The following is a 57,671-nucleotide window of genomic DNA, read 5'->3' on the forward strand; positions in this document are numbered from 1 at the left end:
AGGTGAAGTTCCACGGCTTTATGAAGGTATATGTTGAGGGGAACGATGACGGCACTACAGAGGAAGACAAGTTTCTTCCGCCTCTCAAGCAGGGGGATATAGCGGAGAAGCAAGCTGTCGATCCGAAGCAGCACTTCACCCAGCCGCCTCCACGCTATACGGAGGCAAGGCTGGTTCGTACGCTGGAGGAACTGGGGATCGGCAGGCCAAGTACGTATGCCCCTACACTGGAGACCATTCAGAAGCGCGGTTACGTGGCGATTGAAGAGAAGAAATTTGTCCCGACTGAGCTCGGCGAGCTGGTCATACAGCTAATGGAGGAGTTCTTCCCGGAAATATTGGACGCTGAATTTACCGCCCATATGGAAGGCGATCTGGACAGCGTGGAGGATGGCAAGGAAGATTGGGTTAAGGTTCTGGCAGCCTTCTACGAATCGTTCGAGAAGCGGCTTGAGGTCGCTGAGGATGAAATGAAGGAAGTGGAAATTCAGGACGAGGTCTCAGACGAAATTTGTGAAAAATGCGGCCGTCATCTTGTGTATAAAATGGGACGGTTCGGCAAGTTCCTGGCCTGCTCGGGATTTCCTGACTGCCGTAATACAAAGCCTATTGTCAAGGACATTGGCGTAAAGTGTCCGAAATGCGCCGAGGGCAAAATCATCGAACGGCGCAGCAAGAAGGGGAGAATCTTCTACGGCTGTGATCAATATCCCGGCTGCGATTATGTATCCTGGGATAAGCCGACCGACAAGCCGTGTCCGGAATGCAGTACGCTTATGGTGGAAAAGCGCAACCGCTCCGGCGGGAAGCTGCTGTGTACGCAGTGCAGTCATTCGGAGGAGCTTCCGGATGATCAGGAGCAGGCTGAATAGCAGATTACAAGCCGGAAATTAAAGCAGCAGTCTACAGCCGGTTGAGCTGGAAAGGAAGGAATTTAAGTTGAATCAGGTTAAGAAGGTAACAGTAATTGGAGCAGGGCTTGCCGGAAGCGAAGCTGCCTGGCAGATTGCTTCTCAAGGTGTGCCTGTCGTGTTGGTTGAGATGCGGCCGGTCACACGGACGCCTGCTCACCATACCGATAAATTTGCAGAGCTCGTCTGCAGCAATAGCCTCCGCGCTAATGGTCTTACCAATGCCGTTGGTGTATTAAAGGAAGAAATGCGGCGGATGGACTCCCTTATTCTGAGCTCGGCGGATCGTCATGCTGTGCCGGCCGGGGGCGCGCTTGCGGTTGACCGTGACGGCTTCTCGGGTGCGGTGACAGAAGCGCTCCGCAATCATCCTCTGATCGAAGTGCGCAATGAGGAGCTTACCGATATTCCGGAAGACGGGATAACTGTGATTGCTACAGGCCCCCTGACGTCTCCAGCATTATCAGAGAAGATCCAGCGCCTGCTCGGCGAATCGTATTTTTACTTCTACGATGCTGCAGCTCCGATCGTGGAGAAGGAGTCTGTGGACATGAACAAGGTCTATCTGGCTTCCCGATATGACAAGGGAGAAGCGGCTTATCTTAATTGTCCGATGACAGAGGATGAATTCAACACGTTTTATGATGCCCTAATTACAGCAGAAACTGCTGCCTTGAAGGAATTTGAGAAGGAAGTATATTTTGAAGGGTGTATGCCGGTTGAAGTAATTGCATCAAGGGGGCGCCAGACGCTGTTATTCGGACCCATGAAGCCGGTTGGACTCATTAATCCGCATACAGGCAAACTTCCTTACGCGGTCGTACAGCTAAGGCAGGATAATGCAGCTGGTACGCTGTATAACTTGGTAGGTTTTCAAACCCATCTTAAGTGGGGAGAGCAGAAGCGTGTATTCTCCTTAATACCTGGACTGGAAAATGCGGAGTTTGTCCGCTATGGCGTCATGCACCGCAATACCTTCATTAACTCTCCGAAGCTTCTGGAAAAGACTTATCAGTTCAAGGGCAGAGAGAATCTCTTCTTCGCCGGCCAGATGACAGGTGTAGAAGGATATGTCGAATCTGCTGCATCGGGCCTTATCGCGGGCTTGAATGCCGGACGTATGGCTAGAGGACTTGAACCGTTGGTACTGCCCGCGGAGACGACCCTTGGCAGTATGGCGCAGTATATCACAACAGCAGACTTCAAGCATTTTCAGCCGATGAATGCCAACTTCGGGCTTTTCCCGCCCCTCGGCACAAAAATCCGTAACAAGAAGGATAAGAATGAAGCCATTGCGGGCAGGGCTTTGGAGAAGTTGGAGCAGTTTAAAGCGGAATATATGGATCAGCCGTCTTAAACGGAGATCTTTAACATATCAGATGCATAGCAATCGGGAGCGGGTAAGCCTCCACTATAATACGGAAGGTGTGAGCGGAAAGTGGAAATGCAGTTTCATGCCACAACGATCTGTGCGGTTCGTCACGAAGGAAAGGGCGCCATCGCGGGTGACGGTCAGGTAACCTTCGGAAACAGTATGGTGATGAAAGGCTCGGCTAAGAAGGTTAGAAGGCTGTATAGAGGACAGGTCGTTGCCGGATTTGCCGGATCGGTGGCCGATGCTATTACCTTGTTCGAGAAGTTTGAAGGCAAGCTTGAGGAGCATCACGGCAATTTGCAGCGTGCGGCGGTAGAAATGACCAAGGAATGGCGTTCCGATCGTGTGTTGCGCCGGCTCGAGGCGATGATGCTCGTTATGGATAACAATGGTCTGCTGCTGCTGTCTGGTAATGGTGAGATCATAGAACCGGATGACGGGATACTGGCTATCGGGTCTGGCGGCAGCTTCGCTCTGGCTGCAGCCAGAGCGCTTAAAGCGCATGCACCTCATCTGAATGCCAAGGAAATGGCTCAGTTTGCACTCGAAACTGCTGCCGATATTTGTGTATTTACCAACCGTAATATTATCGTTGAAGAAGTCTAATTCCCGCGTGCCGGCAGCGGCACAGAATCGGAGGTATGTCGAATGGGCAATGAGGCGCTGACGCCACGCCAGATCGTGGCTGAGCTCGATAAATATATAGTTGGCCAGAAGGCGGCCAAGCGGTCGGTGGCAATTGCGTTACGCAACCGTTACCGCAGAAGCAGGCTGGAGGAATCATTGCGGGATGAGATAGTCCCGAAGAATATCCTGATGATCGGCCCAACCGGTGTAGGTAAGACGGAGATAGCGAGACGGCTGGCTAAGCTGGTGAATGCTCCTTTTGTTAAAGTGGAGGCGACCAAATTCACGGAAGTCGGTTACGTTGGCAGGGATGTAGAGTCGATGGTGCGTGATCTGGTTGAGACTTCAATCCGTATGGTAAAGGCCGAGAAGACAGAACAGGTCCGTGATAAAGCGGAGAAGCTGGCTAACGACCGTATCGTTTCCCTGCTCGTGCCTGGTGCCAGCAAGCCCAAGACAGGCCGCAATCCGCTCGAAATGCTGTTTGGCAATCAAAATCAGCAGCAGCCGGAAGAGGAAGAGGCGGATGCTTCAGTGTCTGAACGGCGCAAGCAGGTCAAAGAGCAGCTTGCGCAAGGCAAGCTGGAGGACGAGGTGATCGAAATTGAAGTAGAGGATGCCAGTCCGAATATGCTCGATATGCTGTCCGGTCAAGGGATGGAAAATATGGGCATGAATATGCAGGAAATGTTCGGGCAGTTTCTTCCGAAACGGATGAAGAAGCGTAAGCTTCAGGTTAGGGAAGCGCGGAAGGTGCTGACGCATGAAGAAGCACAGAAGCTGATTGATATGGACGATGTCATCCAGGAATCGACGCGGCGTGCAGAGCAGACAGGGATTATTTTTATCGATGAAATTGATAAAATTGCCAGCCCATCCCGCGGAAGTGGTCCGGATGTGTCAAGAGAGGGCGTACAGCGTGATATTCTGCCAATTGTGGAAGGATCGACTGTAATGACCAAATATGGACCGGTCAAAACAGATTATGTGCTGTTCATTGCAGCAGGAGCTTTCCATATTGCCAAGCCGGCGGATCTTATACCCGAGCTTCAGGGCCGATTCCCGATTCGCGTGGAGCTGAGCAATCTAACACTAGACGACTTTGTCAGTATATTGACTGAGCCCAAGAATGCACTTACGAAGCAGTACACGGCTCTGCTCGAAACAGAGGGAATCCGTGTGGAGTTTTCCGAGGAAGCGATCAGGGAGCTTGCCGGCATAGCGGCAGATGTAAACCGGAATACGGAGAACATTGGGGCAAGGCGGCTGCATACCATTTTGGAGAAGCTGTTAGAGGATCTTTCCTTTGAAGCACCTGAGCTTTCTCTTGAGCAGATGGTCATTACACCGGAATATGTAAGGGATAAGGTTGGCGATATCGCACAGAATCGAGATTTAAGCCAATATATTTTGTAGTGTAAACATTGTGGGGGGCAGGAAATGAGTTTATTAGCGAAGACACGGACACTTAACCGTCTGTTGCAGCGGGCTGCGGGCAAGGCGCTGAATTTCCGTGAGATGGCCGAGGTGCTGTGTTCAACCATTCAGGCACATGTATTCGTTGTCAGCAGAAGAGGCAAGCTGCTGGGCTGTGATGCTGTAGGCGCATGGGAACATGAGCGATTGCGGGCAGCTACTTCTGGCGAGACGAGGTTTCCTGTAGAAACCAATGATCGTTTCCTGCAAATGAACGAAACGGTTACGAATGTGCAGCTAGACAGCGGTATCGTTGAAACCTTTCCGGATGTTTCCGCTCAGGAGATCATGACCGTCGTGCCAATCATTGGGGGGGGCGACCGGCTCGGAACACTGGTGCTGACAAGACAGCAGACCGCTTTCAATGATGATGATTTAATTCTTGCGGAATACGGATCTACGATTGTAGGGATGGAAATTCTGCGAGAGAGAGCAGAAGAAATAGAATTAGAGGCCCGGAGCCGTGCAGTGGTTTCGGTAGCGGTTAATTCCTTGTCCTTTAGTGAATTAGAGGCGGTTGAGCATATTTTTGAAGAGCTCGATGGTAAGGAAGGCCTGTTAGTCGCTTCGAAAGTGGCAGATCGGGTGGGAATTACAAGATCGGTTATCGTAAATGCTCTACGCAAGCTGGAAAGTGCGGGAGTCATTGAGACCCGGTCACTTGGTATGAAAGGCACCTATATAAAAATATTAAATGACCAGCTGTTACAGGAGTTGGATAAGATCAAGATCTAAAATTACAAATAAATTACAAGAAAATAAGAAAAAAGCCCTATTTCTTTAACAAAGATAGGGCTTTTTTCTTATTGTCCCAAGTTAGGAAAATATGGAATATTAGTTTATCGGCATCAATCGACACCTCGCTCTCATTTTTTTAATAAAGGTTTGTCGAATTTAGAAGGAATGAGGAGTGTTCTGTTGAATACATAGCTTAGATAATTGACGGAGAAAGTGGTGGACGATAGTTGAACGTATTGAATGGTGCAGGATTCAATCGACTTACAACTGCAATCGGTGCTGCAGAAATGAGACAGCAGGTCATCTCGAACAATGTGGCTAACGTTGATACGCCATATTTTAAACGGTCGGAAGTAGTGTTTGAGTCAATCTTGGAGAAGCAAATGAATGGTTTCGGGCCGATGAAGCAGTTGGCAGGAAGGAAGACCAATGAGAAGCATATTCCAATCGGTCCAAATTCCCAAGCCCTGACGCCAAAGCTGGTAACGGATCAAATATCTGTCATGAATAATAATGTAAACAATGTCGACATTGATCGAGAAATGTCACTTCTCGCTAAGAATCAACTCCGATATAATGCATTAGTCCAGCAGTTGAATCACGAAATGAGTATGATGCGAATAGGCGTTGAAGGGAGAGCGGTATAACAATGAGACTTACGAATGGATTTGATGCGAGTGCTTCAGCCTTAACGGCTCAGAGGCTGCGGATGGATGTCATTTCATCCAATATAGCCAACGCAGAAACAACTCGCGGTAAAGTGGTGAATGGCGAGTTTCAGCCCTACGCTAGGAAAATGGTAGTGATGTCACCTGTGAAAGGCTCGTTTGCTGATGTGCTTGATCAGAAGCTAGAAGGCGGTAGCGGCCGCTCAAATGGTGTGAAGGTTACAAAAATCATGGAAGACCGTACGCCGCCAAAGCTGGTGTATAACCCGACCCATCCGGATGCGGACGCTGACGGGTATGTAAAAATGCCTAATGTGGATGTCTTGAAAGAGATGGTGGATATGATATCCGCCACACGCTCTTATGAGGCGAACGTAACGGCCCTTAATTCGACAAAATCAATGTTTATGAAAGCATTAGAGATAGGCAAATAATTTCCTAACATGGAGGGTTTATAATGATCACGAACGCGTTAGTCGGTACAGCTGCACCTCTGAAATTAACAGAAGCAGGCTCCGCGTCCAAGACAACACCGGCTGAAGCAGCCAAGAGTTTTGGCAGCTTCCTGCAAAATGCGATCAATAGCGTTGCGGAACAGGAAAAGGGTGTTCAAGAGATAACGGATAAATTTATTATTGGTCAAGCAGATGTATCCGAAGTAATGATTGTCTCCGAGCAGGCCAAACTCGGTCTTCAGCTCACCGCTCAAGTACGCAATAAGGCGATCGAGGCTTATCAAGAGATCATGCGGATGCAAATTTGATCGCACTTTTGACTTAGCAAAGTAACTGGGTGAGGTGGAATTGTGAACGAGAAATGGGCCCAATATCGAGAACGTGTCTCTCAGTATTGGCAGCAGTTTAGCAAGAAACAAAAGGTGATGCTGGGTGCGACGTTAGGCGGCCTGATCCTTGCGATAATCCTTCTGACCTATATGTTCTCGAGGACAGAATACGAATTGGCCTTCAAGGGATTGGATGCAGCTGATGCGGCTGCTATCATGGAGTACCTTGACGGGAGCGGAATACCATATCAGCTGGGACCTGATGGGAGCAGCATTTCGGTACCGGCCTCTGATGCAAACCGGGTTAAGGTGAATGTGGGCTCGCAGGGCATGGTGCAAAATGGCTCCATTGGCTTTGAAGAGTTCAGCGAAGGATCATCACAGTTCGGTATGACCGATAATGAGTTCGGTGTCCGGTATAAGAATGCGTTGAATGGTGAAATACAGCAGCTGCTCAACGATATGACAGGCGTTCAGAAGTCAAATGTGCTGATTAATCTGCCTAAAGAATCCGTGTTCCTGAATCCTGCGGAACAGGAGAATGCATCAGCTTCCATTATGATGACCTTTAAGCCAGGCTTTAGGCCGACCCAGGAACAGATTGATGGTTACTACAACCTGGTGAAAACAGCAGTCCCTAACCTCTCGGTAGATGACATCACGATTTCGAGCCAGCAGGGAGAATTGATTGCTTCCTCCAAAATAACAGGAGGATCTGCGCTGGCTTCTGCCGCAGTAGATGCACAGTTTCAAGTTCAACAAAAGTATGAGGCTGATCTGAAACGCAACATTCAGCAGTTCCTTGGAACTATTTTGGGCCAGGAGAACATTGTAATCAGCGTGACGAGTACGATGAACTTCGACCAGAAGACATCAAGGCAAAACCTTGTTCAGCCTCTGGAAAACAACAACAATAATGGGATTATTATCAGTGAACAGACGCAGAACAGTACAAGTACCGGCGGTGACGCTCAAGGTGGTGTGGCTGGGACAGGCGAAACGGACGTTCCTGGCTATCAGGCTAATGAAGGCACGGGCGGATCAACAGCCGAGAGTAATTCCCGTACGACAAACTATGAAGTGAGCCGGATTCAGAATGATATCGTTTCTTCACCTTATGTCTTGAAGGATCTGTCCATCGGTATTGGTGTTCAGGAGGGAGCATTGTCTGAAGACAATACTGCCATTGTTACATCTTACTTGACGGAGATGGTGCGTGCTCAGTTGCGGGAGTCTGGTCAGAACGTTGAAGATGATACGGTCATGCAGCGAAAAGTTTCCATTATAACACAGCCATTCGTAGGTGCGACCGATTCTGCTGCTTCAAGCGGCATGCCGCTTGCTTGGGTGATTGGTATAGCGGTAGCAGTGCTGGCACTTGCTGGCGGTGCGGTGTTCTTCATTCTCCGCAAGCGTAAGCGTGCAGAGGCGCTGGAAGCTGAAGAAGAGATGATTCAGCCGAACAGAGTCGAGCTTCCGACGATCGACCTTGATCAGGTTACATCGGAGAGCCAAGTGCGGAAACAGCTTGAACAGCTCGCTAACAAGAAGCCGGATGAATTCGTCAATCTCCTTCGTACTTGGCTAGTGGATGAATAGGGGTGAATTAATTGGCAAAAGCAGCAAGTTTCCAGGGGTTAACGGGACGGCAAAAGGCGGCTATCTTGCTGATCACCCTTGGTCCTGAAGTATCTGCTCAAATCTTCAAGCATCTGCGCGAAGAGGAAATTGAGCAGCTTACGCTCGAAATTGCGAATGTCCGCAAGGTGGACAGTGGAGAAAAGGATGCCATACTGGCTGAGTTTCATCAGATTTGTATGGCTCAAGAATATATTTCGCAGGGCGGCATTCAATATGCCAAGCAAATTCTTGAACAGGCGCTTGGCGAAGGTAAAGCGCTTGAGGTTATCAACAGGCTGACTGCAACCTTGCAGGTGCGCCCGTTCGATTTTGCTAGAAAAGCAGATCCAACGCAAATTCTTAACTTTATACAAAATGAGAATGCTCAGACTATTGCGCTCGTCTTGTCTTATTTGCAGGCTGACCAAGCCTCTGCCATTTTATCATCGCTTCCGCAGGAAAAGCAGGCTGAGGTTGCCCGCCGGATTGCTCTTATGGACAGCACATCTCCTGAAGTAATATCGCAGGTTGAACGGGTGCTGGAACAGAAGTTGTCGTCGACTGTTACTCAGGATTACACAATTGCAGGCGGAATTGAGTCCATTGTACAAATTCTGAATGGTGTCGACCGAGGGACAGAACGTACTATTCTCGATTCCCTGGAAATTCAGGATCCGGAGCTTGCCGAGGAAATCAAGAAGCGGATGTTTGTCTTCGAGGATATCGTCAACATCGACAATCGTTCTATCCAGCGGATTATCCGCGATATCGAAAATGCCGATCTGCAGCTTGCACTCAAGGTGGCGAGCGAAGAGGTCAGAGAATCGATCTTCCAGAATATGTCCAAGCGGATGGCAGAGACATTCAAAGAAGAGATGGAGTTCATGGGCCCTGTGAGGCTGCGTGATGTTGAAGAAGCACAGACGCGCATCGTAGCAACAATCCGCAGACTCGAAGAGTCTGGAGAAATTATCATTGCCCGCGGTGGAGGAGATGATATCATTGTCTAATTTGATTAAATCCTCGCATGTTGTATCTCTTGAAGAACTGAAGCTGCTTGAGTGGACGAAGCACCATGCAAGCCGGCCGTATGATACGGCGGGGGCGGAGGAAGAGGAACAGCAGGCTCCGGATCAAGAGACGATATCATTGAAGGAACAGATTTTAAGAGATGCCGAAATCGTTGCCGAACAGCGGGTAGCAGATGCAACAGAAGAAGCGGAACGACGCCTTCAAGAGGCCAATGATCAGATCGAGCAGTGGTGGCAGGAGAGAAGAGATCAGGACTTGCAGTTAGCGGAGTCGGCAAGAGAAGCCGGCTTTGAACAAGGCTACTTGGAAGGCCAGAATCATGCCGTCCAAGAAGTGAAGCAGCTGTGGGAAGCACGTCTTGCCGAGGCGGGTAGTTTGCTAGATAATGCCTACCGGCTAAAAGAACAGATCATTCAGGAAGCGGAGCCTTTCCTTGTTGAGCTCAGTACCAGAATTGCAGAGAAAATTATCGGCCAGCAGCTGACGGTCTCGCCGGAGATCGCGGTTGAGCTGGCACGTAAATCACTGCAGCGCAGAAGGGAACAAGGCGTGATAACCCTATGTGTAGCCCCGTCTCAGCTGGCGTTCGTGCAAGCAGCCAGAGAAGAATTAAGTCTCGCTGTTGATTCTCAGGCTGAACTGCAGATTGTGCCTGATGCGACGGTTAAGGATCATGGCTGTGTTATCCGGTCATCATTCGGAAGCATCGACGCACGTATCGATACCCAGTTGGAAGAAATCAAACGCGAGCTGATACAGATCGCACTCCAAAGTGAAGAGCAGAGGCAGGCGGATGATCATGAATTCGCGACTTGACAGTAATAAGTATACAGAGCATCTCCGGCAGCTTGATCCTGTTCGCGTTAACGGAAAAGTTACACAGGTGATCGGGCTTACTGTTGAATCGGAGGGGCCGGACGCAAGTGTTGGTGATGTGTGTTATATCTATCCCGCAAAATCAGCCAAGCCTCTGAAAGCAGAGGTTGTTGGTTTCCGGGATAACAAGGTTATTCTTATGCCTCTTGGCGAGCTGCATGCGATCGGTCCTGGCTGCGATGTTGTGGGAACAGGCAAACCGCTTACTGTACAGGTCGGATCGGAGCTCCTAGGCAAAGTGCTCGACGGGCTCGGCCAGCCGCTTGACGGCTCCTTTATTCCAACACGAATGCCGCATTATTCTACACATAATGCGCCCAGCAACCCGCTTTTCAGACCGCGGGTAACAGAGCCGCTCGGGATTGGTGTGAAGGCGATTGACGGCTTGTTAACTGTTGGACGCGGGCAGCGGGTCGGTATATTTGCCGGTTCGGGTGTCGGCAAGAGCACCCTGCTCGGCATGATAGCCCGCAACACATCGGCCGACGTCAACGTAATTGCGTTGATTGGTGAGCGTGGCCGTGAGGTGCTTGAGTTTGTGGAGAAGGACCTTGGTCCTGAAGGATTGGCACGCTCGGTTGTTATTGTAGCAACTTCAGATCAGCCGGCCTTAATTCGCATTAAGGGTGCGCTAATCGCGACGACTATTGCCGAATACTTCCGTGACCGCGGCTTGAATGTGATGCTGATGATGGATTCCGTGACCCGTTTTGCCATGGCGCAGCGTGAAGTAGGCTTGGCTATTGGTGAGCCCCCTGCGACAAGAGGGTATACGCCGTCTGTTTTTGCAACACTGCCCAAGCTGCTTGAGAGGGCAGGAACCGGACCGACTGGCTCGATCACAGCATTTTATACCGTCCTTGTTGATGGCGACGATATGAATGAACCGATTGCCGATGCGGTTCGCGGGATTTTGGACGGGCACATCGTTCTTAGCCGGAGCCTGGCCACCAAGGGCCATTTTCCTGCCATTGATGTACTGGCTTCGGTAAGCCGGGTTATGAACGAGATTGTATCCGATCAGCAAAAGGATGCAGCTAATACGCTTAAAAGACTGCTTGCCATATACCGGGATTCAGAAGATTTAATTAATATCGGAGCTTATCAACGCGGCTCCAACGAAGAAATCGACCAATCGATCGCCTTCTATGACACCATCCGTTCATTCACGCAGCAGAAGACGAATGAAAAGGTTAGTCTCGCGGATGTGCAGGAAAGGCTTCTAAAAGAATTTGGCGGAGGCTGAGCCCAGGAATGAAGCATTACCTATATCCTTACCAAAAAATCGTGGATTTGAAACACAGTGAAAAAACTCAGGCGGAATGGATGCTCTCGTCAGCACTTGGAAAGCTTCAATCTGAGGTAGATAACCTGAAACGATTGAATGAGGAACGATTGGAATGGATGGAGAGGCTTCAATCGGCTGCAGGCGGCGGAATTCCTTTGATGGAGCTTCAAAACATCCAAAGCTATGTTGAATATCTGGATGGATCTATTGAACGTAAGACCAGTGATGTGAAGCATGCTCGCAAAAACGTCGAGATTAATCAGACCAATTTATCCGATAAGATGAAGGATGAGAAGGTTTGGGAGAAGGCAAAGGAAAAGGCATTGCATAAATTTATGCATGCTATGCGGTTGAAAGAGCAAAACGAGCTGGACGAAATGGCAACGGTCCGTTACGTTATGCCTGCACGTTAAACGGGCATACAGAGTGGGCTAACGAATAAGCCGGGAATCAGGCTTTTCGGACAACGCTGCCAAGGGAGGGAGTTACATGGCTGATACGGAGAAGGAGAAAGGCTACAGCGGCATGGAACGGTTTATGTTCTTCCTGACGCCAATCCTTTTTACACTCGTTCTACTCGGCGTACTGATGACATTATTCAATATTGATCTGCGCAATAAATTTCTGGAGATCGGAAACAAGGTTCCTGTTCTCGAGAAGGTGCTGCCAGAAGTGCCGAAGGACCCTAATGCCCAGGTAGAGGAATCTGACACAGAAACGCAAGCTGCTGAAGTGGATAGTAACCGGGTGAAAGAGCTTGAGAAGAAGCTGGCTGAGAAGGAAGCAGAGGTAGCCAAGCTATCGGCTGATCTTGAGGGCCAGGAGCAAGCTGTCTCCGAGCTTCAGGCCAAGCTCGATGAGATGGATAAAGTCGGAACGGTACAGCAGCAGTCTGACGAGGAATATCAGGCAAGGATATCTGGATTGGCGAATATGTTCGGTCAACTATCCGCAAGTAAGGCGGCACCTATCCTGCAGAGTATGACACTCGAAGAAATGGTGCTGATTATGGATGCCATGCGACCTGATGTCCGTGCTTCCATTATGGAGAAAATGAATCCGAAGATCGCTGCTGAGGCAACTGTTATGCTGAAGGATACAATGCCAGTGAAGGATAAGCAGATTGCCGCTCTGCAAGCAAGGTTGAAGGAACAGCAGACTACGACAACGCCAACAAGCTCCAGTTCATTCCTGGATCAGACACAGGTAAGCTCTACATTTGGGAATATGCCGCCAGCTAGCGCTGCCAAACTGCTGCTGCAAATGGCTGAAGTGAGTCCGTCCAAGGTTCTGCAGGCGTTAAACGCCGTTAATGACCAAGCCAGGTCCAATATTTTGGATGAAATGAGCAAGCTGAATGAGAAATATACTGCCCAGCTCATGACTAAGCTTATGTCGGGTAAATAAATTACTACTATTATATATACCTTGTTCTAAGCCTTCATTACACACGAAGGGAGGTGACAACAATATGGAAATGATGATAGGTCAAATGTCGGCCGTTCCCGTGCAGCAGACTGCTAAGACAGGAGTCACTGAAGCAGGAAAGGGATTTGCAAACATGCTAGTTCAGTCAGTCGGCAAGCCGGCTGGAACATCTGCCTCTGGATCTGCTGCAGAAGGCATGGCTGCTGCGGTAACGGCTGTAAATGGCGGGTTTGCCGGGATAATGTCTGGTACTGCGGAGGAAAAGCTTAGTGCAGAGCTCGATGAACTGCTGGCTCTTCTTGATGAAGGGGCAGCCGCTGAAATCGACGCTGGACAACTGGAGAAGCTGCAGGAACAACTAGCGGAATTAAATGAGCTGTTGTCAGCATTATTCCCCTTATCTTCAGTTGTGATTCCGGTACAGTTGACAGAAGAGACGCCGGCTCTTACAATTTCGGCTTTGAAGGCGCTAGTTGAAGAAGGGCAGCTGAAAACTTTAACGAAAGAGCAGCTTACAACAATAAGCAGCAAACTTGAGCAGATCAAGCAATTGGCGGACGGTACCCTCAATGCTGATGCTACTGGCACACAGGTTGACAATGATGACTTGGCTATGAAAAACTCCGGGCTTGACTTGAAAAATAATGAGCAGCTGATCGTCAAGACGGCGAAGTCCATCACGCCAGCTGATAATATGCTTGGACGTCTTGGACAGCAGCCGGTACCGATCACAGTCTTATCTGCGGTCGTTCAGGATGCGGGTGATTCGGCAGCATTATCTGGAGTTGATTCTCTGGCAAGTCTGGATCAGACGGCTTCGCCAACTTCGGTTACAACTACTGGATCAGCTGTACAAGAAACGGTTAAGACTGCCGGTACTGAGCAAGCCAAGCAGCCAGCAGCGGAACAGGTACCTGTACAGCGGTTCGCCGAAACGGTTAGCGGTACGTTTGTCAAGCAGTTTGGTCTGTTGAAGGGCAACGCCGTGTCAGAAGCAAGGTTAACACTGCTGCCTGAGCATTTGGGTCAGGTGGACGTGAAGATCACCATGCAAAACGGTCAGCTTACCGCACAATTTGTAACCGATAATGTGATGGCCAGGGACATGATTGAGAGCCAGATGGTTCAATTGCGGGCATCACTACAAACACAGGGTCTTCAAGTTGAGAAGCTGGAGGTAACCCACAATCCGGTGCAGGGACAGACCTTCCAAAATCCCGAGCAGCGGGGAGGGAACGGCCAGGCATTCCAGCAGAAGAGCAAGCAGGGCGGTCTGCACGACGATTCAGCTCCCTCCTTTGAAGGCGAGCTAGTCGAACAAGTGGTCATTAACGGACTCGGCTACGGCAGGTCAATCAACGTCAAGGCATAAGCCATGATTGAACGGAGGTGACGATAACATGTCGAGCGGCGACAGCATTATATCAACACGCAACGTGTGGCCTTACTATAATTCCACGAACATAAAGGCGGCTGGCAAAGCGAGTTCAGAAAGCTCAACACTCGGCAAGGATGACTTCTTGAAAATTCTTGTGACCCAGTTGCGTAATCAGGATCCGATGCAGCCGATGCAGGACCGTGATTTTATTGCCCAGATGGCTCAGTTCTCCTCAGTGGAGCAGCTGATGAACATGTCCAAGGAAATGACGGCACTGCGCCAAAGTCTTGGTACAGCTAGCGGGCTAATCGGCAAGCAGATTGAATGGTTCGAATATGACTCCAATGGAACGCTCATCACAAAGAAGGGCATTGTGGAGTCGGTCGGAGTCAGTGACGGCATCCAGTATGCACAGAGTGGTGAATCCAAGATTCCAATGGAATATGTGACCTCCATCTCCGAGCCGAAGGAGGAGGTCGACAATGTCTGATGCCATGCGTATTGGGCACCTGTATCCTTCTCAGGGCATGCCAATTGGCGTTCGTAAGCCAGCGGCTCCCGATAGTAAACCGGTTTCCTTCGATACCTATCTTAATGCAAGCGAGCTAAAGTTCAGTCATCACGCCGAAGTGCGGATGAAGCAGCGGGGGATTAGCCTGAAGCCTGAACAGCTAAACCGGATCGCGGATATGCTAAACCAGGCGGAAGCCAAAGGTGCCAAGGATTCACTCGTGCTGTACCGGGACATCGCTATGATTGTGAACGTTCCAAGTAAAACAGTTGTTACAGCAATGGATCATAAATCGCTGGAAGGCAATATTTTCACCCAGATTGATAGCGCCGTCGTTCTTTCATAATCAGGGCTGGACCTTACAGGAGGCCCGGGGCCGCTGACCGATTGATGCGGCCATTCATAACAAAATTCAAATAGGGGGCTAACAAACCTATGTTAAGATCGATGTATTCCGGCGTATCCGGCATGAGAGCATTCCAGACAAAGCTTGACGTAATCGGCAACAACATTGCCAACGTCAACACGGTGGGCTTCAAGGCGAGCCGCGTTATGTTCAAAGATATCCTTAGCCAGACCGTATCGGGTGTGACAGCACCGGAAGAAGGAGCATCAGGCGGTGTAAATGCCAAGCAAGTGGGCCTTGGTGTAACTCTTTCGGCAATTGATACCATTCATACACCTGGCAGCGCCATGACGACTAACATTGCAACGGATGTACGCATCGATGGTGACGGGTTCTTCGCCGTCAAGTCTACACCTGATCAAGAGGTACCTTACCTGACTCGTGCGGGTAACTTCACACTTGATGCCAACCGGCAGCTTGTCAATGCTGACGGCCAGTTCGTTCTCAGTGCTGACGGCGAACCAATTGTTCTTGAAGAGGATGTAACAGCATTCTCGATCGCTCAAGATGGCCGGATTATCTCGGTCAGTGCGGACGGTACCAGTGAACCTACTGATTTCCAGCTTGCTGTCGTAAAGGTAGCGAACCCGAGCGGTCTTGATAAGATCGGCGGTAACCTTTACCGCATGACGCCGAACGCTCATCCTGACGGCGAGGTTGTGCTCAGCACAGCAGGAGACATAGAAGTAGGAACAGGCGCAATTATTTCCGGCCAGCTGGAAATGTCCAACGTTGATTTGACTAACGAATTTACAGAAATGATCACCGCACAGCGCGGTTTCCAGGCAAACTCAAGAATCATTACTACATCGGATGAAGTGCTGCAGGAAGTTGTTAATCTCAAGCGTTAATGATCATTAATTACGGGGGGCGCCAGCCGCCTCCCGGGTATTATAGGGAGGTAGCTCATGATTGAAGTAACACGGCTTAACGGTACCAAGATCATGGTTAACGCACTTCTTATCGAAATGATTGAAGAAGTTCCAGATACACTGATCACGCTGACGACTGGTAAAAAATTCGTGGCAACGGAGCCTGCGGCTTTGCTGCAGGAGCGGATCCAGGATTACTTAAGAGGAATTGGTTTGGTGGCAGCTGTATACAGGAACGAGCAAACGGAGGGGCCATCATCATGAAGAAAATGTTGCCTTGGCTGATTACGATCCTGCTGGCCATTGCTTTGATTGCGGTAGTAGCGGTGTTTTTGTACAACCAGTTTATGAACAGTGAGGAAGATCCTGCGCTTAAAGCGGAGCACAGTGTTCACGAGGTTGAACCCAAGAAACTAAGCGCAGACGAGCGGGTTGAAATGACTACAGAAATTCAGGATATCAAGACGAATCTCCTGGATACGGATTACCTGGTGGTTATGAGCTTCGCCTTTCAGCTGGATGACAAGAAGTCCAAGGAAGAGTTTGACAAAATCAAAGATATTCAGATCAAGCCGATTATTATCCGCGAACTTGCAGACATGATGCCGGAGGAGCTTAAGGGCTCGCAGGGCAAGGATGCACTCAGCGCCAAGCTGATAAATGCGATTAATAAGGAACTTTCTGCAGGAAAAGTGACAAAAGTTGAAGTCACTAACTTTATCGTAACAATGATCTAACATATTACTGGCAGAATGTAATTGCAGCTCTTTAAGGGGGGTGAGACAAATGGTGGATGTGTTATCGCAAAATGAAATCGATGCGCTGCTCGCGGCTCTCTCGTCCGGTGAGATGGATGCCGAGGAACTGAAGAAAGAAGAGACCACGAAGAAGATACGCGCATATGATTTCAAACGTGCCGTCCGTTTCTCGAAAGACCATCTTCGGAGCCTTACCCGTATACATGAAAATTTTGCCCGTTATCTGACAACGTATTTCTCAGCCCAGCTGCGTACCTTCGTACAGATTAACGTGGTGCAGGTTGAGCAGCTTCCTTATGATGAGTTTATCCGATCAATACCGAAGATGACGATCTTGAATATCTTCGAAGCGGATCCGCTCGAGGGCCGCATGGTGCTTGAGGTTCATCCCAACGTTGCCTATGCAATGCTGGACCGCATGCTGGGCGGACAAGGTATAGCACCAACTAAAATCAGCTCACTTACGGAAATTGAAACGATTGTCATGGAACGGATATTTAACCGGGCATTCGAGAGTTTACAGGAAGCGTGGAAAACGGTTGTCGATATCTCCCCCAGATTGGAAGCGTTGGAGACGAATCCGCAATTCATGCAGATTGTCTCTCCGAACGAGACAATTGCTTTGATATCACTCAGCACCAAAATTGGTGATACCACGGGTATGATTAACTTGTGTATACCGCATGTTGTCATTGAGCCGATTATGTCACGCCTATCCGTTCATCACTGGTTCGTATCACAAAAGAAGAGCCGTGCGCCGGAAGAAGTGGACATGCTCAGCAACCGGGTCAGCAAAGCCAAGCTGCCGATTGTCGCAGAGCTTGGCGCTTCCAGCATCTCGATACGGGAGTTTCTGAGCCTGTCGGTAGGGGATGTAATCACGCTGGATAAGCGGGTGGAGGATGGGCTTCAAGTAAAAGTAGGCGAGAAGCTAAAATTTATCGGCAGCCCAGGGACTATCAGAGACCGTGTAGCCGTACAGGTCGACGAGATTGTAAGTGAAGGAGTGGAAGAAGATCATGACGAGTAAGGATTATTTGTCGCAGGAAGAGATTGATGCACTGCTGCGGCAATCTTCCGGGGACGGAGATTCTTCCGGAGAAGGCGAGACTCTGGCCGCTGATCAGTATTTGGATCCAATGGAAGAGGATGCGCTTGGGGAGATTGGTAATATCACTTTCGGCAGTGCGGCAACAGCTTTGTCGACGCTGCTTGGCAAGAAGGTCGATATCACTACTCCTAAGGTTTCCCTGATTAGACGGGAAGATTTGGACAGTGAGTTTCCAAGACCCCATGTGGCTGTCCATGTAGAGTATGTGGATGGTTTCCAAGGCATTAACTCCCTTGTCATTAAGACGATGGACGCTCAGGTCATAGCAGATCTGATGCTTGGCGGCGAGGGGAATGTGACAGCTGAAGAGCTGAACGAAATTCACATCAGTGCCGTTCAGGAAGCGATGAATCAGATGATGGGTTCGTCGGCGACTTCTATGTCAACCATCTTTAACCGGTTCGTCAACATATCGCCGCCAGGTATTGATATTCTTGATGTATCGAGCGGGGAAGGCGTCAGTAATCTGCCACCGGTTGATGTATTTGTAAAAATATCATTCCGCCTGATGATTGCGGACTTGATAGATTCAACGATTATGCAGCTGCTGCCTGTTTCGTTCGCAAAGGAGCTTGTATCGACCTTGATGGGCGGAACAGCCCCGGAACCGGCACCTGCCCCGGCAGCGCCGCAACCGCAGGCAGCAGTGCCAGCACCGCAGGCTCCAGCGCCTACAGCGCCTCCAGCGCCTCAGCATACGCCGCCTATGGCACCGCCACAGCCGCAGTATGCACCGCCTATGGCGCCTGATTACGCAGGAGGCGGTATGCCGATGCACGCTCATGCACCTCAGTCGCTCGGCTCTATGCCTGGCCGGAACGTAAACGTGCAGCCTGTACAGTTTGCTAATTTCCAAGGTGCACCATATGTTCAGGCGGATGATTCCAACCTAAATTTATTACTCGACATTCCGCTGAAGGTGACTGTAGAATTAGGTAGGACGCAGAAGCAGATCAAAGAGATTCTTGAGCTTTCTCAGGGATCCGTCATTGAGTTGGACAAGCTTGCAGGTGAACCGGTAGACATACTGGTTAACAACAAACTGATCGCCAAAGGCGAGGTTGTCGTCATTGATGAGAACTTCGGTGTACGCGTGACGGATATTGTCAGTCAATGGGACCGGCTTCAAAAAATACAATAACTTCTGGGAGGAAGAAATAAGATGGCAAACCGCATTTTAATCGTAGACGACGCAGCATTCATGAGAATGATGATCCGGGACATTCTGACTAAGAACGGCTACGAGGTCGTCGGCGAAGGACAGGACGGCGCACAAGCGGTGGAAAAGTATAAAGAACTTAAGCCCGACCTGGTAACAATGGACATCACCATGCCGGAGATGGACGGCATCGCAGCGCTGAAGGAAATCAAGAAGCTTGACGGCAACGCCAAGGTCATCATGTGTTCCGCTATGGGTCAGCAGGCTATGGTTATCGATGCAATTCAGGCTGGCGCTAAAGACTTTATCGTTAAGCCTTTCCAGGCGGACCGTGTTATCGAAGCTATCAAGAAGACGCTGGGTTAACGGGTAGTGCCATGAGGACAACCAAATGGATGACGGCTGGGCTTGCGGCTATTGCGATGGCTGCTGCCCCGGCTGCGGCTTTAGCCGCGAGCAACGGCAACGACTTGGCCGACCTTAACAGCGGAATTGAGTACGCACCTGACACCAATGTTGCCGGCAGTTTGGTATGGGTCATTATCGCTCTCCTTCTCGTTATCGGTTTGATTGTTCTCTTCATCAAGTTTCTCTCCGGCCGCAACCGGGCAATGGGAATGAACAGGTCGCTCCGTACATTGGGCGGAGTCGGGCTTGGTCAGAACAAATCAATGCAGGTGGTCGATATCGGAGGCTTGCTCTACGTTGTTGGAGTTGGGGAGAATGTGACACTTCTCGATAAGATCGATGATCCCGGGCAAGCTGAAGCGATCATCAGTATGCTGGAAGGCCAGCAGTCAGAAGGCTGGAAGGCCAGCAGTATCGTGGCGGTCCTCGATCGCTTGCGTGGACGCTCCAATGCAGAGGGATCGCAGGGGAAGGGGACAACGATGGACGCAGAGAGCTTCCGCACAATTTTACAGGATAAGCTGAAGCGTCAATCGGAACATAAGCAGCAGGTTGAAACGCTGCTCCATGACGCAAACCATACAGATCGGTCGAGAGATGAATGAAGAAGAAATTATTGTTAACTGTACTGCTGTTGTTGGTTGCAGCATCAGGGCTTTATATGAATCAGGCCTATGCGGAGCCCCTCCCGAACATTGATATTTCAATCGGCGGAGAAGGGGAGGAGGGGCCGAATACGTCGGCGGTATCCATACTGCTGCTTATCACGGTTCTAAGTATCGCACCTGCTATCCTGGTATTAATGACCAGCTTTACCCGTATCGTCATTGTTCTCGGCTTTGTCCGTACCTCGCTGGGTACACAGCAAATGCCGCCGAATCAGGTATTGATCGGGCTTGCGCTTTTCTTAACCTTCTTCATTATGGCTCCTACGCTTTCACAAGTGAATGAAGCAGGACTTCAGCCTTACCTGAAAGGTGAACTTACCCAGACGGAAGCATTGGAAGCTGCCAGTAAACCGATGAAGGAATTCATGTTTTCACACACGAGGGAGAAAGATCTTCTGCTGTTCATGAAGTACAGCCGGATGGAAAAGCCTAGCAGCTACGAGGAAATACCGCTTACCGTACTGGTTCCGGCCTATGCGATAAGTGAGTTGAAAACCGCGTTCCAGATGGGTTTTATGATTTTTATACCATTCCTGGTTATTGATATGGTCGTTTCCAGCACCCTGATGGCCATGGGTATGATGATGCTTCCGCCGGTCATGATTTCACTGCCGTTTAAAATATTGCTGTTCGTACTTGTAGACGGCTGGTATCTGATTGTGCGGTCACTGCTGCTGAGTTTTAATCCATAGGTTATCGAGAGGGGCGGCGTCATGAATGCGGAATTTATAATCGGGCTTGCCGGGCAAGCTGTGTACGTTACACTGAAGAGCAGTGCTCCGATGCTGGTATTGGGACTTGCGGTGGGTTTGATCGTCAGTATATTCCAGGCTACAACTCAAATTCAGGAACAGACACTGGCATTTGTACCGAAAATCGTCGCAGTTTTGGTCTCTATTCTAGTTTTTGGTCCCTGGATTTTGAACACGCTCGTTGACTTTACGTACAACCTATTTAATAACCTCTATAAATATATCGGATAGGCTGTGGAAAGATGAATACATTTCTGCAGGCGTTCCCAATTTTTTTATTAATTTTTTGTCGAATAACAGCGTTTTTCGTCGTAGCACCAGTCTTTTCGACCCGAGGCGTTCCGGCTATGTTTAAGATAGGGCTTGGTTTTTTCTTATCTGTAATCGTCTATCTGAGCTATGGAACAAGTCAGGCAGCAGTACCTGCAGATGCAACCTATCTGCTGCTGGTCGGAAGAGAGATCTTAGTAGGACTTCTAATCGGATATACCTGTTATTTATTCTTTACGGTGGTTCAGACAGCCGGCGCCTTTATTGACCTTCAGATGGGACTGGCAATGGCGAATGTGTATGATCCGATGACTGGTGCATCGGCGCCAATTACCGGTAACTTCAAGTTTTATGTCATGGTGCTGGTCTTCCTGGGTATGAACGGCCATCACTTTCTGCTAGACGGTATTGTTCAAAGCTACGATTGGATTTCGATTGACAACGGATTGTTTACACAGATAGCAGCCGGAACGGTAACGCAGTTTCTGACCAAAGCGCTGGTGATCACATTTATGCTGGCCCTGCAGATATCCGCACCGCTGGTCGTCGCACTGTTTTTAACGGATGTGGGACTGGGATTTCTAGCCAAGACGGCGCCGCAGTTTAACGTCTTTGTAATCGGAATGCCGCTGAAAATCATAGTTGGTCTGCTGCTGCTGGCGCTCGTAGTACCCGGTTTGACGGGTTTGTTCTCCCACTTGTTTAGCCAGATGTTCAACGCTATGGGAGAATTGATGGCAATCGTGAACGGCAGTGCCGGAGGTAGCTAGTGTGATGGGTCGAATGCTTACAGGAGGTGGCCCTACTTGACCAAGTTCAGGTTGACGCTTGATCTACAGCTTTTCTCTCAGGAAAAGACGGAACGTGCCACCCCGAAGAAAAGGCAGGATTCACGGAAGAAGGGTCAGGTAGCCAAGAGTAACGAGATACCAGCCTCATTGATCCTGCTCAGTATCTTTCTCAGCTTCATGATGCTAGGCGGTTATTACTGGGAACGTCTTCTGCGGCTGTTCGGTGATTTCTTCGAGGAATGGCTGACATTCGATGTAACAATAGGGAATGTGATGCCATTATTCACCAATCTGCTCTTGCAGTTGCTGCTGCTGCTGTCCCCGATTCTCGGGATTGCTTTTATCATTGCGATTGTGGGCAATTATCTGCAGATAGGCTTCCTGTTTACCGGCAAGCCGCTGCAGCCCGATTTTAAGAAGCTGAATCCGATCGAAGGATTCAAGAGAATATTCTCGCTTCGGTCATTAGTTGAGTTTAGTAAAACTTTGCTGAAGCTGATCGTCATCGGCGTTATGGTATACATTTCGCTGTGGGGCGAGCGGGGACATATCCTGCAGCTTGCACATTTGGCACCCCAGGATATTTTCAGCTTTACCGCATCCACCACAATGACGCTTGGTATAAAGATAGCCGCGATACTGGTGGTGCTGGCAGTGTTTGACTACATGTATCAGAAATACGAGTACGAGAAAAACCTTAGAATGTCCAAGCAAGACATTAAAGATGAATACAAGAAATCAGAGGGCGACCCGCTGATTAAAGGTAAAATCAGGGAACGCCAGCGCCGGATGGCGCTTCGTCGAATGATGCAGGATGTACCGAAGGCTGATGTAGTAATCACGAACCCGACACACTTTGCGGTTGCGCTTCGCTATGATGCATCCAATATGGATGCGCCGGTTGTGCTGGCCAAAGGCGTTGATTATCTCGCACTGCGCATTCGGGAAGTTGCAAAAGAGAATGGTGTCATGACTATGGAAAACAGGCCGTTGGCACGAGCTCTTTACGACAGGGCGGAAATCGGCGAAGCGATTCCGGCCGACCTGTTCCAGGCCGTTGCCGAAGTACTGGCTTATGTATACAAACTTAAAGGCCGCGGGCGCGGAAAATCATCATAGGAAGGGTAATGCCTGATGAAAATTAAAGATTTAGCTATATTGATCGGTATCATAGGCATTGTGCTGATGATGGTCATTCCTATTCCGCTTGTGCTGATGGATCTTCTGCTCATCGTCAACATATCCGCGGCGTTAATGATTCTACTGATCTCTATGAATACGCAGAAGGCGCTGGATTTCAGCATATTCCCTGCCTTGCTGCTTATCACCACACTGTTTCGGCTGGCGTTGAATGTGTCCTCTACGCGTAACATATTGTCCAAGGCAGACGCGGGTGATGTGGTAGAGACGTTCGGTCGTTTCGTGGCAGGTAACCAAATTGCGGTTGGTTTTGTCGTCTTCCTCATTCTGGTCGTTGTGCAGTTCATCGTCATCACTAAGGGCTCTGAACGGGTAGCTGAGGTTGCAGCCCGCTTTACTCTCGATGCGATGCCTGGTAAACAGATGAGTATTGACGCAGACCTCAACTCGGGATTGATTAACGAACAGCAAGCCCGTGACCGCCGCGAAAAAATCGAACGGGAAGCGGATTTCTACGGGGCAATGGATGGTGCCAGTAAATTCGTTAAAGGCGATGCCATCGCTTCGATCGTCATTCTTATTATTAACCTGCTTGGTGGCTTTGTAATCGGTATGTCGGTGCATGGTATGCCATTTCAAGAAGCACTAGGCACCTATTCAATCTTGACGATTGGCGATGGCCTGGTGAGTCAGATCCCTGCGCTTCTTATATCTACGGCTGCTGGCTTGATTGTAACCAGGGCTGCATCTGAGGGCAATCTGGCATACGATCTAACGAACCAGATGCTCCAGCAGCCTAAGCTTCTCTACATTGTTGCCGGAACGGTTGCCCTGCTGGGCATTGCCACACCAATCGGTCCGTTAGCCACACTGCCATTTGCGGCCGTGCTGGTATACGCAGGTTACCGCATGTCAGCCAATCTCGCGAAGAAACAGCAGGAAGAAGAGCTTATTATCGAGGAGCAGCAGATTGAAGAGGTACGCAGTCCCGAAAGTGTTATCAGTCTGCTGCAGGTTGATCCTATTGAGTTCGAGTTCGGATACGGGCTGATCCCGCTCGCTGATACTCAGCAGGGAGGCGATCTCCTTGACCGGATTATCATGATTCGCCGGCAATGCGCGCTTGAGCTTGGACTGGTTGTCCCCGTCATCCGGATTCGGGATAATATTCAGCTTAAACCGAATGAGTATGTCATCAAGATCAAAGGTAATACAGTAGCAAGAGGAGAGCTTCTGCTCAATCATTATCTGGCGATGAGCCCCGGCTATGACGACGATTCGATCATTGGTATTGAAACGCAGGAGCCTGCTTTCGGGCTTCCGGCTCTCTGGATAGATGAAGTGACGAAGGAACGGGCTGAGATTTCCGGATATACGGTTGTGGATCCGCCTTCCGTTGTTGCGACCCATCTGACAGAAATTATTAAACGGCATGCGCATGAGCTGATCGGACGCCAGGAGACGAAGGCACTGGTTGAGAATGTGAAGGAGACCTACCCGGCACTGGTTGATGAGTTGATACCTAATATTCTGACTATCGGCGATATTCAGAAGGTTCTCGTCAAGCTGCTGCGTGAGAAAATATCGATTCGGGATCTTGTCACCATATTCGAGACGCTTGCCGATCACGGCAACTATACGAAGGATCCAGATGTTCTTACCGAATATGTGCGCCAATCACTATCAAGACAGATAACGAATCAATTCTCCGCTGCCGGCGAGTCGCTTAAGGTCATTACAGTCGGGCCTTCGCTTGAGAAGAAGATTGCCGAATGCGTACAGCAAACGGATCAGGGAAGCTACCTTGCGCTTGATCCGGTAGCTACCCAGCAGATTTATCATCGGCTGAACGAGCAGGTTACCCGGCAGATTCAGTCCGGACAACAGCCGATCGTGCTGGCATCACCAACTATCCGAATGTATTTAAGACAGCTGGTTGAACGAACTATGCAGGACATTCCGGTCTTATCTTACAGTGAATTGGAACCAAGCGTTGAAGTCCAAAGCGTCGGGGTGGTGAACCTATGAGGGTGAAGAGGTATATTGTCAATGATGTACCGGAGGCGCTGCCGTTAATTCGCAGCGAGCTGGGCAAGGATGCAGTGATCTTGAACACCAAGGAAATATTCGTAGGCGGCTTCATGGGCATGTTCCGTAAGAAGAAGATGGAGGTTATCGCCGCAATTGAGTCCGGGGCTGCGGCGCCCAAGCAGAAGCCCAAGCAGACGGCACCTAAGAGTCCGGCTATGCAGCAGGCAGGCGGCAGTGTTATGCCAGCTGTGGCCGATCCACTCAGCGCAGAAGCTCCGCGGCCTACGGCGGATGTGAGATCAGGCAGTGTATCTGGCGCAACATCCAATCAGGGCCTCGAAGCAGGCGGCAATGAAGATCTGATGACACTGCTGAAGCAAGCGGCAGCGCAAGCTGTCGTACAAGAAGCTAAGCCGGCTGAACGCCCTCAGAGCAAACAGCTGGCGGAAGACCAGTCAGCCGTGCTCGATGAATTAAAGGAAATGAAGGAACTGGTGGTCCGGCTTGCCAAGCAGCAGGACAGCCGTAATGAACCGGAAAACTTGGCGCCCTTGCGCAGCAGGCTCCTTGACCAGGAAGTCGAGGAAGTATGGGTAGACAAGCTGGTGGGAGAGCTGCTTGAGCATCCGGACTACAGTACCGAATGCAGTGCTCAGTCAGTTATGGATACGGCTGGTCTAATCCTTGCCGGCTGGATGAAGCCTTTCGAGACAGCCGGAGTCGAATTTGCCGGACGTGTTGTTCATGTAGTCGGGCCCACAGGGGTTGGCAAGACAACGACTATTGCAAAGCTAGCTGCTGAACAATCCTTGAAGCTCAAGCGCAAGGTAGGTCTGATCACATCAGATACGTATCGGATTGCGGCTGTCGATCAGCTTAGGACCTACGCCAACATTTTGAACATTCCGCTGCAAATCGTATTTTCTCCGGCTGAGCTTAACCGGGCATACAAGGAGCTGGAAGACCGCGAGCTCATCTTTATGGATACGGCCGGACGAAATTTCCGTAATGACCTTTATGTATCTGAAGTGAACAGCTTGATGCAGGCCGGCAACAGCAACGATACCTATCTTGTGCTCAGCCTTACTGGCAAGACAAGGGACATGGAAGCAGTGGCGGAACGCTTCTCGCAATACGGCGTCGGCAAACTTATTTTCACAAAGATGGACGAAACCGACACGTACGGGGCCGTTCTGAATATGACGATGAAGCATCAGCTCAAGACCGCCTATATAACTTATGGTCAAAATGTACCGGATGACATTGAACCATTTCAGTCAGTCACCTATGTAAAACAGCTATTGGGGGCGTCCGCTCATGAATGATCAGGCACATGCGCTCCGCAGACTTGTGGAGGTGCAGGGTAATGACTCGGGTGCCAGATCCACCCGAATCATTACGGTGACAAGCGGCAAGGGAGGTGTGGGCAAGTCGAATTTCAGCTTGAACTTCGCTTTGTCCATGCAGAAGCTCGGCAAGCGTGTGCTTGTATTCGATGCCGATATCGGAATGGCCAACATCGATGTCCTGATGGGCTGCTCGACTCCTTACAATCTGTATCACCTGCTGAAGAGAGACAAAACGATATGGGATATTATCCATGAAGGGCCGCTTGGACTGCATTTTATAGCCGGGGGTTCGGGATTTAAGGATTTGCTTGATTTATCAGACGAAGAGCTGGATTACTTCGGCAGCCAGATCGATAAGCTCCATGGCCACTATGATTTTATCTTGTTTGATACTGGAGCCGGGTTATCACGCGAAACGGTAAAATTCATCGTTGCCGCACAAGAAACTATCGTTGTTACCACACCAGAGCCAACATCCATTACCGATGCATATGCACTCATTAAGATGGTAAAGTCCATGAACCATGAGGTTGACTTCAAGTTAATTGTGAACCGGGCAATGGACAATCGTGAGGGCAGGCAGACGGCTGACAAGATCGGTTTGGTTGCAAAGCAGTTTTTACAGATGGAAATCCCGGTGCTTGGCGTGGTTATGGATGACCCTTCCGTAACGAAGGCTGTGAAGAAGCAGGTGCCCTTTACTCTGGCTTTCCCTTCAGGAAGTGCGTCCCGGGGAGTGGAGGAAATAGCAAGACGTTTCCTGGCGGACGAAACAGTTACCCGAGGGGGCGGCATCAAAGGATTTATAAACCGCATGTTCAGACTATAATCTAATCCTTTGCTAGGGGTGAGCAGCATGACGCCTTACCGTATTTTAATAGTTGATGATTCTGCTTTTATGCGAAAGCTATTCTCGGATATCATCACACAAGATTCATCCTTTACAATTGTTGGCACAGCTTCAACCGGGTCAGAGGCTGTGCGATTAGTAGAAGAGCTTAAGCCGGATGCCGTAACGCTTGATCTTGAGATGCCCGAGATGAACGGATTGGAAGCTTTGAAGATTATCATGGCAAAAAGACCGATACCGATCATTATGCTTTCGGGAATCAGTGAAGATAACACTCGGCAAACCATTGCCGCCCTCCAGCTTGGCGCATTTGACTTTATTCGGAAGCCATCGGGTATCACTGATGATATAGCCAGCGTGGGAGAAGCGCTTATTATCCGGTTGAAGCTTGCAGTCAGCATCAGGAAGCATCAGCCTGTGCTGATGATTCCCGATAAGCCGGTTTCGAGCACAATCATACGTGAAGACCGTCCGGCTGTAGTGAAGAAGTCCGAGCCCAAAGTCATGCCTCTTCCTTTGACCGCTCCACGCAAGGACAAGGTGCAGGATAGACTGACCGGAAAAAGCCAGGCGCCCAGCCGGCAACCGGACATATCCATACCACGTCCGGCCAAACCGGTAACAGCCAGTCCACTGGTGCGTCCGGCAGCTCCCGCAAAAACGGCAGGTATGCAGAAGACGATCCGGCCTGACAAGGAAACGGTTAAAGTGCCGAAAAAGGATAACCCGACCGGAAATGGGAAGCCGATAGTACCTGTTAAGGAACCGGCAGCTGGATTATCTAAGGAGAAGAAGGTTGAGGGAGCAGCTAAATCACAGACTCCGCCAGTAGGAGCGGTGAAGAAGGCCCATACAGCAAGCTTCAGGCATTTGGTTGCCATTGGAACGTCGACTGGGGGACCGCGGGCGCTACACCAGGTGCTGTCGTCCCTGCCCGGTAATCTGCCTGCACCGGTGCTGGTCGTACAGCATATGCCGCCCAAGTTTACGCATTCACTCGCCCAGCGTCTTGATACGTACAGCGAACTGACTGTGAAGGAGGCTGAGCAGGGAGATGTGCTTGCTGCCGGTGTTGTTTACATAGCACCCGGAGGCTATCACATGAAGCTTCAGAAGGACGGCGGCTTCTACCGGATACGGCTGACAGAGGATCCCGCCCGTAACGGGCATCGTCCTTCCGTAGATGTGCTGTTCGAATCGCTTGTGCCTCATGGCGAGCTTAATCGTCACGCTGTCATTATGACAGGAATGGGAAGTGACGGCGCCAAAGGGATGAAGGCATTGGCAGAGAGTGGCGCGAGGTCCACGATCGCAGAGTCGGAAGAAACCTGCATCGTTTACGGGATGCCTAGGTCAGCCGTGGAAGGGGGAGCTGCTAAAACTGTTCTTCCCTTGCAAGGCATCGCAGGACAGATCGTCTCTGCGGTGATGAAATAGTTAACAAGAGTAAGTTACAGTCCAACAGGAGGTGCAATGGGAATGGATATGAATGCGTATTTGTCCATGTTTATTGATGAGTCCAACGATCATCTTCAATCACTCAATGAAAATCTATTGAAGCTGGAAAGTTCTCCAGATGATATCAGTATTGTTCAGATCATCTTCCGGTCGGCTCACACACTGAAAGGTATGTCAGCTACGATGGGGTTTGAGGACCTAGCTGCCTTGACTCACGAGATGGAAAATGTTCTGGACCTGGTTCGCAACAATAAGCTCAAAATGGATGAATTTATTTTTGATACGTTGTTTAAAGGTTTGGATGCTCTGGATGCAATGGTTCAGGATGTAGTTGGCGGGGGCACTGGAAAAGCGGATGTTTCGGCAATCGTGACGAATCTTAAAGCTATTGTCAATCCGGATTATAAAGCCCAGGGCGCGCCAAAAGGGCAAACGGAAGCGAGCCCTGAGAAGTCGGGCGGGGAAGCGGCAGCGGAAATTGAACTTGATCAATTTCAAATATCCGTATTGAAGCAGTCCATAGAAACCGGACACCAGGTTTTCCACATTCAAGTAACAGTACAGGAAACCTGTGTACTTAAAGCAGTTCGTGCCTATATGGTATTTGAGCTTCTTGAGCAGAGCGGGGAAGTCGTGAAATCCGAACCGTCTGTCCAGGATATCGAGCAGGAGAAATTTGATCGTTCCTTCTCGGTTTATCTTATCACCCAGCAATCTGCCGAAGATTTGAAGGCGCGGATCGAGAATATTTCGGAAATCGAGTCGGCCCAAGTAACGGTTATGGACGAAGAATCCATCGCGATGCTGTCCAAGCCGTCAAGACCAGAGGCGGCAGCTGTAAAGCCAGAGGCACAGAAGGAGAAAGCTGAAGTCAAGCCGGCTGCCGGAGCACCTGCTGCAGCAGGCGGTGGAGCAGCAGTTACCAAAACCATTCGTGTCGACATCGACCGCCTCGACGTCCTGATGAACCTGTTCAGCGAGCTGCTGATTGACCGTGTTCGGCTTGAGCAGCTGGCAAGCGAAATCAAGCGCGGTGACCTGACGGAGACGGTTGAGCATATGGCAAGAGTCAGCGGAGACTTGCAGAACATCGTTCTAAAGCTTCGGATGGTGCCTGTAGAGTCGGTGTTCAACCGCTTCCCGCGGATGGTACGTGACCTGGCTAAGACGCTTGATAAGAAAATCGATCTGGTTATCTCGGGTGCAGACACCGAGCTTGACAGAACTGTTATTGATGAGATCGGCGACCCGCTGGTCCATTTGCTCCGGAACTCGCTTGACCACGGCATTGAGTCCGTTGAAAGACGGGTGGAGGCAGGTAAGCCAGAGACGGGAACGGTCAATCTTCGCGCCTTCCATAGCGGCAATAATGTCTTCATTGAAATTGAAGATGACGGTGCGGGCATCAATCGTGAGCGCGTACTCAGCATTGCGGTGAAGAACGGTGTTATTACAGCCGAGCAGGGCGCCGGAATGACAGATGAGGAAGTATATATGCTCCTCTTCGCACCGGGCTTTAGTACGGCGGACAAGATTTCGGATATTTCGGGGCGTGGCGTTGGACTTGATGTCGTGAAATCCAAGATTAACTCACTTGGCGGTGCTGTGAGCGTCAAGTCTCAGCTTGGCAAAGGAACGATCTTCTCCATCCAGCTACCGCTTACGCTGTCAATAATTTCGGCGATGCTGATCAAGCTGGGTAGTGAAAAGTATGCAATTCCACTGTCTTCCATTATGGAGACGTCCATCGTTCGCCGGGATCAGGTACATCATATTCACGGGAATAGCATGATTGAGTTTAGAGGGGCAATTATCCCTGTTGTATCACTCAGCAAGCTGCTGGAATCACCAGATTTCGATGAGCTTACCGAAAATGAAACCGAGGTTGTCATTATCCGCAAGGGTGAGAAATGGGCGGCCGTCATGGTGGATGAATTTATCGGACAAAGTGACATCGTACTGAAGCCGCTTGGAAAATATTTGTCGAATACTGCTGTCGTTTCAGGTGCTACTATTCTAGGAGACGGTCAGGTAGCGTTAATTATCGATCCGAATGCACTGATTAAGTAAAGGTTTTCCTTACAAGAACTTAAGGAGGTTTATCCCATGGGTGAGGAATTAAAGGTTATTGTATTTGGTCTTGCAAGCGAGTATTACGGCGTTGAAGTTGACAAGGTACGGACAATTGAGCGGATGATGCCGATTACCCGCGTTCCGAAGACTCCAGCATTTATTAAAGGGGTTATTAATCTGCGAGGCGTGGTTATCCCGGTGATCGATTTGCGCGGCCGCTTCGATATGGAGCAGGCGGAGGCTACGGAAAACTCACGGGTTATTATCGTAGCCGTGAATGATATTGAAGTAGGCTTTATCGTCGATTCCGCCAACGATGTCATTGACATCGACTCGGACGCAATCGATTCGCCGCCCGAAGTGATTGGCGGCATCAGAGCGAAATATTTGCGCGGCGTAGCTAAGCTGAACGATGGAAGGCTGCTCGTTATGCTTAACTTGGCCGAGGTACTGAATAAAGAAGAGATCGTCCAGATCGAACAGTTCGAGGACTAGGTTTTGAAGCCGGTCAATGAATTTTCCCATTTCAAGATGGACGTCTTAAAAGAGGTCGGGAATATTGGGGCAGGTAACGCGGCCACTGCCCTCTCCCGTCTGTTGGACAAGCCGGTTGATATGGGCGTCCCAACGGTTGCTCTCGTCCCGTTCGAAGAAATTGCCGAACGGGTCGGCGGCTCCGAGCAAATCGTCGTCGCTGTATTCTTGCGCGTTGAAGGTGATGCGCCCGGAAACATGTTTTTCATTATCCAGGAAGAATCGGCGAAGAGGCTGCTCAGTAATCTCTTATCGATAGAACTGGATAGCGGAATGCCATATTCCGAGATGGAATTCTCGGCACTGAGCGAAATCGGCAATATTCTGGCAGGCTCTTACTTATCCTCGCTGGCTGATTTCACAAAGCTCTCCATGGCACCTACCGTTCCTTCGCTGGCTGTTGATATGGCCGGAGCTATTCTGAGCTACGGTTTGCTGCAGTTTGGAACGATGGGTGATGATGCCCTTCTCATTGAAACTTCCTTTTTGGAGGATAAAGAAGAGGTGGAAGGCCACTTCTTTTTGATACCCGATCCGGAATCATTTGAGAAAATCTTCGTTGCACTGGGAGTGCCGACTGAATGAAACAACAAATCAAAGTAGGAATGGCCGATCTGAACATAGCTGCCGAAGGAGAAGTACTCAAAACGACAGGTCTTGGTTCCTGCGTTGGTTTGACGCTTTATGATTCAACCGCTAAGGTAGCGGGAATGGCCCATATTATGCTGCCTTCGTCCGAGATAGCGAGAGAAGAGAACTTTAATAAGGCCAAATATGCCGATACGGCACTCCCGATGCTAATTGAAAACATGCTGAAGCTAGGCGCCTCTATCGGCAGAATGACTGCTAAGATAGCCGGCGGGGCTCAGATGTTTATGTTTGCAGGACAGCAGGATTCAATGCGGATCGGCCCACGGAATGTGGAAGCCTGCAAGACGCTGCTTGGCGGGTATTCAATTCGGCTGGCGGCAGAGGATACAGGGGCCAACTATGGCCGTACGATTGAGCTGGACAGTGCGAACGGAATCTTGCTAATCCGGAGTGTCCAGCATGGTGTAAAGGAGCTGTAGCATGCTGGGGTCAGTGCGCTGGAATCTTGTAATTGGCGGTATCGGAATGCTTCTGACATTCCTGGTCTCGCTCGAAAAGAATGGATTTGCCATTTCGTCATTACGCGGGCTGTATGCGTTCATCGCCCTTTTTCTGATCGGCTTCTTATTTCGAGCGGTTTTGTCCCTAATCGTAGTCGGTTCTCCTGCACGTGCGACGGAGACTTCGTCAGCAGGGCTGGGCGGACAAGTGGATGCTGTTACTCCTGATGAAGGAGAAGACCTGAACGAACTGCTCAAATCTCAGCTGGAAGGCAGTTTGGAGCCGGATGGAAGCGAAGAGAATGCTTTCAAGCCAATTGAGCCTAAACGGCTTGTTTCGACACAGAACAAAAATCCGGAAGAATTGGCGAAGGCTCTTCGCCATCTATCAGAAGAAGGGAAATGACCGAACGGATGAAGGGTATGCTTTCCTTAAGCAAAACGGGAATCATCCTGACATGATCGGTTTTCCTTAAGGAAAGCTTTGGGAGGGTGAGACGATGATAATGGAACCAAAAGCGCCTCATTTGTCCAACATCGAGTTGTGGCAGAAATGGAAGGAAGATAAGGATATACAGGCGAAGAAGCAGCTCATCGAGCACTACCTGCCGCTTGTTGACTATGTTACAAACCGGATGGCTATCGGCTTGCCCAAAAATGTATCACGAGATGACCTGGCAAGCAACGGAGTTATGGGTTTGATCGATGCCATAGAGAAGTTTGATTATCAGCGGGGCTTGCAGTTTGAAACCTATGCCTCGTGGCGTATCCGCGGAGCGATGATTGATGGATTGAGACAAGGAGACTGGGTGCCAAGATCGGTTCGCGAGAAAGCGAAACGCATTGAAGAAGCGTATCAGCACCTGGAGCAGGAATATCTTAGAAGTGTATCAGACAAGGAAATCAGCAGTTTCCTGAATGTAAGCGAGCGTGAATTCCAAACGATGCTGCAGGATATTGCGGTTACGACAGTTTGTTCGCTGGAAGATCCGATCCGCGAGGAAGAGTCGGAAACACGGCTGTCCATGCTGATTGATGAGAAGGCGAAGAACCCTGATTATAAGGTGCAGGAGTTTTTCTTGAAGGAAACGCTTGTTAAGGGCATAGAGCGGCTGACCGAAAAAGAACGTATTGTGGTTTCCCTCTTCTACTATGAGGAGCTATCACTCAGCGAAATCGCCGAGGTGATGCAGCTTTCGCCTTCACGTATTTCACAGCTGCACTCCAAGGCTATTCTCCGGTTAAGGGGCGCCCTGGACAAGCAGAAAAATCAGCTGATGCAGCATTAATATTAAGGAGGGGTTCGATGTCGAATCCGGTAGCGTTAAATACGTTTATCGGAGTCCGCCTGGCAGCAGACAGCATGAGTGCAGTACTTACATTCAAGAAAACCGACGGACTTGGCGATATTACAGTAGAAGAGCTTAGGGAACTGCTTCATAACGATGGAATTGTATTCGGTCTCAAAGAAGATACTCTGGCGGCTATAGCGGCTAATCCCAAGGCTTTTTATAATAGTGAGACGGTAGTGGCAGCCGGCATACCAGCCGTGGACGGGCAGGACGGCCAAATAAACTTTGTTTACCGGATGGACAGTGACAGCCGAAAGCCCGCCGAGCTTGATGATGGAACGGTTGATTTTAAAGAGATAACACAGCTTAACAATGTCCAGAGGGGGCAGCTGATCGCAGAGCGGCTGCCGGCTGTTGAAGGAATGCCGGGCAAAGCGGTTACCGGTGAAGTTATTAATGGAAGAAGCGGCAAGGAAGCAAGATTCAAGGTGGGCAAAAATGTTGTGCTGAACCCAGAGCAAACGGCTCTATACGCAGCTATTGACGGCATGATTACTAAGACGGACCGTGATAAAATCAATGTGTTTCCGGTATACGAGGTTAATGGTGACGTTGACTATAACATCGGCAACATTGATTTCGTTGGAACCGTCGTCATACGCGGCAATGTCCTTACCGGGTTCCGTGTCAGAGCCGCGGGCGATATTCGGGTCATCGGCGGGGTGGAAGGCGCTGAACTCGAGAGCGACGGCTCCATCGAAATAACCGGAGGAATAGTTGCAGGCAATAAAGGCCTAGTCAAAGCGGGTAAGAATGTTAAGAGCTCGTTCATCCAAGACGGAAATGTGGTAGCGGGTGAAGATGTGCTGGTTTCCCAGTCCATCATGCATTCACAAGTAAGGGCTGGCCGCAACGTGATATGCTCGGGTGCCAAGGGACTGCTGGTAGGCGGAATAGTCCAGGCTGGAGAGAGGGTTACAGCCAGAACGGTTGGGAACACAATGTCCACAGCGACAACGATAGAGGTGGGCGTGCTTCCTGAACTTAGAGAAGAGCTAGCCGAGCTGCGCCAGCAGACGCGATCCATGATGGACAACCTGGATAAGACGGAGAAGGCGCTCGTGCTGCTCGATCAGATGGCTGCTGCGGGACAGCTGTCACCGGATAAAATGGCTCTAAGAGTGAAGCTTAACGCCACGAAGCGCCAGACGAGTCAGGAGATGAAGGATGGCCGGGAACGCATCCTTGAAATCGAGAAGACCTTAGAGGATACGGACCGTGCACGTGTGGAAGTATTGAACACGGTATACGGGGGAACGAAGGTCGTTATCGGGCGATACACCCGTTTTGTAAAGGATGCGGCGCAGCGTGTGTACTTCCATTACTCCGAAGGGGACGTCTTGATGTCGGCAATCTACTGACAAGGCCGCTTCGGGTGAAGGGGATGATCAGATGACCTTTAAATCCATCGATCTTCAGATGTCGATTCCGCGAACGCAGGAGGCTAGCGGATATCATGGCCAGCAGCTGCAGCGTTCAGCCAATGAGCAGGCTATGCTGGCTGGGGATTCCCACAAGCAGGCTGTGAAGGAAAGACAGATGAGCACAGGGATTGAAGAGACAAGCGGACAGACGATCCGGGACAGGGAACCGGGGAAGCAAGGCGGCGGTCAGTCCAAGGAGCGCCGGAAGGATACGAAGGCTGGCGCGGAGGCCGCCCCGGCTAAGGAGCATCCTTACAAAGGAAAGCATATTGATATTTCTTTTTGATTTACACAAATACTAAAAGAATGCGGGTGATGGCTATGTCCCCTTGGCAGCTGGTAGTCCTGTTAGGCGCATTCGCCATCGTATGCGCAATGGTAATACCTCGCAAGAAAGCAGAAGCCGGAAGTAATTCAGATGATACGGTTGAGCAGATGCAAACTGCGCTGGAGCATTTCATGGAACAGATGGAATCAGACAGCAGGGGTATGGTTGAAACCATAGCCAAGGCGCGCAATGAGCAGCGGGAAGACAGCCGTATCCAGGAACAACGTATTGCTGTACTTGAGCAGCGCTGTGCAGAGCTGGAGCATAAGCTTGCTGGCCTTCAGGAATCAGCTAAGCAAGCAGTGAAAGAATCAGTGCAGCCTCTTCCTCCAGCGGAAGCTATACAAGAGAAGGCAGTGGAAGAGACGACCGAGGAACTGACAGATGAACTGGAGCATAACCAGCCCATCAGGGAGCGTTACGCCGAGGTGTTTGACCTGTATGGTGAGGGTAAATCCGTGGAATGGATCGCCAAGAAGATGGCGATGAACAAGGGTGAGGTCATGCTGATTCTTCAGTTGGCCAAGCAGGAGGAGGAGCGGCGTGTTTAGAAACCGGACGTTCCTTTTTGGCTTAGGAATCGGGATCATTGCCGGTGCCCTCCTGTTGCAGCTGATGATGGTCTCAGAGCAGCAGGCGGGCAGGGCCCAGCTGGGTCCCGATGACTTGTACACACAGGAGCAGGTGGATGAGCTGCTCGCAGAGAGAGAGCGGCAGCTTCGCAACGAGCTGCAGGATCCCGCCGCCAAAGAAGTAGATCAAGCTGAAAGCAACACCAATACGGAAGAGGCTCCACTGTCAGGTGAGAAAGCCAAAGCATCTTCTCAGCCGCAAGAAGAAGAGAAAGCGCCTGCTGGGAGTGCCGGTATATCAGAGAGTCCAGCGGCCGAGCCTGAGACCATGACGGTGTCCATGCTCCCAGTACGGATTAAGAGCGGGATGAATCTGACCCAGATTGCCTCGCTGCTCAAATCCAAGGGTGTAATTGCCGACGAAAAGGTATTTCTGACGATTATGGCTGATTACAGCAGCAAGATTGTCGCAGGCTTCTACTATTTCGACGGCGAGCTTACCTATGCAGATGTTAAAAAAATAATTACGAGCCCGCCATTTGCAACTTAAGATGGGGGCTTTTTAACCATTTAAAGGCAGTTGCAAGGCTAATGTGAATATGTTATAGTAATTGACGGTGTTAAAAACACACGGCTGTCAATTTCGTCAAGGGTGCTTGCATGATTGCGCGAGTCTTGCCGAAAGATGCGACAGGCGGAGGTAAACAAAAACCATACTAGGAGGTGTTGTGGAGATGGCGGTAATTTCCATGAAGCAGCTACTTGAAGCTGGGGTTCATTTCGGTCATCAGACCCGTCGTTGGAACCCGAAGATGGATCGTTATATCTTCACCGAAAGAAACGGTATTTACATCATTGACCTGCAGAAGACAGTTAAGAAAGTAGAAGAGGCGTACAACTTTGTACGTTCGATCTCTGAAGAGGGCGGAACTGTCCTGTTCGTAGGTACGAAGAAACAAGCCCAGGATTCCGTGAAAGAAGAAGCGGAACGCTGTGGACATTTCTATATCAACCAACGTTGGCTCGGCGGCACGCTGACCAACTTCCAAACGATCCAGAAGCGTATTGATCGTCTGCGCCAGCTGGAGAAGTGGGAAGAGGACGGCACCTTTGAAGTGCTTCCTAAGAAAGAAGTAATCATTCTCCGTAAGGAGAAAGACCGTCTTGAGAAATTCCTGGGCGGTATTAAGGGCATGAGAGGCCTGCCAAGCGCCCTGTTCATCATCGACCCGCGCAAAGAGCGCATTGCGGTTGCTGAAGCACGCAAGCTTGGTATCCCGATTGTAGGTATCGTTGATACAAACTGTGATCCGGACGAAATTGACTATGTCATTCCGGGTAACGATGATGCAATCCGTGCTGTTAAATTGCTGACTTCCAAGATGGCTGATGCTATTGTGGAAGCCAACCAAGGCGAACAAACAACGGCTTAATGGAAATTTGGCCATGACAGAAAGGGTGGTTGGAAGGTGAAAACCTCTCACCGCCCTTTTTTTAAGAGCCGACACCCAATTGAGTCATCCCGTGTGTTACATACAAGCAGTCCAAACATTCGACTTATAACATTTCAGGAGGGTTTATAATGGCAGTTAATGCGAGTGCAGTTAAAGAATTGCGCGAGAAAACGGGAGCAGGCATGCTTGATTGTAAGAAAGCGTTGGAGGAAGCGGGCGGCGATCTGCAAAAAGCCAGCGAAATTCTTCGTGAAAAGGGTCTGGCGGCAGCAGCGAACAAGGCGGGCCGTGCAGCAACGGAAGGCGTAGTTGAATCCTACATCCATGCTGGCGGACGTATTGGCGTCCTCGTAGAAGTTAACTGTGAGACGGACTTCGTTGCTAAGACTGACCAATTCCGTGATTTCGTGCGCGATATTGCCATGCAAATTGCTGCAGCGAATCCGAAATATGTTCGCCGTGAAGAAGTACCACAAGAGGATCTTGAGAAGGAGAAGGAGATTCTTAAAGCTCAAGCTCTGAATGAAGGCAAGCCGGCTAACATCGTTGAGAAAATGGTAGAAGGCCGCATGGGCAAGTTCTACGAAGAGTTCTGTCTGATGGAGCAGCCTTTTATTAAGGATCCGGACAAGACGGTATCCGCTCTTCTGAACGAGAAGATCAGCACGATCGGCGAAAATATCTCGATCCGCCGCTTTGTTCGTTACGAACTGGGCGAAGGCCTTGAGAAAAAACAGGACAACTTCGTTGAAGAAGTTATGTCGCAAGCCAAATTGTAATCCGACGATAACGGCGGGGCGGTACTTCTGCCCCGCTTTTCCATACCCTGCTTGAACTATTTATGCTGCCTCGCGAAAGAGGTCAAAGATGGAGGTAATATAGTGGATCATCCCGTGTACAAACGAATTGTCCTGAAGGTGAGCGGTGAATCGCTCGCAGGCCAAAACGGTTATGGAATCGATGCTGCGATGATTTCATCGATCGCTGAACAAGTTAAAGAAGTGGTCGAATTGAATGTGGAAGTTGCAATTGTTGTCGGCGGAGGTAACATATGGCGGGGGATTGCCGGTACAGCCAAAGGAATCGACCGTGCGACAGCGGACTACATGGGAATGCTTGCCACCGTCATGAACTCGCTTGCTCTGCAGGACGCGCTTGAACAAATCGATGTCCCGACCAGGGTGCAGACATCTATTGCGATGCAGCAAATTGCTGAGCCATATATCCGCAGACGGGCGATCCGCCACTTGGAGAAGGGGCGCGTCGTTATATTTGCAGCAGGAACGGGCAATCCGTTCTTCTCGACGGATACGACAGCCGCACTCCGTGCAGCTGAGATTGAAGCGGAAGTTATACTGATGGCCAAAAATAAAGTGGACGGCGTGTATTCTGCCGATCCATTCAAGGATGCTTCGGCTGAGAAGTTTGAGCAGCTGACCTACCTTGAAGTACTCAACCGCAACCTCGGCGTTATGGACTCTACCGCTTCATCGCTCTGCATGGACAATAACATACCACTTGTTGTCTTCTCGATTACCGAGAGCGGCAACATCAAGCGCGTTGTTATGGGTGAAAAAATCGGTACCATCGTTGTGAAAGGGAGTGCCAGCTAATATGCCACAGGACATCAAGAAAAATGCGGAAGAGCGTATGGGTAAAGCAATTGACGCTCTGAAGCGTGATTTGTCAACACTGCGCGCGGGTCGCGCCACTCCGGCCATGCTTGACCGGGTACAAGTAGAATATTACGGTGCCATGACACCGGTTAACCAGCTAGCAAACATTAACACGCCGGATTCCAGAACCTTAATCATCCAGCCTTGGGACAAATCCTCTTTGGCGGCTATTGAGAAGGCGATTCTGAAATCGGATCTTGGTTTGACTCCGTCAAATGACGGAGCGGTTATCCGTATCGGCATTCCTGCTCTTACGGAGGAACGCCGTGCAGAGCTTGTTAAAGCAACGAAGAAATTTGGCGAGGAGGCGAAGGTTGCAATCCGCAACATCCGCCGTGACGCCAATGATGATATTAAGAAGCTGGAGAAGACAGACATCTCCGAGGATGAGTCGCGTCGCCACCAGGATGATATCCAGAAGACGACCGACCGCTACATCGCGGAAGTTGATAAAGTACTCGTCAACAAAGAAAAAGAAATTATGGAAGTTTAGTCCCGATAATTGTGCCCCTCCGACAAGGTGGGGCTTGTTCAAATCGTAAGCATGCCAAACAGGCGCTTCTCCGCTGTGCATACCAGTCATACCGATGCTCGCCCCGTCGTAGACGGCGCGGGCCGTTTAACTTCGTGAGAAGCAGCTGTATTCATACATACAATCATGAAGCTGGTTTGCCAGTTGCCTGTATTTGCCCTTGTGGGAGGAAAACGAATGTTAGATCGGATTCGCAGCCGGTTCCGCCGAAAGCCATCAGGAAAGACGCTGTCACCGGATAATATACCGCAGCATGTTGCCATCATTATGGACGGAAACGGCCGCTGGGCCAAAAGTCGCGGACTTCCGAGGGTTGCCGGGCATCATTCTGGAATGAAAGCAGTTAAACGGATCACGATGGCAGCCGACCGGCTGGGTATCAAGTACCTGACCCTTTATGCGTTTTCAACAGAAAATTGGAAGAGGCCGAAGTCAGAAGTCGATTTTCTGATGAAGCTGCCCCAGGAATTCCTAGCTATTGAGCTTGAGGAACTGATCGCTAATAATGTGCAAGTAAGAATGATGGGTTATAAGGAAGAACTGCCCCCTCATACGCTGCAGGCGGTTGAGACGGCTATGGAGAGAACAGCGGGCAATACAGGCCTAGTTCTAAATTTTGCCCTTAATTACGGCAGCCGTAAGGAAATGATGGATACTGTCCGCCAGCTATGTGATGAAGCTGCCAAGGGCCAATTGGAACCTGACAAGCTGACTGAAGCCGATTTTGAGTCGCGCCTGCTGTCGGGCGGGATGCCGGATCCCGATCTGCTCATCCGCACAAGCGGGGAACTGCGGATCAGTAACTTTATGATGTGGCAGCTGGCGTACAGTGAGCTGTGGTTTACAGAGGTTTACTGGCCGGAGTTCTCTGAGGAGCATTTCCTGGAGGCGGTCAGCGAATACCAACGGCGAGCACGACGCTACGGCGGGTTGTAAAGCCGACAGGAGAGTGGCGAAGCAGTGAAACAACGAATTATTACAGGCGTATTCGCCGGTCTTGTGTTTGGCATCATGGCTATCTTGGGAGGCTGGTTCTATGAGGGCCTGCTCCTCTTTCTGGCGGTAGTGGGCTATTTCGAATTTGTCCGGCTAAACGGATACCGCTGGTTCGATATCATGTCGCTTGTCGGGTTCGGAGGTATGCTTATTATCGTAATTCCCTGGAATCATACAGGATTGCCGGAGCCTTCGCTGGCTGTTGTCATATGGATTTTGATGCTGCTGCTTTTGTCGGTGACGGTAGTTACGAAAAATAAGGAAACGCTGGATAATTCAGCTCTTCTCCTGCTTGGGGCGATATATGTGGGGTACGGCTTCTCGGAAATGATGACGGTTCGTGCCCAGGAGGAGTTCGGACTTCTGTATACAGCTTTAGCCTTTGGCTGCATTTGGGCGTCGGATATAGGCGCTTACTTCGTTGGGCGGGCAGTAGGCAGAACCAAGCTGTGGCCTGCGATCAGCCCGAATAAAACCATCGAAGGTGCGGCAGGCGGGATTGTAATGTCTCTTATCGTCGGAGCCTTGTTCTGGATTGCAGCCCCGTCTGTTCTTACAATCGGACAAGCTCTGCTCGTGGGTCTGCTTGCCTCACTAGCCGGGCAGTTTGGTGACCTGATTCAATCCGCTTATAAACGCTTGAGGGGTGTAAAGGATTCGGGCAGATTGCTTCCTGGGCACGGAGGCGTGTTGGATCGCTGTGACAGCTGGCTCATTGTGTTCCCGCTGCTTACACTGACAGGATTACTGGCTTAGGAGGACAGGACTATTGAAGCAAATATCGATTCTTGGCTCTACCGGATCCATTGGAACACAGACTCTCGATGTAATTGCCAACGATCCGGAGCAGTATGAGGTTGCCGGGCTTGCAGCAGGCACGAATGTCCGGCTGCTTGTGGAACAGGCGCTGCGCTTTAACCCGAAGAAAGTCAGTCTCGCGACCAGAGAAGCTGCCGAGGAGGCTAGGGTAGGACTGCCCGCCGAGATTAAAGTGCTGTATGGGGAAGAGGGTCTTGATGAGATCGCGGCTGATACCGGTGCCGAGTGTGTCGTAACTGCTCTTGTCGGCAGTCAAGGCTTACGGTCAACATTGGCCGCTATAAACGCAGGCGCCAGAATAGGATTGGCCAACAAGGAGACACTTGTGACGGCGGGTCATCTTGTAATGCGGCAAGCTGCCGACAGAGGTGTGGATATTTTGCCGGTTGACAGTGAGCACTCGGCCATTTACCAATGTCTAAACGGTGAGAACAAAGCCGATGTCAAGAAAATTACGCTCACTGCTTCCGGGGGCTCCTTTCGGGATAAGAGCCGTCAGGAGCTTGAAGGCGTAACGGTCGAACAGGCTCTGCGTCATCCGAATTGGTCGATGGGCTCCAAGATCACGATCGATTCGGCGACCATGGTGAACAAAGGTCTTGAGGTCATTGAAGCCCACTGGCTGTTTGGCGCTGACTATGAAGACTTGGATGTCCTGCTCCATCCGGAAAGCATCATTCATTCCTATGTTGAATTTGTCGATAATAGTGTTATTGCTCAGTTAGGCTGGCCGGATATGAGAATCCCGATTCAATATGCACTCTCTTATCCCAACCGCAGGCCGTCGCCGACTGAACCGCTGGACTTAACCCGGCTCGGGAGTTTGAATTTCCGCAAGATGGACTTCGAACGGTACCCATGTCTCCGGATGGCGTTTGAGTGCGGCCGTGCCGGGCAGTCAGCTCCTGCTGTCTATAATGCGGCGAATGAAGTGGCTGTGGCAAGATTTTTAAAGGGTGAGATTAGCTTCCTGGCTATTGAACAGGTGATAGAGCGTGTGCTCTCACGGCACCAGGTGTGCGATCTGCCTGATCTGGGTGCCATTGCGGAAGTGGATGGCTGGGCACGCAGAGAAGCGGCAGCGCTCAATATATAAGGGGACGCAGATCGTCATGTGCGGTTCTCTTGTATCGGCCGATGGAATAATGATAATCTAAGTACAGGCCGTTACGAACAGGAGGCTGCTTCGAAGATGGATATGGTTCAAGTCGTTTTATTGACCGTGCTAGTGTTTTTTGTGATCGTTTCAATACATGAGTGGGGTCACTTATATTTTGCCAAGCGGGCCGGAATATTGGTCCGGGAGTTTGCGATTGGCTTTGGTCCGAAGCTGTTTTCTCTCAAGCGTGGAGAAACGAGGTATACGCTTCGTCTTATTCCGGCAGGCGGTTTTATTCGCATGGCGGGAGAAGACCCGGAAATTGTGGAGGTACAACCCGGGCAGACGGTGGCCGTGAGGCTGGTAAACGGAGCGGTTACGCGGGTATATCTCGACCGGTTGGATGAACGAAGCAATGTGGTACGCGGTGAAGTGGTATCCATCGATCTGGAACACGCGCTCAAGATTGTTCTGGACGTCGACGGGGAGAAGGAGCGGTTTGACGTTGACCGGAAGGCAGAGATTGTAGCTCGCGGGCGCGAGACCCAGATAGCCCCGTTTGACCGGCAATTTGGAAGCAAGACTGTCGGCCAGCGCGCACTGGCGATATTTGCCGGACCGGCCATGAACTTTGTTCTTGCGTTCGTACTCTTCATGGCTTACATTCAGATGACGGGTGTGCCTGTGGACAATCCGGATAAGCTGCTGATTAACGAGGTCATTGCGGGTGCGCCAGCTTCCAAGGCCGGGCTTCAGGTCGGTGACGAGATCAAAAGCATTAACGGTGAACTGATCGGGACCGATTACGACAAGATGATTGCCCTGATCGGCAAATCTGCTGAGAAGCCTATGAATTGGGTCATTATCCGGGAAGGCAGCACACTGGAGATTGAAGTGACGCCTGCTTTTGACGAGGAAGCGAAAATGGGCAAGGTTGGTGTTTCTGCGCTTCCGCCAACGCGAGCCGCCGGTATCGTTGAAACGGTAACCTTTGCCGGAAAGGCCATGAAGAATACGACCATATTAATTATGGAGATGTTCCAAAAGCTCATCATGGGCCAATTTAAGCTTGATGATTTGGGCGGTCCGGTTAAGACAGCGAAGTTTACAGGCGAAATAGCTGCCAAGGGGATTGAACAGCTGACATCATGGACGGCTATCCTCAGCTTGTACCTGGGCATCTTCAATTTGCTGCCCATTCCTGCACTGGATGGAAGCCGGTTAATTTTCCTGGGACTTGAGGCTGTAAGAGGCAGGCCGATCGACCCTAACAGAGAGAGTATGGTTCACTTTATCGGCTTTGCCATGCTAATGCTGCTGATGCTGGCTGTCACGTATAATGATATACTGAATTTGATACAGGGTTAAAACGGAACGCCTGCTGACCAAGGCTGTATAGGCCGGCGCAGGCGTTTTGAGCTCATTTTGTCAGAACGGGGCTGGGAGGCAATTATGTCGAAGGATAAGCAGTTTGTAACCGAAATTACACCGCAGGGTGAGGATTTCTCAAGATGGTATATCGATGTTATTAAGAAAGCGGAGCTGATGGACTATTCACCTGTCCGCGGCTGTATTGTATTCAGGCCGGAAGGCTATGAGATTTGGGAGAATATCCAGCGTGATCTGGACCGACGGTTTAAGGAAACCGGTCACCGTAACGCTTATTTTCCGCTTTTCATTCCCGAGAGCTTCTTCCAGAAGGAGAAGGAGCATGTGGAAGGCTTTAACCCGGAACTTCCGTGGGTAACGGAAGCGGCAGGGGAGAAGCTTGAGGAGCGGCTCGCTATACGTCCGACCTCGGAGACGATGTTTGGTCATATGTACGCCAAATGGATTCAATCCTATCGTGACCTGCCAGTACTGATTAACCAGTGGGCTAACGTGGTGCGCTGGGAGAAGCGTACCCTGCCATTCCTGAGGACGAGCGAGTTCTTATGGCAGGAAGGCCATACGGCGCATGAAACAGAAGAAGAAGCACGGCAGGAAACCATGCAGATGCTGGAAATCTACCGTGACTTCGTAGAGGAGTTCCTTGCAATTCCGGTTGTAATGGGGCAGAAGACGCCTTCTGAGAAATTCGCAGGCGCGGTTGATACGTATTCAATCGAAGCTATGATGAAGGACGGCCGCGCCGTTCAGGCGGGTACCTCGCATTTTATGGGTACAAACTTCGCTGTTGCCTTCGATATTAAATACCTGGACCGCAGCAACAACCTGCAGTTTGCACATACAACGTCCTGGGGGGTAAGCACCAGGCTGATCGGCGCGATGATCATGGTGCATGGCGATGACCGGGGCCTGGCACTGCCGCCGAAGGTAGCGCCGACGCAGGTCATTATGATTCCTATCGGGCCGCCGAAGACACGTGAACAGGTGGTTGGCCGGGTGGACGAGCTGTACCGTGAGCTGAAGCAGGCAGGCATCCGGGTTCGGGTGGATGACCGGGCTGATGTCAGTCCGGGCTGGAAATTCAATGAATATGAAATGCGCGGCGTTCCGCTTCGTCTAGAGCTGGGACCGCGTGATATGGAGAATGGACAGGTGGTGCTTGTCTCTCGTATAACGGGCGAGAAGCGTATAGTGGCACAGGATCGTCTGGCGGAAGAAGTTGCATCCATGCTGGATGAGATTCAGCGCGATATGTTCGAGAAGGCCAAGTCGTTCCGCGAAGAGAACTTCAAATCACTGGATACACTGGATGAGATGAAGGCGTTTCTGGAAGACAAGCGCGGCTTCGTAGAGGCAGGCTGGTGCGGATCAGAAGCTTGTGAACGCCAGGTCAAGGAAGAGACAGGCGCGACAAGCCGTAACATTCCGTTTGAGCCGACAGCTGTGAAGTCAACTTGCCTGGTCTGCGGGGATAAGGCGAAACATACAGTCGTGTTTGCCCGGGCCTATTGATAGACACATAGCAGTACAGCAGTACGGGGGAGGAAGCAATGAGCCACACGGGGGATAAACGCCAGCGGTTCGAACTGCTGTTGCAGCAGGCGGGCTTGCCGGAAGAGGTTATGAACACCTATTTTGGAGATGGATATATCGATCATGTGGCCGTTAGCGCAAATAACCGGGAATGGACGTTTTGCATCCGCAAAGCGTCCATACTGCCTTATAAGGCATACCGTTTGTTCTGCGAATCGGTACGCAAGAAGCTAGGACATATTGCAGATATCTCCTTTGTTATGGATTATGAGGCAGCTGTTACAACTGACCAGATACTTACAGCCTACTGGGATTTCTTCGTGGAGTGGGCCCAGCAGGAGATGGCTTCTGTTAACGGCTGGTTGGGGAAAGCCAAGTTCGAGGCAGAAGGGGAGCTGCTTACACTCACGCTGCGTGATGATACGACGCTCGAGATGGCCCGCAAGAAGAGGATCGATGAGGAAGCTGTCCGCTTCTTTACGCGGTATTTTAAGCGTACCTGCAAGGTCAAGCTTGCTGTCGGCCAGTTTGGCCAGGAGGATTATGAGAAGTTTACCCAGCAGCGGGTACAGGAAGAGCGCGAGGTTGTTCAGCAGATTATGGCAAGCGTTCAATCCGAGCCGCCTGATGATAGTGGTGAAGCTCCGGAGAGGCTTGTCGTTGGTTATGATATTCGGGAAGAGCCTGTGCCTATTATCAAAATTCAAGAGGAAGAGAAGAAGATCACAGTCCAGGGAGCGGTGTTTGGTCTTGAGTCCAAAGAGCTGCGTAACGGCAGCACGCTGTTTACTTTTAACGTAACAGACTTTACCGATTCGATTATGATGAAGATGTTTGCGAAGACCAAGGACGATGTGAAGATGCTGAGCCTGCTTGCCAATGGCAAGTGGATCCGGGCCCGTGGCCGTGTTGAATATGACCGGTTTATGATGGAGCCCGAGCTGGTTATGATGCCCAATGATCTTCACGAGGTTAAAGCTCCTCCCGAGCGGACAGATGATGCTAAAGTGAAGCGCGTTGAATTCCATCTGCATACAACCATGAGCACGATGGATGCTGTGACACCGGTTGATGCTTATATCAAGACCGCTGCCAAATGGGGACACCAGGCGATCGCGATCACTGATCACAGCGGGGTACAGAGTTACCCGGAAGCCTATAAGGCAGCGAAGAAGAATAACATGAAAGTACTGTTCGGGCTCGAAGCTAACGTAGTGAACGATTCGGTGCCGATGGTTATTAATCCGCGCGAGCAGGACCTGCAGACAGCTGAATATGTCGTATTCGATATTGAGACAACAGGCTTGTCGATTATTAACAACAAGATCATTGAGCTTGCAGGCGTCAAAATGCGGGAAGGGAAGGAGATTGACCGCTTCTCTACCTTTATTAATCCGCACGAGAAAATTCCTTATCATATTCAGCAATTGACCAATATTAACGATGAGATGGTCAAAGACGCGCCGGAGCTTGCTCCCAAGCTGCGTGAATTTGTTGAATTTATTGGCGATGCCATTCTGGTTGCGCATAACGCCCGCTTTGATATCGGGTTTATTCAGGCGAACTGTAAGGCAATCGGGATTCCCGAGGTCATGAATCCGGTGCTTGATACATTGGAGCTTGCCCGCTTTATCCATCCAAGTATGAAAAATCACCGTCTGAATACGCTGGCGGACAAATATAAAGTTAGTCTCGATAATCATCACCGGGCCATTGATGACTCGATCGCGCTTGGAGGCGTGCTCTTTGGCTTGATTGCTGACGCGGCGGCCCGGAATATTACCGGCCTCCATCAGCTCAACGATTATGTAGGACTGGATTTCTCGAACAGCCGTCCTTTCCACTGCGGGATCTATGCCCTTAATGCAGTCGGCAAGAAGAACTTGTTCAAGCTCGTGTCGCTATCGCACACAGAATACTTTAAGCGAGTAGCCTGCATCCCAAAATCCAAGCTAGTCGAGCTGCGCGAAGGGCTCCTGGTTATCTCGGGCTGCGAGAAGGGTGAATTTTTTGAAACGGTGCTGAACAAGACGATGGAAGAGGCTGAGGAGACAGCTCGGTTCTATGACGTATTGGAGATTCAGCCTGTCGACTTTTACATGCACCTGGTTGATAAAGGGCTGGTCGGAAGCCGGGCAGAAATCGAGCAGGCGATCCGGCGTGTATGCGATATCGGCTACAAGCTGGACAAGCCGGTCATCGCAACGGGTAATGTGCATTACTTAAATCCTCGGGATAAGATATACCGTGATATTACGATACACGGTATAACGGGCTTTAGTCCGCTTAAGGATATCCGCAAGCCTGATGCGCATTTCCGCACAACGAATGAAATGCTGGAAGAATTCAAGTTTCTCGGTGAGGAGAAGGCTTACGAGGTAGTGGTAACGAACACGATCGAGCTGGCTGAACGGTTTGAATCCTTCGAAATGTTTCCGGATCAGCCGTTCTTCCCGGTTATCGAAGGGGCCGACGAGGAAATGCGGGAGACATGCTATAATACAGCCCGTACGCTGTATGGCGATCCCATTCCCGAAGTAGTTACCGAGCGGCTTGAACGGGAGCTGATACCGATTATAAAAGCGGGTTTCTCAGCCTTGTATCTTATCTCGCAGCGACTCGTTAAGAAGTCGAACGAGGACGGTTATCTGGTTGGTTCCCGGGGATCAGTCGGTTCCTCTGTTGTTGCGATGATGCTCGGAATCTCGGAGGTCAATCCGCTGCCGCCGCATTATCTGTGCAGGTCCTGTAAGCATTCGGAGTGGTTCACAGACGGCAGCGTTCCAAGCGGCTTTGATCTTCCGAATAAGGATTGTCCAAGCTGCGGTTCACCGATGAAGGGGGACGGTCAGGACATTCCGTTCGAGACATTCCTGGGCTTTAAGGGCGACAAGGTACCGGATATTGACTTGAATTTCTCAGGTGAGTACCAGCCGCATGCGCATAACTATACGAAGGTATTGTTCGGCGAGAAGAGTGTATTCCGGGCCGGCACGATCGGTACGGTTGCCGAGAAGACGGCATACGGTTTTGCGAAGAAGTATGAAGAGGATCAAGGGAAAAAGTGGCGAGGCGCCGAACTGAACCGCCTTGCGAGCGGATGTACGGGCGTCAAGCGGAGCACCGGCCAGCATCCCGGCGGCATCGTGGTTGTTCCGGATTACATTGAGGTTGAGGATATTACGCCGGTCCAGTATCCAGCAGATGATACAAGCGCTGAATGGAAGACGACGCATTTTGACTATCATGCCTTCGACGCTAACCTGCTGAAGCTTGATATACTTGGCCACGATGATCCGACGATGATGCGGATGCTGCAGGATCTCACCGGCGTTGACCCTACGACCATCCCGATGAACGATCCAAAGGTCATGAGTATGTTCAATTCCACGACAGCGCTGGGTGTTACCCCTGAGCAGATCCGGACACCGGTCGCCACTTATGGCGTGCCGGAGATGGGGACAAAGTTCGTTCGCCAAATGCTTCAGGAGACGCAGCCTTCGAGCTTTGCCGATCTTCTGCAGATTTCAGGACTGTCGCACGGCACTGGCGTATGGCTTGGCAATGCGCAGGAGCTGATCAAGAACGGAACCTGCAACATCAAGACTGTTATCGGCTGTCGTGACGATATTATGCTGTATCTGATTTATAAGGCAGGCATGGACGCCGGGCTGGCCTTTAAGATTACGGAAAGTGTCCGGAAGGGTAAGGGACTTACGCCGGAATGGATCGAAGAGATGAAGCGCTGCAAGGTGCCGCAATGGTATATTGATTCCTGTCTGCGGATTGAGTATATGTTCCCGAAGGCGCACGCCGCCGCATACGTTATATCCGCAGTCCGTACGGCTTATTTTAAGCTCTATCATCCGATTGCTTATTATGCGACCTATTTTACCGTACGCGCTGAGGACTTTGATCTGGAGCTGCTTTGCCAAGGGTATGATGCGATTAAGAAGAAGCTGATCGAAATTGAAGAGAAGGGCTTCCAGGCGCTGCCGAAAGAAAAGAACATGATCTCTATTCTGGAGATGGCGCTAGAAATGACAGCACGCGGCTTTTCGTTTAAGCCGATTGATCTGTACCGTTCGGATGCCACCAAATTCCTGATCGACGGCGATTCCCTTATACCTCCGTTTGCAGCGGTTGGCGGGATCGGCGAAAATGCGGCCCGAAATATTGCAGCGGCAAGGGAAGAAGGTGACTTTCTGTCGGTCGAGGACTTCCAGCAGAAGTCTCGTGCATCCAAGACTATTGTTGAGCTGCTGGCCGGCATGGGCTGCTTCCGCGGACTGCCAGAATCGAATCAGCTGTCCCTGTTCTAGCCTGAAAACGGAAGAGGCCATTTTCATTTGTCTTGTCACTATAGACTGGTTATGCTATAATTTTTCTGGTAATGCTGTTGATATTGTGTCTGCAGAAGAGTGGGGAAACCCACTCTTTACGTTTTGTCTGCGGACCTTTAGAAATATTTCCCCCGGGAGGTCACACACTGGTGAGCAAAGCTAATATAAAATCCACTATCGATGAGATGGTTCGTCCGTACATAGAGGATAACGGATTTGAGCTGGTTGATATCGAGTACGTCAAGGAGGGAAGCAACTATTTCCTCCGCATTTTTGTAGATAAAGAAGGCGGTATCGATATTGACGAATGCGGCCGGATCAGTGAGTACGTGAGCGAACGTCTCGACCAAGAGGATCCGATCTCAGATGCATATTTTCTCGAGGTCTCTTCACCGGGTGCGGAGCGTCCGCTTAAGAAACCGGAAGACATGGCGAAGGCGGTCGGAAAGCATGTCTTTATTACAACTTACGAGCCAATCGGTGGCCTCAAGGAATTCGAAGGCAAGCTGCTTTCGTTCGACGGGGAAGAAGCAATAGTGGAAGCGGGCAAGAAGAAGTACACCTTACCTTACGCCAAGATCGCCGGCGCGCGCTTGGCTATCGTGTTTTAATTTGTTGAGAGGGGGAGCAATTTTCCAATGAGTATGGATTTTATAGAAGCGCTGTCGGAGATCGAGAGAGATAAGGGAATTGCCAAGGATGTGCTGTTGGAGGCTATTGAGGCAGCACTGATCTCCAGCTATAAGCGCAATTTTAACACGGCGCAGAATGTCCGCGTCGAAATTAACCGCCATACCGGCGTTATCAAGGTGTATGCCCGCAAGACGGTGGTGGAGGAGGTGCTCGATCCTCGGATGGAAATTTCCATTGAAGCATCGCGTGAGATCAACCCGCATTACCAGCTGGATGATATCGCGGAAATCGAAGTCACACCTCGTGACTTCGGACGGATTGCAGCCCAAACGGCAAAGCAGGTTGTAACACAGCGCATACGAGAAGCCGAGCGCGGACTGATCTATAATGCCTACATTGATAAGGAAGAAGATATCGTAAACGGGATCGTGCAGCGCCAGGATGTGCGCAACCTGTTCGTTGATCTGGGCAAGGTGGAAGCGGTGCTGCCGCTTACCGAGCTGATGCCGACGGATAAGTTCAAGCATGGCGACCGTGTCAAATCCTTTATTACAAAGGTAGAAAACACCACAAAGGGTCCGCAAATTATTCTGTCGCGCACGCACCCGGGTCTGCTGAAAAGGCTCTTCGAGCTTGAAGTGCCTGAAATCTATGACGGCGTTGTTGAAATTCGTTCTGTTGCACGGGAAGCCGGATTCCGTTCCAAGATAGCGGTATACTCGCGCAATCCCGAGGTGGACCCGGTTGGCTCCTGTGTAGGACCAAAGGGGCTTCGGGTACAGACGGTTGTCTCGGAGCTTAAAGGCGAGAAGATCGATATTGTGCGCTGGTCGGAAAACGTGGAGGAGTATGTGGCCAACGCGCTTAGTCCTTCCAAGGTTATCGAGGTCATCGTATTCGAGCAGGAGAAGATGGCACGTGTTATTGTGCCTGATTATCAGCTGTCGCTCGCCATTGGCATAAAGGGACAAAATGCCCGTCTGGCCGCCAAGTTGACTGGCTGGAAGATCGATATCAAGAGCGAAACGCAGGCGGAGCAGGAATTTGACCGTCCAAGATCCTCTGGTGATACGATGCCGCAGGATTCGGTTTCCTACGACGGTTAACCAATACCGCGGCGAGCGTAATAGAGCGATTCGGAGGAGAGAACAATGAAACCTAGAAAAGTTCCGCTCCGCAAATGCATCGCCTGTCAGGAAATGATGCCGAAGAAGGAATTGATTCGGGTCGTCCGCACTCCGGACGAAGAGGTACGGATTGATCTGACAGGAAAAAAAGCGGGCAGGGGAGCGTATTTATGCGGCAAGGCGGGGTGCTTCAGGCTCGCCAAGAAAAGCAAGGCGTTCGACCGTGCGCTGAAGCTATCAGTCGATCCGGAAATTTATGATCAGCTGGAGCAGGACTTCATTGCGGTGGAAGATGAGTTTCATGCAAGCAAGGAGCTGGCTTCAGATGACGAATAAGGCGCTGTCGGCACTTGGTATGGCTATGCGCGCGGGGAAGCTTGTTACCGGTGATGAAACGGTGCTCAAGACTGTCAAGCAGGGTAAAGCCAGACTGGTTATTGTGGCGGCAGACGCTTCGGACAATACCAGGAAGAAATACCGTGATAAATGTGCGACTTACGACGTTGAGCTGGTGGAAGCATTCGACCGCTACTCGCTCGGAGCAGCCATCGGAAAGGAGGCGCGTGTTATAGTCGCCATTGCCGATGAAGGATTTGCGAGCCTGATTCGGAAGCAACTCGGTAAACATTCGGAGGTGGAGAATATTGACTAAACAGGACAACAAGGATAAATTACGCGTCTATGAATATGCGAAATCGATCAATATGAGTAGCAAAGAGATCATTACGATCCTGAAGCGCTTAAACTTGCCTGTTAACAATCATATGAGCGTCATGGAAAATGAAATGGTGTCAAAGGTGGAGGGCTTCTTCCGCGACATTAAGGAAAATGCGGCAGCCAAGCGTGTGAATGATACACCGAAGCCACAGCAGGAACGTAAGCCTGCAGGGGCCGCACAAGCCGTCATCCAAGGAAGCAGTGACTCCAGTCAGCCAGCGCTCCATTCCCAACCCGATCAAGCCGGAGACCAGCGCGTCCCACAAGGGGCGGCAGGCGGCAGCAGTGAGGCAGTACAGAAGATTGACAAAAACCAAAACCAGGATAAGCAGGGGATTATGAACTCAACTACATCGAAAACTCAGAATAATAACAATAGTAGTCAGCAGCCGCGTTCAGGCGGCAGCACGCAGAGTGGTCAGCGTCCGCAGCAGGGCGGCGGCCAGAGTCAGAATCGTCCAAGCGGCCAAAGCGGCCAAGGCGGCCAGCAGCGGCCTAACAGACCGGCACAAGGCGGCCAGGGACAGGGTGGACAGCGTCCGCCACAAGGCCAGGGCAGCAGCGCACCGCGCACAGGCCAGGCACAGGGTACGCGCAGCGATTCGCGTCCAGGAGCAGGCAGACCGGCTGGCGGAGGTGACGCATCACGCGGACCGAAGAAGAACAACACAGTCGGAGGCGGCAACCGTCAAGGCGGCGGCAAGCGGTTTGATGACAATCGCGGCGGCTTTAAGGGCAACAGCCGTGGCGGCCGGAATAATAAGCGCGGAGGCCAAAACCAGAATTTTGAACGCCGTGAGAAAATTGATAATACACCTAAGAAAATTATTGTCCGCGGCAACATGACCGTAGGCGAGCTTGCCAAGCTCCTTCATAAGGATGCTTCTGAAGTAATCAAGAAGCTGATGTTCCTTGGCGTTATGGCAACCATTAACCAGGAGCTTGATCTAGACGCCATCCAGCTCGTTGCTTCTGATTATGGAATCGAAGTCGAAATCAAACTGCCGGTTGATGAGGATAATTTTGATACTGTGGAAGAAGTGGATGAGGAAGAGAATCTTTCCACCAGACCTCCTGTTGTAACCATCATGGGTCACGTTGACCATGGTAAAACGACGCTGCTAGATGCGATCCGCGAGACGAATGTAACAGGCGGAGAAGCAGGCGGCATCACCCAGCACATTGGTGCCTACCAGGTAGAGGTTAATGGCAAGAAAATCACGTTCCTCGATACACCGGGTCACGAAGCCTTTACAACGATGCGTGCACGCGGTGCACAGGTAACGGATATAACCATTCTGGTTGTAGCAGCAGATGACGGCGTAATGCCGCAAACGGTGGAAGCGATCAATCACGCCAAAGCGGCTGGAGTGCCTATTATTGTTGCGGTCAATAAGATTGATAAGGAAGGCGCTAATCCTGACAAAATCATGCAGGCCCTTACTGAGTATGAGCTTGTACCTGAAGCATGGGGCGGCGACACGATCTTCGTAAACATCTCCGCCAAGCAGCGTCAGAATCTTGAAGAGCTTCTCGAGATGATTCTGCTGGTTGCGGAAGTTAATGATTATAAAGCAAATCCTGACAAGCGCGCACGCGGTACCGTAATCGAGGCCGAGCTTGACAAAGGCAAGGGACCGGTTGCCCGTATTCTCGTTCAGCACGGTACATTGTCGGTGGGCGATGCTTTCGTGGCGGGCAACTGTTTCGGACGTGTACGTGCCATGGTTAATGATAAGGGACGCAGGCTGAAGGAAGCCGGTCCATCGACCCCAGTCGAAATTACCGGCTTGACCGAAGTGCCGCTTGCGGGTGATCCGTTCATGGTGTTTGAAGATGAGCGTAAGGCACGGGCCATTGCAGACCGCCGAGCGATCAAGCAGCGTCAGACCGAGCTGGGCTCACACGCAAGAGTTACGTTGGACGATCTGTATAAACATATCAAAGAAGGCGAAATTAAAGACCTGAACGTAATTATTAAATCCGACGTTCAAGGCTCGGCAGAAGCGCTGAAGGGCTCGTTAGCCAAGATTGACATCGAGGGCGTTCGCGTGAAGATCATTCACAGTGGCGTCGGTGCGATCACAGAATCCGATGTAACGCTTGCCTCAGCTTCCAACGCGATCGTCATCGGCTTTAACGTCCGTCCTGAGCCGCAGGCGAAAGCTAATGCCGATCAAGAGCAGGTAGATATTCGTCTTCACCGTGTTATCTATAACGTCATTGATGAGATTGAGCAGGCAATGAAAGGCATGCTGGATCCGGAGTACAAGGAAGTGGTCATTGGCCACGCTGAAGTCCGGAATCTCTTCAAGGTAAGCAAGGTCGGCACCATTGCAGGTTGCATGGTTACATCCGGCAAAATCACCCGTGCGGCAGAAGTGCGGATCATCCGCGGCGGTATTGTCGTATTCGAAGGCAAGATCGATTCCCTTAAGCGTTATAAAGATGACGCGAAGGAAGTTGCACAGGGTTATGAGTGTGGGATAACCATCGAAAACTTCAATGACCTCAAAGAAGGGGACACGATCGAAGCGTTCATCATGGAAACCGTTGAGAGGTGATGAAGCATGGCTAAAGTAAGAGTTGGGCGTGTTGGTGAACAGATCAAGAAGGAATTGAGCCAGATTATTCAAACAGAGCTCAAGGACCCGCGTATCGGTTTTATTACCGTTACGGGAGTCGATGTAACAAGTGATTTGTCACAGGCACGCGTTTATTTAAGTGTACTCGGATCGGATGAGCAGAAGGAAAATACGCTTAAAGCACTGGCAAAAGGGTCAGGGTTTATCCGCTCCGAGCTTGGCAAACGGATTCGTCTCCGGCATACGCCGGAGCTGGAATTCCGGTTTGACAGCAGTATTGAGTACGGAAGCCGGATTGAATCGCTGCTTGAAGAGATCAATCGGGGGCATGATACGGTATGACCGTTCTAACAAAGGAATATTTGGCTGAGCTGGACAATGCGCTCGCATTTTTGCGTGAGGGAGACGACTTTCTGGTTGTCTCCCATGTTCAGCCTGACGGGGATGCTATCAGCTCAACCTTGATTATGAACTGGCTTCTCACGAAGCTTGGCAAGCGCGTTACCATGATCAATGAGGGCAACTTTCCAGCCAGGTTGGCTTATTTGGAGAACTCGGAACAAATTATCGACTACTCCTTAACCAATCCTGGCCGTACATATGACCGGATCGTAACGGTCGATTGCGCCGATTTTCGGCGGATAGGCCGGGTTAGTGAGCTGTTTGAGCAGGGCAGAGACCTTCTGAATATTGATCATCATCCCACTAATGACGGCTTTGGCACCGTTAATCTCATACGCAGTAATGCAGCAGCAACAGCAGAAATCCTGTTCGATCTAATCGAGCGTTCCGGTATTCCGCTTGAGTTAAATGCAGCTACGGCCGTATATACCGGCCTGTTGACGGATACCGGTGGCTTTCGGTATTCAAGTACAAGTCCTCATGTGATGAGGATCGCTTCGAAGCTTCTGGAAACAGGGGTCAAGGGGTTTGAGCTGGCGGACCATCTTCTCGAGAAGATGACCATGCCGCAGCTGCAGGTGCTGCAGCGTGGACTGTCCCGCTTAACGTTCACAGAAGACGGCCGGGTAGGATGGCTGTATATTGAACCATCGGATATGGCTGAAACAGGTGCGGCGCCCGAGGATCTCGAAGGGCTCGTTAACTATGCGCGCAATATTGACGGTGTGGAATGCGGCATGCTCTTCAAGGTTACCGCCGAAGGCGATGTCAAGGTGAGCCTGCGTTCGGCGGGCCGCCTCGATGTGGCCGCTGTTGCGCAGCTGTATGGGGGAGGCGGGCATGTCCGTGCAGCAGGCTGCCGGGTGCACGGACCTCTTGCAGAAGCTATGGCAGCTGTTGTGGATACCGTTAGAAAGGCGTTGGACTGAAAACTATGGATGGAATCTTGGCGGTATGGAAGCCCGCCGGCTGGACTTCACATGATGTGGTGGCCAAGGTCCGGAGAATGGTGAGGATGAAACGTATTGGACATACGGGCACGCTTGATCCTCAGGTTACTGGTGTTCTCCCGCTAGCTTTGGGGCGGGCGACGCGAGTCGTTGAATACCTGCAGGAGCTCCCGAAGACATATGAGGCGGTTCTTCAGTTGGGCATTGCTACTGATACCGAGGACATGACCGGTACGATTATAGAGCAATTGGACCATGTTGAGGTGACCGAGGAACAAATCCGGCAGGCTGTAGCCGGATTTGTAGGCGAAATCGAGCAGATACCGCCCATGTATTCCGCTGTCCGTGTTGACGGCAAGCGGCTGTATGAGCTGGCTCGCGAAGGCCAGACAGTGGAACGTAAATCCCGTCAGGTAACGATTCATGAGATTCGTCTACTGGATATGGATTTGCAGCAGCAGCTGCCGAAAATTCGTTTTACCGTATCCTGTTCCAAAGGCACATACATCCGTACTCTCTGCGTTGATATCGGTAAAAAGCTTGGCGTGCCGGCTTCGATGGATTCCCTGGTGCGTACGGTGTCTGCCGGCTTTACCAGGAACGAGTGTCTGACGCTTGAGCAGATTGAAGGGATGGCAGAGAGCGGGGAGCTCTCTGCCAGGTTAATTCCTTCCGACCAGGCGCTTGGTTACTTAAGCAAAGCGGTAACAGATTCTGACTATGCCCGCAGAGCGACGCAGGGTCAGAAAATACCGCTGACTGCTGTGCATATTGAGGAAGACGCACTGGGACAAGACAATGCCCGTCTTCGTCTGTACGATGAGGAAGGCAATTTTGTCGGTCTCTTCGAAGCGGACCGGAGTGCAGGGTTACTGCTTCCTATAAAAGTATTTTCCTGATCAGTACAGAGGATAGGAAAAAGAAATGCAGGTGTAACAGCTGTGGAAATCATACGTTTGCGTTACCCGTTTGACAGTCATTCACTTGTACACGCCAGCCAGGGCAAAGTAATGGCTGTCGGGCATTTTGACGGGGTGCACCTCGGACATCAAGATGTCATCTACCGTGCCGTAAGGCAAGCAGCAGAGACTGGACGACTGGCTGCTGTAATGACTTTCCATCCGCATCCCAAAGAGGTGCTAGGCCATGGAAGGCAGTATGCGTCAGCGCTGACTCCTATGGAGGAGAAGCTGCAGCTCTTTGCGTCTATTGGAGTTGACCTGGCTTACGTGGTCCATTTCGATGAAACGCTCGCGGCATTATCACCGGAGCAATTTGTTCAGGAACTGCTGAGAGAGCTTCGAGTC

The 57,671-nt window shown here is 50.6% G+C and carries 61 protein-coding genes (2 of these 61 cut by a window edge); all 61 read left to right on the top strand.

Features of this window, described 5'->3' with window-relative positions:
• Window positions 1-872: the final stretch of a type I DNA topoisomerase gene (topA, locus tag L1N82_RS01645; protein WP_235285599.1), read on the top strand. 1,225 nt of this gene lie to the left of the window's left edge; only the last 872 of its 2,097 coding nucleotides appear in the window; its start codon lies beyond the left edge, outside the window; its stop codon occupies window positions 870-872.
• A gap of 67 nt (window positions 873-939) precedes the next feature.
• On the top strand, window positions 940-2,268 hold the full coding sequence (gene trmFO, locus L1N82_RS01650; protein WP_235285600.1) for an FADH(2)-oxidizing methylenetetrahydrofolate--tRNA-(uracil(54)-C(5))-methyltransferase TrmFO: 1,329 nt from the start codon (window positions 940-942) through the stop codon (window positions 2,266-2,268).
• Window positions 2,269-2,349: 81 nt separating this feature from the next.
• On the top strand, window positions 2,350-2,892 hold the full coding sequence (gene hslV / locus L1N82_RS01655) for an ATP-dependent protease subunit HslV (protein ID WP_328284412.1): 543 nt from the start codon (window positions 2,350-2,352) through the stop codon (window positions 2,890-2,892).
• A 42-nt stretch (window positions 2,893-2,934) separates the two neighbouring features.
• Entirely contained in the window at window positions 2,935-4,329 is a 1,395-nt protein-coding gene (gene hslU / locus L1N82_RS01660) for an ATP-dependent protease ATPase subunit HslU (protein WP_235285601.1), read from the top strand.
• 24 nt (window positions 4,330-4,353) lie between these two features.
• A complete protein-coding gene (gene codY, locus L1N82_RS01665) occupies window positions 4,354-5,124 on the top strand; it encodes a GTP-sensing pleiotropic transcriptional regulator CodY (RefSeq protein WP_235285602.1) in 771 nt (256 codons plus the stop codon).
• A gap of 230 nt (window positions 5,125-5,354) precedes the next feature.
• Window positions 5,355-5,774 carry a flagellar basal body rod protein FlgB gene (flgB, locus tag L1N82_RS01670; RefSeq protein WP_235285603.1) on the top strand — a complete coding sequence of 140 codons (420 nt, stop codon included), beginning with the start codon at window positions 5,355-5,357 and terminating at the stop codon, window positions 5,772-5,774.
• A 2-nt stretch (window positions 5,775-5,776) separates the two neighbouring features.
• Window positions 5,777-6,229 carry a flagellar basal body rod protein FlgC gene (flgC, locus tag L1N82_RS01675; protein WP_235285604.1) on the top strand — a complete coding sequence of 151 codons (453 nt, stop codon included), beginning with the start codon at window positions 5,777-5,779 and terminating at the stop codon, window positions 6,227-6,229.
• Between the two features lie 23 nt (window positions 6,230-6,252).
• Window positions 6,253-6,558, top strand: a complete 306-nt coding sequence (fliE, locus tag L1N82_RS01680; RefSeq protein ID WP_235285605.1) for a flagellar hook-basal body complex protein FliE — start codon at window positions 6,253-6,255, stop codon at window positions 6,556-6,558.
• Between the two features lie 42 nt (window positions 6,559-6,600).
• On the top strand, window positions 6,601-8,178 hold the full coding sequence (fliF, locus tag L1N82_RS01685; RefSeq protein WP_235285606.1) for a flagellar basal-body MS-ring/collar protein FliF: 1,578 nt from the start codon (window positions 6,601-6,603) through the stop codon (window positions 8,176-8,178).
• 11 nt (window positions 8,179-8,189) lie between these two features.
• A complete protein-coding gene (fliG, locus tag L1N82_RS01690; RefSeq protein WP_235285607.1) occupies window positions 8,190-9,209 on the top strand; it encodes a flagellar motor switch protein FliG in 1,020 nt (339 codons plus the stop codon).
• Window positions 9,202-10,047 (top strand): FliH/SctL family protein, encoded by an 846-nt coding sequence (locus L1N82_RS01695; RefSeq protein WP_235285608.1) that lies wholly within the window; start codon window positions 9,202-9,204, stop codon window positions 10,045-10,047. The genes fliG and L1N82_RS01695 overlap by 8 nt, the downstream gene beginning before the upstream one ends.
• Window positions 10,031-11,353: a flagellar protein export ATPase FliI gene (gene fliI, locus L1N82_RS01700; protein WP_235285609.1), complete on the top strand. Its 1,323-nt coding sequence runs from the start codon at window positions 10,031-10,033 to the stop codon at window positions 11,351-11,353. The genes L1N82_RS01695 and fliI overlap by 17 nt, the downstream gene beginning before the upstream one ends.
• Before the next feature lie 8 nt (window positions 11,354-11,361).
• Window positions 11,362-11,808: a flagellar export protein FliJ gene (gene fliJ, locus L1N82_RS01705; protein WP_235285610.1), complete on the top strand. Its 447-nt coding sequence runs from the start codon at window positions 11,362-11,364 to the stop codon at window positions 11,806-11,808.
• 76 nt (window positions 11,809-11,884) lie between these two features.
• Window positions 11,885-12,802 carry a MotE family protein gene (locus tag L1N82_RS01710; protein ID WP_235285611.1) on the top strand — a complete coding sequence of 306 codons (918 nt, stop codon included), beginning with the start codon at window positions 11,885-11,887 and terminating at the stop codon, window positions 12,800-12,802.
• A 64-nt stretch (window positions 12,803-12,866) separates the two neighbouring features.
• Window positions 12,867-14,195, top strand: a complete 1,329-nt coding sequence (locus L1N82_RS01715) for a flagellar hook-length control protein FliK (protein ID WP_235285612.1) — start codon at window positions 12,867-12,869, stop codon at window positions 14,193-14,195.
• A gap of 28 nt (window positions 14,196-14,223) precedes the next feature.
• Entirely contained in the window at window positions 14,224-14,691 is a 468-nt protein-coding gene (flgD, locus tag L1N82_RS01720; protein ID WP_235285613.1) for a flagellar hook assembly protein FlgD, read from the top strand.
• A complete protein-coding gene (locus tag L1N82_RS01725) occupies window positions 14,684-15,058 on the top strand; it encodes a TIGR02530 family flagellar biosynthesis protein (RefSeq protein ID WP_235285614.1) in 375 nt (124 codons plus the stop codon). The genes flgD and L1N82_RS01725 overlap by 8 nt, the downstream gene beginning before the upstream one ends.
• Before the next feature lie 89 nt (window positions 15,059-15,147).
• A complete protein-coding gene (gene flgG / locus L1N82_RS01730; protein ID WP_235285615.1) occupies window positions 15,148-15,969 on the top strand; it encodes a flagellar basal body rod protein FlgG in 822 nt (273 codons plus the stop codon).
• 57 nt (window positions 15,970-16,026) lie between these two features.
• Window positions 16,027-16,254: a flagellar FlbD family protein gene (locus L1N82_RS01735; protein WP_235285616.1), complete on the top strand. Its 228-nt coding sequence runs from the start codon at window positions 16,027-16,029 to the stop codon at window positions 16,252-16,254.
• Entirely contained in the window at window positions 16,251-16,727 is a 477-nt protein-coding gene (locus tag L1N82_RS01740; protein ID WP_235285617.1) for a flagellar basal body-associated FliL family protein, read from the top strand. Before L1N82_RS01735 ends, L1N82_RS01740 begins: the two co-directional genes overlap by 4 nt.
• Window positions 16,728-16,776: 49 nt before the next feature.
• A complete protein-coding gene (gene fliM, locus L1N82_RS01745) occupies window positions 16,777-17,778 on the top strand; it encodes a flagellar motor switch protein FliM (RefSeq protein ID WP_235285618.1) in 1,002 nt (333 codons plus the stop codon).
• A complete protein-coding gene (fliY, locus tag L1N82_RS01750) occupies window positions 17,768-19,000 on the top strand; it encodes a flagellar motor switch phosphatase FliY (RefSeq protein ID WP_235285619.1) in 1,233 nt (410 codons plus the stop codon). The genes fliM and fliY overlap by 11 nt, the downstream gene beginning before the upstream one ends.
• A 21-nt stretch (window positions 19,001-19,021) precedes the next feature.
• On the top strand, window positions 19,022-19,384 hold the full coding sequence (locus L1N82_RS01755; protein ID WP_111149004.1) for a response regulator: 363 nt from the start codon (window positions 19,022-19,024) through the stop codon (window positions 19,382-19,384).
• An 11-nt stretch (window positions 19,385-19,395) separates the two neighbouring features.
• Entirely contained in the window at window positions 19,396-20,031 is a 636-nt protein-coding gene (locus L1N82_RS01760; protein WP_235285620.1) for a flagellar biosynthetic protein FliO, read from the top strand.
• Window positions 20,028-20,786 carry a flagellar type III secretion system pore protein FliP gene (gene fliP, locus L1N82_RS01765; RefSeq protein ID WP_235285621.1) on the top strand — a complete coding sequence of 253 codons (759 nt, stop codon included), beginning with the start codon at window positions 20,028-20,030 and terminating at the stop codon, window positions 20,784-20,786. The genes L1N82_RS01760 and fliP overlap by 4 nt, the downstream gene beginning before the upstream one ends.
• Before the next feature lie 21 nt (window positions 20,787-20,807).
• Window positions 20,808-21,077, top strand: a complete 270-nt coding sequence (gene fliQ, locus L1N82_RS01770) for a flagellar biosynthesis protein FliQ (protein ID WP_235285622.1) — start codon at window positions 20,808-20,810, stop codon at window positions 21,075-21,077.
• 11 nt (window positions 21,078-21,088) lie between these two features.
• Entirely contained in the window at window positions 21,089-21,886 is a 798-nt protein-coding gene (gene fliR / locus L1N82_RS01775) for a flagellar biosynthetic protein FliR (protein ID WP_235285623.1), read from the top strand.
• Between the two features lie 36 nt (window positions 21,887-21,922).
• Window positions 21,923-23,026, top strand: a complete 1,104-nt coding sequence (gene flhB / locus L1N82_RS01780) for a flagellar biosynthesis protein FlhB (RefSeq protein WP_235285624.1) — start codon at window positions 21,923-21,925, stop codon at window positions 23,024-23,026.
• 15 nt (window positions 23,027-23,041) lie between these two features.
• Entirely contained in the window at window positions 23,042-25,075 is a 2,034-nt protein-coding gene (gene flhA / locus L1N82_RS01785) for a flagellar biosynthesis protein FlhA (protein ID WP_235285625.1), read from the top strand.
• On the top strand, window positions 25,072-26,403 hold the full coding sequence (gene flhF, locus L1N82_RS01790) for a flagellar biosynthesis protein FlhF (protein ID WP_235285626.1): 1,332 nt from the start codon (window positions 25,072-25,074) through the stop codon (window positions 26,401-26,403). The genes flhA and flhF overlap by 4 nt, the downstream gene beginning before the upstream one ends.
• On the top strand, window positions 26,396-27,256 hold the full coding sequence (locus L1N82_RS01795) for a MinD/ParA family protein (protein WP_235285627.1): 861 nt from the start codon (window positions 26,396-26,398) through the stop codon (window positions 27,254-27,256). Before flhF ends, L1N82_RS01795 begins: the two co-directional genes overlap by 8 nt.
• 27 nt (window positions 27,257-27,283) lie before the next feature.
• The gene (locus L1N82_RS01800) at window positions 27,284-28,714 is read left to right on the top strand and encodes a protein-glutamate methylesterase/protein-glutamine glutaminase (RefSeq protein WP_235285628.1); all 1,431 of its coding nucleotides are present in this window, start codon (window positions 27,284-27,286) and stop codon (window positions 28,712-28,714) included.
• Between the two features lie 42 nt (window positions 28,715-28,756).
• Window positions 28,757-30,805 (top strand): chemotaxis protein CheA, encoded by a 2,049-nt coding sequence (locus tag L1N82_RS01805; RefSeq protein ID WP_235285629.1) that lies wholly within the window; start codon window positions 28,757-28,759, stop codon window positions 30,803-30,805.
• A gap of 36 nt (window positions 30,806-30,841) precedes the next feature.
• On the top strand, window positions 30,842-31,303 hold the full coding sequence (locus L1N82_RS01810; RefSeq protein WP_235285630.1) for a chemotaxis protein CheW: 462 nt from the start codon (window positions 30,842-30,844) through the stop codon (window positions 31,301-31,303).
• Window positions 31,304-31,339: 36 nt separating this feature from the next.
• Window positions 31,340-31,927, top strand: a complete 588-nt coding sequence (locus L1N82_RS01815) for a chemotaxis protein CheC (RefSeq protein ID WP_235285631.1) — start codon at window positions 31,340-31,342, stop codon at window positions 31,925-31,927.
• Window positions 31,924-32,412, top strand: a complete 489-nt coding sequence (locus tag L1N82_RS01820; RefSeq protein WP_235285632.1) for a chemotaxis protein CheD — start codon at window positions 31,924-31,926, stop codon at window positions 32,410-32,412. Before L1N82_RS01815 ends, L1N82_RS01820 begins: the two co-directional genes overlap by 4 nt.
• Window position 32,413: 1 nt before the next feature.
• Window positions 32,414-32,839 (top strand): hypothetical protein, encoded by a 426-nt coding sequence (locus L1N82_RS01825; RefSeq protein ID WP_235285633.1) that lies wholly within the window; start codon window positions 32,414-32,416, stop codon window positions 32,837-32,839.
• A gap of 94 nt (window positions 32,840-32,933) precedes the next feature.
• A complete protein-coding gene (locus L1N82_RS01830) occupies window positions 32,934-33,722 on the top strand; it encodes a FliA/WhiG family RNA polymerase sigma factor (protein WP_235285634.1) in 789 nt (262 codons plus the stop codon).
• Window positions 33,723-33,739: 17 nt separating this feature from the next.
• Window positions 33,740-35,146 (top strand): DUF342 domain-containing protein, encoded by a 1,407-nt coding sequence (locus L1N82_RS01835; protein WP_235285635.1) that lies wholly within the window; start codon window positions 33,740-33,742, stop codon window positions 35,144-35,146.
• Window positions 35,147-35,177: 31 nt separating this feature from the next.
• A complete protein-coding gene (locus L1N82_RS01840) occupies window positions 35,178-35,495 on the top strand; it encodes a hypothetical protein (RefSeq protein WP_235285636.1) in 318 nt (105 codons plus the stop codon).
• 35 nt (window positions 35,496-35,530) lie between these two features.
• On the top strand, window positions 35,531-36,088 hold the full coding sequence (locus L1N82_RS01845; protein ID WP_235285637.1) for a DUF6115 domain-containing protein: 558 nt from the start codon (window positions 35,531-35,533) through the stop codon (window positions 36,086-36,088).
• A complete protein-coding gene (locus L1N82_RS01850; protein ID WP_235285638.1) occupies window positions 36,081-36,659 on the top strand; it encodes a hypothetical protein in 579 nt (192 codons plus the stop codon). The genes L1N82_RS01845 and L1N82_RS01850 overlap by 8 nt, the downstream gene beginning before the upstream one ends.
• Window positions 36,660-36,843: 184 nt before the next feature.
• On the top strand, window positions 36,844-37,542 hold the full coding sequence (gene rpsB / locus L1N82_RS01855; RefSeq protein WP_111149021.1) for a 30S ribosomal protein S2: 699 nt from the start codon (window positions 36,844-36,846) through the stop codon (window positions 37,540-37,542).
• 149 nt (window positions 37,543-37,691) lie between these two features.
• Complete coding sequence (gene tsf / locus L1N82_RS01860) at window positions 37,692-38,342, top strand: translation elongation factor Ts (protein WP_235285639.1); 651 nt, start codon at window positions 37,692-37,694, stop codon at window positions 38,340-38,342.
• 102 nt (window positions 38,343-38,444) lie between these two features.
• A complete protein-coding gene (gene pyrH / locus L1N82_RS01865; protein WP_111149023.1) occupies window positions 38,445-39,176 on the top strand; it encodes a UMP kinase in 732 nt (243 codons plus the stop codon).
• 1 nt (window position 39,177) lies between these two features.
• Window positions 39,178-39,732 (top strand): ribosome recycling factor, encoded by a 555-nt coding sequence (frr, locus tag L1N82_RS01870; RefSeq protein ID WP_235285640.1) that lies wholly within the window; start codon window positions 39,178-39,180, stop codon window positions 39,730-39,732.
• A 216-nt stretch (window positions 39,733-39,948) separates the two neighbouring features.
• Complete coding sequence (locus tag L1N82_RS01875; protein WP_235285641.1) at window positions 39,949-40,707, top strand: isoprenyl transferase; 759 nt, start codon at window positions 39,949-39,951, stop codon at window positions 40,705-40,707.
• Window positions 40,708-40,731: 24 nt separating this feature from the next.
• Complete coding sequence (locus L1N82_RS01880) at window positions 40,732-41,523, top strand: phosphatidate cytidylyltransferase (RefSeq protein WP_235285642.1); 792 nt, start codon at window positions 40,732-40,734, stop codon at window positions 41,521-41,523.
• A 13-nt stretch (window positions 41,524-41,536) separates the two neighbouring features.
• The gene (locus L1N82_RS01885) at window positions 41,537-42,682 is read left to right on the top strand and encodes a 1-deoxy-D-xylulose-5-phosphate reductoisomerase (protein WP_235285643.1); all 1,146 of its coding nucleotides are present in this window, start codon (window positions 41,537-41,539) and stop codon (window positions 42,680-42,682) included.
• Window positions 42,683-42,778: 96 nt separating this feature from the next.
• Entirely contained in the window at window positions 42,779-44,053 is a 1,275-nt protein-coding gene (gene rseP, locus L1N82_RS01890) for an RIP metalloprotease RseP (RefSeq protein WP_235285644.1), read from the top strand.
• Window positions 44,054-44,137: 84 nt separating this feature from the next.
• Window positions 44,138-45,586 (top strand): proline--tRNA ligase, encoded by a 1,449-nt coding sequence (gene proS / locus L1N82_RS01895; RefSeq protein ID WP_235285645.1) that lies wholly within the window; start codon window positions 44,138-44,140, stop codon window positions 45,584-45,586.
• A 38-nt stretch (window positions 45,587-45,624) separates the two neighbouring features.
• Window positions 45,625-49,929 carry a PolC-type DNA polymerase III gene (locus L1N82_RS01900; protein ID WP_235285646.1) on the top strand — a complete coding sequence of 1,435 codons (4,305 nt, stop codon included), beginning with the start codon at window positions 45,625-45,627 and terminating at the stop codon, window positions 49,927-49,929.
• Window positions 49,930-50,099: 170 nt separating this feature from the next.
• Window positions 50,100-50,561: a ribosome maturation factor RimP gene (gene rimP / locus L1N82_RS01905; RefSeq protein WP_235285647.1), complete on the top strand. Its 462-nt coding sequence runs from the start codon at window positions 50,100-50,102 to the stop codon at window positions 50,559-50,561.
• A gap of 27 nt (window positions 50,562-50,588) precedes the next feature.
• Complete coding sequence (gene nusA / locus L1N82_RS01910; RefSeq protein ID WP_235285648.1) at window positions 50,589-51,689, top strand: transcription termination factor NusA; 1,101 nt, start codon at window positions 50,589-50,591, stop codon at window positions 51,687-51,689.
• 45 nt (window positions 51,690-51,734) lie between these two features.
• Entirely contained in the window at window positions 51,735-52,046 is a 312-nt protein-coding gene (gene rnpM / locus L1N82_RS01915) for an RNase P modulator RnpM (protein ID WP_235285649.1), read from the top strand.
• Window positions 52,036-52,362 (top strand): L7Ae/L30e/S12e/Gadd45 family ribosomal protein, encoded by a 327-nt coding sequence (locus L1N82_RS01920; RefSeq protein WP_235285650.1) that lies wholly within the window; start codon window positions 52,036-52,038, stop codon window positions 52,360-52,362. The genes rnpM and L1N82_RS01920 overlap by 11 nt, the downstream gene beginning before the upstream one ends.
• On the top strand, window positions 52,355-54,991 hold the full coding sequence (infB, locus tag L1N82_RS01925; protein WP_235285651.1) for a translation initiation factor IF-2: 2,637 nt from the start codon (window positions 52,355-52,357) through the stop codon (window positions 54,989-54,991). Before L1N82_RS01920 ends, infB begins: the two co-directional genes overlap by 8 nt.
• A 6-nt stretch (window positions 54,992-54,997) precedes the next feature.
• Window positions 54,998-55,354, top strand: coding sequence for a 30S ribosome-binding factor RbfA (rbfA, locus tag L1N82_RS01930; protein WP_235285652.1), 357 nt, complete (start codon window positions 54,998-55,000; stop codon window positions 55,352-55,354).
• Entirely contained in the window at window positions 55,351-56,343 is a 993-nt protein-coding gene (locus L1N82_RS01935; protein ID WP_235285653.1) for a DHH family phosphoesterase, read from the top strand. The genes rbfA and L1N82_RS01935 overlap by 4 nt, the downstream gene beginning before the upstream one ends.
• A complete protein-coding gene (gene truB, locus L1N82_RS01940) occupies window positions 56,340-57,263 on the top strand; it encodes a tRNA pseudouridine(55) synthase TruB (protein WP_407946676.1) in 924 nt (307 codons plus the stop codon). The genes L1N82_RS01935 and truB overlap by 4 nt, the downstream gene beginning before the upstream one ends.
• A 42-nt stretch (window positions 57,264-57,305) precedes the next feature.
• Window positions 57,306-57,671, top strand: partial view of a bifunctional riboflavin kinase/FAD synthetase gene (locus L1N82_RS01945; protein WP_235285655.1) — the start only. 615 nt of this gene lie beyond the right edge of the window; only the first 366 of its 981 coding nucleotides appear in the window; its start codon is at window positions 57,306-57,308; its stop codon lies beyond the right edge, outside the window.

The sequence above is a fragment of the Paenibacillus tarimensis genome (genome assembly GCF_021532315.1).
In the GTDB taxonomy this organism is placed as follows: domain Bacteria; phylum Bacillota; class Bacilli; order Paenibacillales; family Paenibacillaceae; genus Paenibacillus_I; species Paenibacillus_I tarimensis.

Excerpts from the sequence above, each read along its gene's own strand:
- L1N82_RS01810 (WP_235285630.1), top strand. The coding sequence starts at position 30,842 with ATGGGTGAGGAATTAAAGGTTATTGTATTTGGTCTTGCAAGCGAGTAT.
- L1N82_RS01840 (WP_235285636.1), top strand. The coding sequence starts at position 35,178 with ATGACCTTTAAATCCATCGATCTTCAGATGTCGATTCCGCGAACGCAG.
- L1N82_RS01875 (WP_235285641.1), top strand. The coding sequence starts at position 39,949 with ATGTTAGATCGGATTCGCAGCCGGTTCCGCCGAAAGCCATCAGGAAAG.
- L1N82_RS01900 (WP_235285646.1), top strand. The coding sequence starts at position 45,625 with ATGAGCCACACGGGGGATAAACGCCAGCGGTTCGAACTGCTGTTGCAG.
- fliJ (WP_235285610.1), top strand. The coding sequence starts at position 11,362 with ATGAAGCATTACCTATATCCTTACCAAAAAATCGTGGATTTGAAACAC.
- L1N82_RS01795 (WP_235285627.1), top strand. The coding sequence starts at position 26,396 with ATGAATGATCAGGCACATGCGCTCCGCAGACTTGTGGAGGTGCAGGGT.
- fliM (WP_235285618.1), top strand. The coding sequence starts at position 16,777 with ATGGTGGATGTGTTATCGCAAAATGAAATCGATGCGCTGCTCGCGGCT.
- fliP (WP_235285621.1), top strand. The coding sequence starts at position 20,028 with ATGAAGAAGAAATTATTGTTAACTGTACTGCTGTTGTTGGTTGCAGCA.
- L1N82_RS01805 (WP_235285629.1), top strand. The coding sequence starts at position 28,757 with ATGGATATGAATGCGTATTTGTCCATGTTTATTGATGAGTCCAACGAT.
- flhA (WP_235285625.1), top strand. The coding sequence starts at position 23,042 with ATGAAAATTAAAGATTTAGCTATATTGATCGGTATCATAGGCATTGTG.
- L1N82_RS01740 (WP_235285617.1), top strand. The coding sequence starts at position 16,251 with ATGAAGAAAATGTTGCCTTGGCTGATTACGATCCTGCTGGCCATTGCT.
- L1N82_RS01825 (WP_235285633.1), top strand. The coding sequence starts at position 32,414 with ATGCTGGGGTCAGTGCGCTGGAATCTTGTAATTGGCGGTATCGGAATG.
- L1N82_RS01755 (WP_111149004.1), top strand. The coding sequence starts at position 19,022 with ATGGCAAACCGCATTTTAATCGTAGACGACGCAGCATTCATGAGAATG.
- rnpM (WP_235285649.1), top strand. The coding sequence starts at position 51,735 with ATGAAACCTAGAAAAGTTCCGCTCCGCAAATGCATCGCCTGTCAGGAA.
- L1N82_RS01815 (WP_235285631.1), top strand. The coding sequence starts at position 31,340 with ATGGACGTCTTAAAAGAGGTCGGGAATATTGGGGCAGGTAACGCGGCC.
- L1N82_RS01830 (WP_235285634.1), top strand. The coding sequence starts at position 32,934 with ATGATAATGGAACCAAAAGCGCCTCATTTGTCCAACATCGAGTTGTGG.
- L1N82_RS01835 (WP_235285635.1), top strand. The coding sequence starts at position 33,740 with ATGTCGAATCCGGTAGCGTTAAATACGTTTATCGGAGTCCGCCTGGCA.
- proS (WP_235285645.1), top strand. The coding sequence starts at position 44,138 with ATGTCGAAGGATAAGCAGTTTGTAACCGAAATTACACCGCAGGGTGAG.
- flhF (WP_235285626.1), top strand. The coding sequence starts at position 25,072 with ATGAGGGTGAAGAGGTATATTGTCAATGATGTACCGGAGGCGCTGCCG.
- rpsB (WP_111149021.1), top strand. The coding sequence starts at position 36,844 with ATGGCGGTAATTTCCATGAAGCAGCTACTTGAAGCTGGGGTTCATTTC.
- fliI (WP_235285609.1), top strand. The coding sequence starts at position 10,031 with ATGAATTCGCGACTTGACAGTAATAAGTATACAGAGCATCTCCGGCAG.
- nusA (WP_235285648.1), top strand. The coding sequence starts at position 50,589 with ATGAGTATGGATTTTATAGAAGCGCTGTCGGAGATCGAGAGAGATAAG.
- L1N82_RS01760 (WP_235285620.1), top strand. The coding sequence starts at position 19,396 with ATGAGGACAACCAAATGGATGACGGCTGGGCTTGCGGCTATTGCGATG.
- fliQ (WP_235285622.1), top strand. The coding sequence starts at position 20,808 with ATGAATGCGGAATTTATAATCGGGCTTGCCGGGCAAGCTGTGTACGTT.
- L1N82_RS01725 (WP_235285614.1), top strand. The coding sequence starts at position 14,684 with ATGTCTGATGCCATGCGTATTGGGCACCTGTATCCTTCTCAGGGCATG.
- rbfA (WP_235285652.1), top strand. The coding sequence starts at position 54,998 with ATGGCTAAAGTAAGAGTTGGGCGTGTTGGTGAACAGATCAAGAAGGAA.
- fliY (WP_235285619.1), top strand. The coding sequence starts at position 17,768 with ATGACGAGTAAGGATTATTTGTCGCAGGAAGAGATTGATGCACTGCTG.
- L1N82_RS01845 (WP_235285637.1), top strand. The coding sequence starts at position 35,531 with ATGTCCCCTTGGCAGCTGGTAGTCCTGTTAGGCGCATTCGCCATCGTA.
- L1N82_RS01735 (WP_235285616.1), top strand. The coding sequence starts at position 16,027 with ATGATTGAAGTAACACGGCTTAACGGTACCAAGATCATGGTTAACGCA.
- L1N82_RS01710 (WP_235285611.1), top strand. The coding sequence starts at position 11,885 with ATGGCTGATACGGAGAAGGAGAAAGGCTACAGCGGCATGGAACGGTTT.
- flgG (WP_235285615.1), top strand. The coding sequence starts at position 15,148 with ATGTTAAGATCGATGTATTCCGGCGTATCCGGCATGAGAGCATTCCAG.
- codY (WP_235285602.1), top strand. The coding sequence starts at position 4,354 with ATGAGTTTATTAGCGAAGACACGGACACTTAACCGTCTGTTGCAGCGG.
- L1N82_RS01920 (WP_235285650.1), top strand. The coding sequence starts at position 52,036 with ATGACGAATAAGGCGCTGTCGGCACTTGGTATGGCTATGCGCGCGGGG.
- frr (WP_235285640.1), top strand. The coding sequence starts at position 39,178 with ATGCCACAGGACATCAAGAAAAATGCGGAAGAGCGTATGGGTAAAGCA.
- L1N82_RS01935 (WP_235285653.1), top strand. The coding sequence starts at position 55,351 with ATGACCGTTCTAACAAAGGAATATTTGGCTGAGCTGGACAATGCGCTC.
- fliE (WP_235285605.1), top strand. The coding sequence starts at position 6,253 with ATGATCACGAACGCGTTAGTCGGTACAGCTGCACCTCTGAAATTAACA.
- L1N82_RS01715 (WP_235285612.1), top strand. The coding sequence starts at position 12,867 with ATGGAAATGATGATAGGTCAAATGTCGGCCGTTCCCGTGCAGCAGACT.
- L1N82_RS01800 (WP_235285628.1), top strand. The coding sequence starts at position 27,284 with ATGACGCCTTACCGTATTTTAATAGTTGATGATTCTGCTTTTATGCGA.
- flgC (WP_235285604.1), top strand. The coding sequence starts at position 5,777 with ATGAGACTTACGAATGGATTTGATGCGAGTGCTTCAGCCTTAACGGCT.
- L1N82_RS01820 (WP_235285632.1), top strand. The coding sequence starts at position 31,924 with ATGAAACAACAAATCAAAGTAGGAATGGCCGATCTGAACATAGCTGCC.
- hslU (WP_235285601.1), top strand. The coding sequence starts at position 2,935 with ATGGGCAATGAGGCGCTGACGCCACGCCAGATCGTGGCTGAGCTCGAT.
- fliR (WP_235285623.1), top strand. The coding sequence starts at position 21,089 with ATGAATACATTTCTGCAGGCGTTCCCAATTTTTTTATTAATTTTTTGT.
- flgD (WP_235285613.1), top strand. The coding sequence starts at position 14,224 with ATGTCGAGCGGCGACAGCATTATATCAACACGCAACGTGTGGCCTTAC.
- tsf (WP_235285639.1), top strand. The coding sequence starts at position 37,692 with ATGGCAGTTAATGCGAGTGCAGTTAAAGAATTGCGCGAGAAAACGGGA.
- rseP (WP_235285644.1), top strand. The coding sequence starts at position 42,779 with ATGGATATGGTTCAAGTCGTTTTATTGACCGTGCTAGTGTTTTTTGTG.